Annotated in this window: 62 protein-coding genes and 1 other RNA gene (2 of these 63 cut by a window edge); 46 read left to right on the top strand and 17 right to left on the bottom strand. The window is 30.9% G+C overall.

All coding sequences use genetic code 11. The features are described from left to right. A protein-coding gene (locus N5D90_RS07575; RefSeq protein WP_280062064.1) for an alpha/beta hydrolase crosses the window boundary here: on the top strand, positions 1–260 show its 3' end. It extends 391 nt beyond the left edge of the window; only the last 260 of its 651 coding nucleotides appear in the window; its start codon lies beyond the left edge, outside the window; the stop codon is at positions 258–260. A 43-nt stretch (positions 261–303) separates the two neighbouring features. Here the strand turns inward: N5D90_RS07575 and N5D90_RS07570 are convergent, their stop codons facing one another. Continuing rightward, the gene (locus N5D90_RS07570) at positions 304–819 is read right to left on the bottom strand and encodes a Smr/MutS family protein (RefSeq protein ID WP_114998950.1); all 516 of its coding nucleotides are present in this window, start codon (positions 817–819) and stop codon (positions 304–306) included. Between the two features lie 104 nt (positions 820–923). On the opposite strand from N5D90_RS07570, the gene N5D90_RS07565 reads away from it, so the two are divergent. From N5D90_RS07565 to N5D90_RS07475, 19 genes are read left to right on the top strand one after another with little or no spacing between them, the layout of a single operon-like run. After that, positions 924–2,108, top strand: a complete 1,185-nt coding sequence (locus tag N5D90_RS07565) for a glycosyltransferase (protein WP_280062063.1) — start codon at positions 924–926, stop codon at positions 2,106–2,108. Beyond that, on the top strand, positions 2,095–3,006 hold the full coding sequence (locus tag N5D90_RS07560; RefSeq protein WP_280062062.1) for a glycosyltransferase family 2 protein: 912 nt from the start codon (positions 2,095–2,097) through the stop codon (positions 3,004–3,006). The genes N5D90_RS07565 and N5D90_RS07560 overlap by 14 nt, the downstream gene beginning before the upstream one ends. 4 nt (positions 3,007–3,010) lie before the next feature. Beyond that, a complete protein-coding gene (locus N5D90_RS07555; RefSeq protein WP_038335288.1) occupies positions 3,011–4,159 on the top strand; it encodes a glycosyltransferase in 1,149 nt (382 codons plus the stop codon). Positions 4,160–4,168: 9 nt separating this feature from the next. Next, complete coding sequence (locus tag N5D90_RS07550; protein ID WP_038335290.1) at positions 4,169–4,996, top strand: hypothetical protein; 828 nt, start codon at positions 4,169–4,171, stop codon at positions 4,994–4,996. Further along, positions 4,996–5,871, top strand: a complete 876-nt coding sequence (locus tag N5D90_RS07545) for a UbiA prenyltransferase family protein (RefSeq protein ID WP_038335293.1) — start codon at positions 4,996–4,998, stop codon at positions 5,869–5,871. Before N5D90_RS07550 ends, N5D90_RS07545 begins: the two co-directional genes overlap by 1 nt. Further along, positions 5,861–7,183, top strand: a complete 1,323-nt coding sequence (locus N5D90_RS07540; RefSeq protein ID WP_280062061.1) for an FAD-binding oxidoreductase — start codon at positions 5,861–5,863, stop codon at positions 7,181–7,183. The genes N5D90_RS07545 and N5D90_RS07540 overlap by 11 nt, the downstream gene beginning before the upstream one ends. After that, a complete protein-coding gene (locus N5D90_RS07535) occupies positions 7,180–7,905 on the top strand; it encodes an SDR family NAD(P)-dependent oxidoreductase (protein WP_219034172.1) in 726 nt (241 codons plus the stop codon). Before N5D90_RS07540 ends, N5D90_RS07535 begins: the two co-directional genes overlap by 4 nt. Then, entirely contained in the window at positions 7,905–8,495 is a 591-nt protein-coding gene (locus N5D90_RS07530; protein ID WP_280062060.1) for an HAD-IB family phosphatase, read from the top strand. The genes N5D90_RS07535 and N5D90_RS07530 overlap by 1 nt, the downstream gene beginning before the upstream one ends. Positions 8,496–8,527: 32 nt before the next feature. Beyond that, positions 8,528–10,036 (top strand): hypothetical protein, encoded by a 1,509-nt coding sequence (locus N5D90_RS07525; protein ID WP_280062059.1) that lies wholly within the window; start codon positions 8,528–8,530, stop codon positions 10,034–10,036. Beyond that, positions 10,036–11,178, top strand: coding sequence for a glycosyltransferase (locus tag N5D90_RS07520; protein ID WP_280062058.1), 1,143 nt, complete (start codon positions 10,036–10,038; stop codon positions 11,176–11,178). Before N5D90_RS07525 ends, N5D90_RS07520 begins: the two co-directional genes overlap by 1 nt. 3 nt (positions 11,179–11,181) lie before the next feature. After that, positions 11,182–11,730 carry a serine acetyltransferase gene (locus N5D90_RS07515; protein ID WP_280062057.1) on the top strand — a complete coding sequence of 183 codons (549 nt, stop codon included), beginning with the start codon at positions 11,182–11,184 and terminating at the stop codon, positions 11,728–11,730. Between the two features lie 8 nt (positions 11,731–11,738). Then, complete coding sequence (locus N5D90_RS07510; RefSeq protein ID WP_280062056.1) at positions 11,739–12,803, top strand: glycosyltransferase; 1,065 nt, start codon at positions 11,739–11,741, stop codon at positions 12,801–12,803. Beyond that, positions 12,803–13,792, top strand: coding sequence for a glycosyltransferase (locus N5D90_RS07505; protein ID WP_280062055.1), 990 nt, complete (start codon positions 12,803–12,805; stop codon positions 13,790–13,792). Before N5D90_RS07510 ends, N5D90_RS07505 begins: the two co-directional genes overlap by 1 nt. Before the next feature lie 6 nt (positions 13,793–13,798). Beyond that, positions 13,799–14,917 (top strand): EpsG family protein, encoded by a 1,119-nt coding sequence (locus tag N5D90_RS07500; protein ID WP_280062054.1) that lies wholly within the window; start codon positions 13,799–13,801, stop codon positions 14,915–14,917. Then, positions 14,908–15,654 carry a glycosyltransferase gene (locus N5D90_RS07495; protein ID WP_280062053.1) on the top strand — a complete coding sequence of 249 codons (747 nt, stop codon included), beginning with the start codon at positions 14,908–14,910 and terminating at the stop codon, positions 15,652–15,654. Before N5D90_RS07500 ends, N5D90_RS07495 begins: the two co-directional genes overlap by 10 nt. Next, positions 15,641–16,744 (top strand): glycosyltransferase family 4 protein, encoded by a 1,104-nt coding sequence (locus N5D90_RS07490; protein WP_280062052.1) that lies wholly within the window; start codon positions 15,641–15,643, stop codon positions 16,742–16,744. Before N5D90_RS07495 ends, N5D90_RS07490 begins: the two co-directional genes overlap by 14 nt. A 2-nt stretch (positions 16,745–16,746) precedes the next feature. After that, complete coding sequence (locus tag N5D90_RS07485; protein WP_280062051.1) at positions 16,747–17,532, top strand: polysaccharide biosynthesis/export family protein; 786 nt, start codon at positions 16,747–16,749, stop codon at positions 17,530–17,532. A gap of 2 nt (positions 17,533–17,534) precedes the next feature. Beyond that, on the top strand, positions 17,535–20,018 hold the full coding sequence (locus N5D90_RS07480) for a polysaccharide biosynthesis tyrosine autokinase (RefSeq protein WP_280062050.1): 2,484 nt from the start codon (positions 17,535–17,537) through the stop codon (positions 20,016–20,018). 5 nt (positions 20,019–20,023) lie between these two features. Continuing rightward, entirely contained in the window at positions 20,024–20,599 is a 576-nt protein-coding gene (locus N5D90_RS07475; protein WP_280049184.1) for a sugar transferase, read from the top strand. A 53-nt stretch (positions 20,600–20,652) separates the two neighbouring features. Here N5D90_RS07475 and N5D90_RS07470 read toward each other — a convergent pair whose 3' ends face one another. The 4 genes from N5D90_RS07470 to glmM all read right to left on the bottom strand — a co-directional run bounded on the left by N5D90_RS07470 (position 20,653) and on the right by glmM (position 25,897). After that, positions 20,653–22,281 carry an acyl-CoA carboxylase subunit beta gene (locus N5D90_RS07470; RefSeq protein ID WP_219034162.1) on the bottom strand — a complete coding sequence of 543 codons (1,629 nt, stop codon included), beginning with the start codon at positions 22,279–22,281 and terminating at the stop codon, positions 20,653–20,655. Positions 22,282–22,344: 63 nt separating this feature from the next. Continuing rightward, entirely contained in the window at positions 22,345–22,938 is a 594-nt protein-coding gene (locus N5D90_RS07465) for an ACP phosphodiesterase (protein WP_280062049.1), read from the bottom strand. 104 nt (positions 22,939–23,042) lie between these two features. Beyond that, positions 23,043–24,422: a tetratricopeptide repeat protein gene (locus N5D90_RS07460; protein WP_280062048.1), complete on the bottom strand. Its 1,380-nt coding sequence runs from the start codon at positions 24,420–24,422 to the stop codon at positions 23,043–23,045. A 92-nt stretch (positions 24,423–24,514) separates the two neighbouring features. Then, positions 24,515–25,897 (bottom strand): phosphoglucosamine mutase, encoded by a 1,383-nt coding sequence (gene glmM, locus N5D90_RS07455; protein ID WP_038335380.1) that lies wholly within the window; start codon positions 25,895–25,897, stop codon positions 24,515–24,517. 119 nt (positions 25,898–26,016) lie between these two features. On the opposite strand from glmM, the gene N5D90_RS07450 reads away from it, so the two are divergent. Beyond that, positions 26,017–26,331 carry a GlsB/YeaQ/YmgE family stress response membrane protein gene (locus tag N5D90_RS07450; RefSeq protein WP_114998988.1) on the top strand — a complete coding sequence of 105 codons (315 nt, stop codon included), beginning with the start codon at positions 26,017–26,019 and terminating at the stop codon, positions 26,329–26,331. A gap of 66 nt (positions 26,332–26,397) precedes the next feature. Here N5D90_RS07450 and N5D90_RS07445 read toward each other — a convergent pair whose 3' ends face one another. The 8 genes from N5D90_RS07445 to N5D90_RS07410 all read right to left on the bottom strand — a co-directional run bounded on the left by N5D90_RS07445 (position 26,398) and on the right by N5D90_RS07410 (position 35,019). Then, positions 26,398–26,964: an acetate uptake transporter gene (locus N5D90_RS07445; protein WP_114998990.1), complete on the bottom strand. Its 567-nt coding sequence runs from the start codon at positions 26,962–26,964 to the stop codon at positions 26,398–26,400. A 213-nt stretch (positions 26,965–27,177) separates the two neighbouring features. Beyond that, the gene (yidC, locus tag N5D90_RS07440; RefSeq protein ID WP_280062047.1) at positions 27,178–29,022 is read right to left on the bottom strand and encodes a membrane protein insertase YidC; all 1,845 of its coding nucleotides are present in this window, start codon (positions 29,020–29,022) and stop codon (positions 27,178–27,180) included. Further along, positions 29,000–30,652, bottom strand: coding sequence for a CTP synthase (locus N5D90_RS07435; protein ID WP_221853939.1), 1,653 nt, complete (start codon positions 30,650–30,652; stop codon positions 29,000–29,002). Before N5D90_RS07435 ends, yidC begins: the two co-directional genes overlap by 23 nt. An 81-nt stretch (positions 30,653–30,733) precedes the next feature. Further along, an RNA gene (gene ffs, locus N5D90_RS07430) (signal recognition particle sRNA small type) lies at positions 30,734–30,832 on the bottom strand. Positions 30,833–31,014: 182 nt separating this feature from the next. Continuing rightward, on the bottom strand, positions 31,015–32,328 hold the full coding sequence (locus tag N5D90_RS07425; RefSeq protein WP_038335404.1) for a T9SS type A sorting domain-containing protein: 1,314 nt from the start codon (positions 32,326–32,328) through the stop codon (positions 31,015–31,017). A gap of 86 nt (positions 32,329–32,414) precedes the next feature. Further along, positions 32,415–33,548 carry a tetratricopeptide repeat protein gene (locus N5D90_RS07420; RefSeq protein ID WP_038335411.1) on the bottom strand — a complete coding sequence of 378 codons (1,134 nt, stop codon included), beginning with the start codon at positions 33,546–33,548 and terminating at the stop codon, positions 32,415–32,417. Between the two features lies 1 nt (position 33,549). Next, on the bottom strand, positions 33,550–34,659 hold the full coding sequence (locus tag N5D90_RS07415; RefSeq protein WP_280062046.1) for an AraC family transcriptional regulator: 1,110 nt from the start codon (positions 34,657–34,659) through the stop codon (positions 33,550–33,552). A gap of 171 nt (positions 34,660–34,830) precedes the next feature. Further along, complete coding sequence (locus N5D90_RS07410; protein ID WP_280062045.1) at positions 34,831–35,019, bottom strand: hypothetical protein; 189 nt, start codon at positions 35,017–35,019, stop codon at positions 34,831–34,833. Between the two features lie 96 nt (positions 35,020–35,115). Between N5D90_RS07410 and N5D90_RS07405 the strand changes: the two genes are divergently transcribed. From N5D90_RS07405 to N5D90_RS07390, 4 genes are read left to right on the top strand one after another with little or no spacing between them, the layout of a single operon-like run. Continuing rightward, the gene (locus N5D90_RS07405) at positions 35,116–35,685 is read left to right on the top strand and encodes a DUF4199 domain-containing protein (RefSeq protein ID WP_280062044.1); all 570 of its coding nucleotides are present in this window, start codon (positions 35,116–35,118) and stop codon (positions 35,683–35,685) included. 3 nt (positions 35,686–35,688) lie between these two features. Continuing rightward, entirely contained in the window at positions 35,689–36,651 is a 963-nt protein-coding gene (locus tag N5D90_RS07400) for a glycosyltransferase family 2 protein (RefSeq protein WP_038335424.1), read from the top strand. 17 nt (positions 36,652–36,668) lie between these two features. Beyond that, the gene (locus N5D90_RS07395) at positions 36,669–37,373 is read left to right on the top strand and encodes a GIN domain-containing protein (RefSeq protein WP_280062043.1); all 705 of its coding nucleotides are present in this window, start codon (positions 36,669–36,671) and stop codon (positions 37,371–37,373) included. A 9-nt stretch (positions 37,374–37,382) separates the two neighbouring features. Further along, on the top strand, positions 37,383–39,098 hold the full coding sequence (locus tag N5D90_RS07390) for a phospho-sugar mutase (protein ID WP_280062042.1): 1,716 nt from the start codon (positions 37,383–37,385) through the stop codon (positions 39,096–39,098). Positions 39,099–39,180: 82 nt separating this feature from the next. Here the strand turns inward: N5D90_RS07390 and N5D90_RS07385 are convergent, their stop codons facing one another. The 3 genes from N5D90_RS07385 to N5D90_RS07375 form a co-directional block, all read right to left on the bottom strand. After that, the gene (locus N5D90_RS07385) at positions 39,181–40,278 is read right to left on the bottom strand and encodes an inorganic phosphate transporter (protein WP_114999000.1); all 1,098 of its coding nucleotides are present in this window, start codon (positions 40,276–40,278) and stop codon (positions 39,181–39,183) included. A gap of 114 nt (positions 40,279–40,392) precedes the next feature. After that, positions 40,393–41,499 carry an inorganic phosphate transporter gene (locus N5D90_RS07380; RefSeq protein ID WP_280051340.1) on the bottom strand — a complete coding sequence of 369 codons (1,107 nt, stop codon included), beginning with the start codon at positions 41,497–41,499 and terminating at the stop codon, positions 40,393–40,395. A gap of 22 nt (positions 41,500–41,521) precedes the next feature. Then, on the bottom strand, positions 41,522–42,166 hold the full coding sequence (locus N5D90_RS07375) for a DUF47 domain-containing protein (protein ID WP_019974212.1): 645 nt from the start codon (positions 42,164–42,166) through the stop codon (positions 41,522–41,524). 207 nt (positions 42,167–42,373) lie between these two features. Here N5D90_RS07375 and N5D90_RS07370 point away from each other — a divergent pair, with 207 nt between their 5' ends. The 5 genes from N5D90_RS07370 to rpsJ all read left to right on the top strand — a co-directional run bounded on the left by N5D90_RS07370 (position 42,374) and on the right by rpsJ (position 48,160). Next, a complete protein-coding gene (locus N5D90_RS07370; RefSeq protein ID WP_280062041.1) occupies positions 42,374–44,602 on the top strand; it encodes a PAS domain-containing sensor histidine kinase in 2,229 nt (742 codons plus the stop codon). A 239-nt stretch (positions 44,603–44,841) separates the two neighbouring features. Further along, positions 44,842–45,225, top strand: a complete 384-nt coding sequence (gene rpsL, locus N5D90_RS07365; protein WP_019974211.1) for a 30S ribosomal protein S12 — start codon at positions 44,842–44,844, stop codon at positions 45,223–45,225. A 12-nt stretch (positions 45,226–45,237) separates the two neighbouring features. Next, positions 45,238–45,714, top strand: a complete 477-nt coding sequence (rpsG, locus tag N5D90_RS07360; protein ID WP_019974210.1) for a 30S ribosomal protein S7 — start codon at positions 45,238–45,240, stop codon at positions 45,712–45,714. Between the two features lie 6 nt (positions 45,715–45,720). Further along, positions 45,721–47,844 (top strand): elongation factor G, encoded by a 2,124-nt coding sequence (gene fusA, locus N5D90_RS07355; RefSeq protein WP_180905902.1) that lies wholly within the window; start codon positions 45,721–45,723, stop codon positions 47,842–47,844. Between the two features lie 10 nt (positions 47,845–47,854). Further along, positions 47,855–48,160, top strand: coding sequence for a 30S ribosomal protein S10 (gene rpsJ, locus N5D90_RS07350; protein ID WP_019974208.1), 306 nt, complete (start codon positions 47,855–47,857; stop codon positions 48,158–48,160). A gap of 60 nt (positions 48,161–48,220) precedes the next feature. On the opposite strand, the gene N5D90_RS07345 is transcribed toward rpsJ, so the two are convergent. Then, positions 48,221–50,305 (bottom strand): WG repeat-containing protein, encoded by a 2,085-nt coding sequence (locus tag N5D90_RS07345; RefSeq protein ID WP_280062040.1) that lies wholly within the window; start codon positions 50,303–50,305, stop codon positions 48,221–48,223. Positions 50,306–50,544: 239 nt separating this feature from the next. On the opposite strand from N5D90_RS07345, the gene rplC reads away from it, so the two are divergent. From rplC to rplF, 16 genes are all read left to right on the top strand, one after another. Next, a complete protein-coding gene (gene rplC / locus N5D90_RS07340) occupies positions 50,545–51,174 on the top strand; it encodes a 50S ribosomal protein L3 (RefSeq protein WP_026357390.1) in 630 nt (209 codons plus the stop codon). Further along, positions 51,165–51,794 (top strand): 50S ribosomal protein L4, encoded by a 630-nt coding sequence (rplD, locus tag N5D90_RS07335; protein ID WP_038335460.1) that lies wholly within the window; start codon positions 51,165–51,167, stop codon positions 51,792–51,794. The genes rplC and rplD overlap by 10 nt, the downstream gene beginning before the upstream one ends. A 10-nt stretch (positions 51,795–51,804) precedes the next feature. Continuing rightward, on the top strand, positions 51,805–52,089 hold the full coding sequence (gene rplW / locus N5D90_RS07330; protein WP_280062039.1) for a 50S ribosomal protein L23: 285 nt from the start codon (positions 51,805–51,807) through the stop codon (positions 52,087–52,089). Positions 52,090–52,104: 15 nt separating this feature from the next. Next, positions 52,105–52,929 (top strand): 50S ribosomal protein L2, encoded by an 825-nt coding sequence (gene rplB / locus N5D90_RS07325; protein ID WP_038335472.1) that lies wholly within the window; start codon positions 52,105–52,107, stop codon positions 52,927–52,929. Positions 52,930–52,932: 3 nt separating this feature from the next. Further along, positions 52,933–53,211 carry a 30S ribosomal protein S19 gene (rpsS, locus tag N5D90_RS07320; RefSeq protein WP_019974202.1) on the top strand — a complete coding sequence of 93 codons (279 nt, stop codon included), beginning with the start codon at positions 52,933–52,935 and terminating at the stop codon, positions 53,209–53,211. A gap of 9 nt (positions 53,212–53,220) precedes the next feature. Next, complete coding sequence (gene rplV, locus N5D90_RS07315) at positions 53,221–53,637, top strand: 50S ribosomal protein L22 (RefSeq protein WP_019974201.1); 417 nt, start codon at positions 53,221–53,223, stop codon at positions 53,635–53,637. A 4-nt stretch (positions 53,638–53,641) separates the two neighbouring features. Further along, the gene (rpsC, locus tag N5D90_RS07310) at positions 53,642–54,364 is read left to right on the top strand and encodes a 30S ribosomal protein S3 (RefSeq protein WP_135835269.1); all 723 of its coding nucleotides are present in this window, start codon (positions 53,642–53,644) and stop codon (positions 54,362–54,364) included. Between the two features lie 36 nt (positions 54,365–54,400). Beyond that, positions 54,401–54,820: a 50S ribosomal protein L16 gene (gene rplP / locus N5D90_RS07305; RefSeq protein WP_038335490.1), complete on the top strand. Its 420-nt coding sequence runs from the start codon at positions 54,401–54,403 to the stop codon at positions 54,818–54,820. Positions 54,821–54,842: 22 nt separating this feature from the next. Continuing rightward, entirely contained in the window at positions 54,843–55,031 is a 189-nt protein-coding gene (gene rpmC / locus N5D90_RS07300; protein WP_038335494.1) for a 50S ribosomal protein L29, read from the top strand. A 16-nt stretch (positions 55,032–55,047) separates the two neighbouring features. Further along, the gene (rpsQ, locus tag N5D90_RS07295) at positions 55,048–55,302 is read left to right on the top strand and encodes a 30S ribosomal protein S17 (RefSeq protein WP_019974197.1); all 255 of its coding nucleotides are present in this window, start codon (positions 55,048–55,050) and stop codon (positions 55,300–55,302) included. 8 nt (positions 55,303–55,310) lie between these two features. Then, positions 55,311–55,679, top strand: coding sequence for a 50S ribosomal protein L14 (gene rplN, locus N5D90_RS07290; protein ID WP_171623146.1), 369 nt, complete (start codon positions 55,311–55,313; stop codon positions 55,677–55,679). A gap of 9 nt (positions 55,680–55,688) precedes the next feature. After that, the gene (gene rplX / locus N5D90_RS07285; protein ID WP_171623147.1) at positions 55,689–56,003 is read left to right on the top strand and encodes a 50S ribosomal protein L24; all 315 of its coding nucleotides are present in this window, start codon (positions 55,689–55,691) and stop codon (positions 56,001–56,003) included. A 1-nt stretch (position 56,004) separates the two neighbouring features. Beyond that, positions 56,005–56,568, top strand: coding sequence for a 50S ribosomal protein L5 (rplE, locus tag N5D90_RS07280; RefSeq protein WP_188319624.1), 564 nt, complete (start codon positions 56,005–56,007; stop codon positions 56,566–56,568). Positions 56,569–56,574: 6 nt separating this feature from the next. Next, positions 56,575–56,844 carry a 30S ribosomal protein S14 gene (gene rpsN, locus N5D90_RS07275; protein WP_135835265.1) on the top strand — a complete coding sequence of 90 codons (270 nt, stop codon included), beginning with the start codon at positions 56,575–56,577 and terminating at the stop codon, positions 56,842–56,844. A 264-nt stretch (positions 56,845–57,108) separates the two neighbouring features. Beyond that, complete coding sequence (gene rpsH, locus N5D90_RS07270) at positions 57,109–57,510, top strand: 30S ribosomal protein S8 (RefSeq protein ID WP_135835489.1); 402 nt, start codon at positions 57,109–57,111, stop codon at positions 57,508–57,510. 22 nt (positions 57,511–57,532) lie between these two features. After that, positions 57,533–57,671, top strand: partial view of a 50S ribosomal protein L6 gene (gene rplF, locus N5D90_RS07265; RefSeq protein WP_171623149.1) — the start only. It continues 407 nt past the right edge of the window; 139 of the gene's 546 nt are visible here — the first part of the coding sequence; it begins with the start codon at positions 57,533–57,535; its stop codon lies beyond the right edge, outside the window.

Genomic DNA, 57,671 nt, shown 5'->3' with positions numbered 1-57,671 from the left:
TTAAAAATGTTGCAATTTTAAGTGGTTATCCAGAAGCTAAAATTATTGGAGATTTTGATCAATCTAAAGATTTTTCGAATTTAAATTTCTTTGTTTCGCACGGAACAGAAGATGTTGTATTGCCAATTGAATTAGGACGAATGGGTGACGAGTTTTTAAAATCCTTGAATATTAATTTTGAATACCACGAATACAGAAGTGGACACGGAATTGTTCCTCAAAATTACTATGATTTGATGGATTGGATCAAAAGATTTTAACATAAAGCTGAATTTAATTCAGCTTCTCATTATTATAAGATATTTAAATAAATTTAACTTCTATGGCGTCGCCGTGATATTCCTTGAACGAGGCGTCATAGAATTCGATATTCGTATAACGAAATAATAATTCGGTAATTTCTTTTTTCAGAATTCCTTTTCCGTAACCGTGAATTAAAATCAATCGAATTTGACTTTCGAACATAGCACGTTCCACCTCATTTCGAGCAACATCTAATTGCGTTTGTATAATTTGCGCATTATCCAAATCACGCCAATTATCAACCAGATTTTCGATATGCAAATCAATTTCTCGCGTTAAATACGGATGACGATGAGATTTGCGAAAAGTCTTAAACTTTGGTTTCGAAAATTCTTTGATTTCCTCATCTCGATATTCTTCATAGTCAATCTCAATATCTTTGATGATTTCATCTTGATGATACTCATATTCAAAACCAAACTCATCATTAAAGTAAACAAAATCACCTTTCAATTTGGTAATTGTTCCCGAAATATTATCATCTATCACTTTAACTTTTGTTCCAATTTTGAACATTTTCTACTTTTTCTGCAAAATTAAGAATTATTTTATGAGTTTTTAGATTGTTGTATTATTCAATTCAAACTCAATGTTGTATTTTTGTTTATTAAACTAACCAAATGTCAAATCAACCTAGAAAAATAAAAGTACTTTTTAGGCTTCGTTCATTAGAAATGGGTGGGGTTCCAAGAGTAGTTTTAGATTTGTTGCGAAACTTACCAAAAGATAAATTCGATTTTACTTTGATGCTTAACTTGTATCAAGGCGAATTGATTAAAGAAATTCCGACTGATATAAAATTAATTGTTGTAGAAAAAGGAAAAGAACAGATGAGTTCTAATGGTTTTATACAGAAATTACAATTAGTTTGGCGACGATTGAAGTTAGAAGTTTATGATAAATTTCCTTCAATTTTATACAAAATAAAAGTTCCAGAAAAATATGATATCGAAGTTTCGCCTGGTTATGCGGAATTTGATATGGTGTTAAATTCTCCTGATAAAAAATCAAGAAAAATAGGCTGGTTTCATACTGATGTTGGCTATGATAAAGATCAACAGCGAGTTTTGAGTAGAATTGAAAAGATGAAACGTTTTGATTTTATGATTTTTGGTTCGAAACAAACACGTCAAGTAATCGAGGATTTGTATCGAGTTACCTATCCAAAATCGACTGTTATTTATAATGTGATAAAAGTGGATGAGGTTTTGAAAAAAGCCGAGCATTTTGAGTATTCTTATGAAACAGATTTACCTGTTTTTTCGTCTATGGGACGATTACATCATCGAAAAGGTTATCATACATTGATGAAGGTGCATAAACGATTATTAGATGATGGTTATAATCATAAAATAGCGGTAATTGGTGGAGGAAACGAAATGGAAAATTTGATCAATCAACGTAAACAACTAAATGTTGAAGATTCTTTTTTATTGTTAGATTCTCAAACCAATCCTTATCCTTATATCAAAGCATCTGATTATTTTATTTTGCCAACACAATCCGAGTCATATCCATTGGTTATAGGTGAAGTGATGTGCATGCGAAAACCAATTATTTCGACAAATGTTGGTGGTATTGCAGAAATGATTGATGATGGAGTAGATGGAATTTTAATTCAATATAATGAAGATGAAATGTACGAATCGATGAAATCTTTTATGACGAATCAAGATTTGGTTCAAAAAATTATTGAAGGAACTGAAAATGCGTACAATAAATTTGATGAAAAAGAGATTTATCGTCAAGTTTCTGAAGTTTTCGAACAGCAATATCAAATCAAATTAGAGAATGAACGAGGTTAAAATTACCATTGTCACACCTTCTTATAATCGTGCGCATACGTTGACGCGTGTGTATGATTCGTTAAAAAATCAGTCGTTCAAAGATTTTAAATGGATTATTATGGATGATGGTTCTACTGATAATACTAGAGAAATTGTTGAAAATTTTCAATCAGAAGGTTTAATTGATATTGAATATTTCTGGAACGAAAATCAACATAAATTCATTACTGTTTTTGAAGGAGTTAAAAAAGTAACGTCAAAATATTTTATGATTGTTGATTCAGACGATTCTTATCCTGAGAATGCTTTACAAACATTATTTGATGAGGTAGAGAAAATCAAAAACCAAGATGAATATATTTCTGTAATGGGATTGTCGCAATATACAGATGGAAAAATAGTTGGTAATCAATATCCAAATAATGGATTTGATGGTTCAATTTTCAATATGCGTTACAAGTATAAAGTGCGTGGAGATAAGTTTGGTGTTTTTATAACAAAGACTTATCAACAATTGTTGAAAAACTTTGATTATTCACCTTATAAAAGCAAAGGTTACATTCCACAATCAGTGTTTTTTAATACCTATGATGCTGATGGAGTGAAGACTAGATTTGTGAATAAAGTTGTTCGTAACTATCATTTGGATGAAGAAGATGCTAATTCTGTTTCGAATACACGTTGGACGGGAAAAAATACTTTTGGTTTGATGGAAGGTTATCGTTCTTTTCTAAATTCTTATGGAACAAAACTTTTTGGATATCCAAAAGCTTTAATTCGTAATTTGGTTGGATATCAAGTTTATTCGATAATTAATCATCGAAATTTGTCAGAAATAAACAAAGGATTGAAACAGTTTAAATTGTTGTCAATATTGCTTTATCCGTTGAGCTTTATTTATTTTAAAATAAAATAATCATATGACCAACCAACCCAAAAAAATACTATTTGTTTATTACAAGCTTTTCAAGGCTGGGGGAGTTGCACGCGTATTAGTTTCCTTGGCGAACGAATTAGTGGAGAAAGGTTATGATGTTTCAATTGTGATTATGATCAATGAAAAAAGTAGCTTTTTTGAATTAGACCATCGAGTTAAGATTATTGTAATTGATACTTTTTCGCATTGGGGATTTCAAAAAATTAATGTTAACTTGAATAAGTATTTTCCAAAATTGCCCTATAAAAATAACATCAAAAACTATGTGTACGATTTCGGTCAATGGGAAATGTTACATAAATGGATGAACAAGAATGGTCAAAATTATGATGTAATTATCTCAAGTTGGTATAAATTATCTTCTCAATTAGCATTGAATAAAAAAGTAAGAGGAAAGACAATTGCTTGGGAACATGCAAACTTCGAAGTAGGAGGGAAATTATGGAAAGATTCTTTACGAAAACATTACAAAAATTTGAAAGGTGTTGTTTGTATTAACTCCAATTCTTTAGAACATTATAAAAACATTCATAAAAATGTTCATTTGATTCCTAATTTGGTAGGAGAGCCTTTCGAATCTTTTGATGAAAGTTTGATTGATCAAAAAGAAAATACATTAATTTATGTTGGTCGATTAGATGCGGATAAAAATGTTGGTGAATTGATTGATATAGTTAATGAAATCAATTTAAAAGATTTTAAATTTAAGATTATTGGAGACGGACCATCTAAGAATGAGTTAGAAAATAAAGTGAAATCTATTGAGGTTTTAAACGATAAAATTCTATTTTTAGGCAGTCAAACTATTTCAGAAATTTTTCAAGAACTTTCGAAAAGTAAAATTTTTCTTTTTACAAGTAAAACGGAATGTTTACCAACGGTTTTGATTGAAGCAAATTTAACAGCTAACGCATTGATTTCTTATAACTGCAAGTATGGACCTTCTGATATTGTGAATGAGAAAAATGGTTTTTTAATTCCAATGAATGATAAACAATTTTTTAAAGAAAAATTACAATACTTAATTGATTATGAAGAGGATTTAGAATTACTCAATAAATTAAGTGGAAAAAATTCAGGAAAGTGGAGAAAAGATCTAATTATTAATCAATGGAATTCATTAATTGAATAATAATTTTATATGATTAGTAAACAATTAAAAAATAAAATACGACGAATAAAATATTTGTTGAAATGGAATTGGCAATATTATTTTCAAAAAGTCGAATCATATAAAAATAGAAAACCATTTGATGTATCTGAATCCCAAAATTTAGTGTTGGTTCCTCATGCCGATGACGAATGGATAGGTAATAGTCAGCTGTTATTGAAAAAAAATACAATCGTTTATTATTTTCAATTCTTAGGAAATAATTATAATGAAACAAATAAAACTGTAAGAAGGAATGAATTGATTGAATTAAAGAATAAAATTGGTTTTGAATTGATTGTTTCTAACAGTTATGAAGATTACTCAGATTTAAAAGAATTATTAAATAATAAAAGCATTTCTAATATATTTATTCCCTTTCCGATTGATTGGCATAAAGAACACATAAAAGTAAATACAATATTTCATCATGTTTTATCAGGTTTACAAATTAAACCTAATTTGTTTTTTTATCATATTTCGGTTCCTTTACCTATAGATTTTGAAATAAATTATATGCAAATGGATAAATCTGATTTACATTTTAAAAAAACTATTTTTGCTGATATATATAAATCCCAGTATAATACACCAATAAAACGTCTAAATTATCAGTTAAGATTAAATGCTAAGGGGTTGGAATGCTATGCTACAGAAAACTTTGTGGAATTATCTTTTGAAGAATGGACAGATTTATTAAATTTTGTGAAAGATAATTATGATACTAAAATAAAGGAACTTATTTATTACATTGATGATTTAGGGGAAATTAGAGAAAAATCAAATCAGATTTATAAGGATTGGAAAAATAAAAATTAATGCTAAACTATTTAAAACTTATACGTGTTAACCAATGGGTGAAAAATTTATTCGTTTTTTTACCAATATTTTTTTCGGGAAATTTATTGAATATCGATTTGTTTATTGAGTCGTTTTATGGCTTTTTAATCTTTTCGTTTGTAGCAAGTAGTATTTATATTATCAATGATTATGTTGATATAGAGAAAGATAAAAGACATCCCGAAAAGAAAAATAGACCACTCGCAAGTGGTAAAATATCGAAGCAAAATGCTTTAATATTATTTTTCTTTTTAGTCATTGTAACATCAATTCTCATTTATTTCTTTGGAAATAAACAGGTCGCAATTCTTGTTGGAATTTACTTTTTTATGAATTTAGCTTACTCATTCAAGTTAAAACAAATTGCAATTCTTGATGTGATGATTATTGCATTTGGTTTCTTACTAAGAGTTTTTGTTGGTGGTTATATGACTAGTTTAATTGTGACGGACTGGACAATTTTGTTAGTATTTGATTTGGCTTTGATTTTAGCTTTAGGTAAACGTAGAGGGGAATTAATTAATGCCGAACTAGAAGGTATTACAAGAAAATCGCTAGACGGGTATAATCTCAATTTTCTTAATTCTGCCTTAGCTATAACTTGTACTGTCGCTGTAATTTGTTACATGATGTTTATTCTTTCTCCAGAAACACAATCCAAATTTCATCATTATATTATTTATACCTTTGTCTTTGTTTTTGCAGCCGTTTTGCGCTATTTGCAACAAACGTTTGTATATGCTAAAACAGAATCTCCGACTAAATTGATTTTTAAAGATCATTTTCTACAAATTTTAATTGTAATGTGGGGAATATGTTATATTTTATTGATTTATTTTAACAATGGAAAATAAAAAATTAATCCCAGTTGCCAATTGGGGACTGTATCCATCTATAAAATCCAATGTTGTCTCGCCAACTACAATTTTAGAATTTCAGGAAGCAATTCTTTCAAATGAAGAAGTTATTGCGAGAGGAAATGGTCGTTGTTATGGAGATGCATCATTACAAAATACAATTATTTCAACATCGAAATGGAATAAATTTATCGATTTTGATCGTGAACATGGAATTATAGAAGTTGAATCTGGTGTTTTATTACCAGATATTTTAGAAGTTTCAATTCCGGCAGGATATTTCATTTCAGTCACTCCTGGAACCAAATTTATTACAGTTGGCGGAGCAATTGCATCAGATGTTCATGGAAAAAATCATCACATCGATGGTTGTTTTTCTGATCATTTAATTCATTTCGATTTAATGATCGAAAATGGAGATATTTTACATTGTTCAAGAAATGAAAACACAGATTTATTTTGGGCAACAATAGGAGGAATGGGATTGACAGGAATTGTTATTTCTGCTAAATTTATGTTGAAAAAAATTGAGTCAGCGTATATTCGAAATGAAGCAATTCAGGCAAAGAATTTAGATGAAATTTTCGATTTGTTCGAATCTTCTGAATCTTGGACATATAATGTTGCGTGGTTAGATTGTTTACAAAAAGGAACTTCTTTAGGAAAATCTATTATGTTGCGTGGCGAACATGCGACTTTAGACGAGTTACCTAAAAAAATCAAAAAGAATCCTTTAAAAATTAAGAAGAAATTAAACTTAAATATTCCATTTTTCTTTCCAAATTTCGCGTTAAATCCTTTATCAATTAAGATTTTCAATTGGTTATATTTTAATAAACAAGGCAAAAAGCATTTGAAAAATTATGTGGATTACGAAACATTTTTTTATCCGTTAGATGCTGTTCACAATTGGAATCGTATTTATGGAAAAAATGGATTTATTCAATATCAATTTGTGATTCCAAAGGAGACGGGAAAAGAAGGAATGCGAAAGATATTGGAAACAATTGCTGCTAGTGGAAATGGTTCTTTTTTAGTAGTATTGAAATTGTTTGGTGATAATAATCCAAAAGCTTATAATTCGTTTCCAATGAAAGGATATACCTTGGCTTTAGACTTTAAAGTAAACAATAAATTAGAGAAATTAATTGCAAGTTTAGATAAAATTGTGATGGATTATGGAGGACATATTTACCGAACAAAAGACGCGATGTCCAATCCAGCCTTGACAGATTATTTACAACATATCGATTCTCCAAAATTCGAGTCGATGCAAAACGAACGTATCAATAGATTTAAGCAAAAATGATAGTAATAGGATCAAATTCTGATGTAGCAATAGCTTTTGTAGAAAAGGTTTTGAAAGAAGGTAAACGTTTTCCGATGGTTTATTTATTTACATCAAACATCGAAAAAACAAAGAAATTAGCACTACATTTTTATGCAAAATATGAGCAAAAATGCGAGATTGTTCATTTCGATTTAACAAAAGAAAACGATTATTCTTTAATTTCTCATATCGATTCTGAATTATTGTTTTGTGCAGCTGGATATTTAGGAAAAAATTCGGAAGAAGGTTTATATGATGATTGGAATACGAAACAAATAGTAGAAGTTAATTATTCAAAATTAATTGTCTTAATTAATCATTTTGCGCAGAAATTCGAAGCAAAAGGTTCGGGAACTATCATTGGATTGTCATCTGTAGCTGGTGAACGTGGTCGTCAAAGCAATTTTATTTATGGATCTGCAAAAGCTGGCTTTACAGCTTATTTAGCTGGTTTGAGAAATTATTTATTTCATAAAAAAGTTCATGTAATGACGGTTATTCCAGGATTTATGGATACACAAATGACAGCTGATATCGAAACACCAAAACCATTAACTGCTCAACCAGATCAAGCGGCTAATATTATTTATAAGGCTTATGTCAAAAAGAAAAATGTTGTTTATGTGACATTTTTATGGTGGGGAATTATGATGATAATTCGTAATGTTCCTGAATTTATTTTCAAAAAAATGAAAATGTAATGAATCGCAATTTATACCTTTTTGATTTTGATGGAACATTAACTTGTAAAGATACCTTATTCGATTTTTTAAAATTCTCTTTTCCTAAAGTTTACTTTGTTAATTATCTGATATTTATTCCATTATTTGTCGTTTCGAAATTAAAGATAATTGATGCTGGTTTTGTAAAAGAAATGTTCATTTCGAAATTTTTGAAAGGAAAATCTTATGTTGAAATTAATCAATTAGCTCAAAATTATTTTGAACAAAATCATCAAGAATTAATTTATTCAAAAGCTGATGAATATATTAAATCGTTAAGTAATTATAATGATAAATTTATCGTTTCAGCTTCAGTCGATTTTTGGATTCAACCTTTTGCAGATTATTATGAAATGGGACTAATTTGTACCAAAGCAAAATATGATGAACAAGGCTTTTTTACAGGGAAATTTGCTTCACCAAATTGTAATTATCAGGAAAAAAAGAATAGAATCGAGAAAGAAATTGATTTGTCTTTATATGACCAAATCATAGCTTTTGGTGACACAAAAGGAGATGAAGCAATGTTTTCGATCGCCACAAAATCTAATTTTAGATGTTTTAATTAATAAAACTATATTTGCACGACCAAACTATAACTATGAAAGATTCTTTGAATAAAAGTAAAATTCTGATTGCTTCAATTTTGATTTTACTTCTAAAATCTATCTTTTTCTTTACTCGCCATATACAAGAAGATGCTTTAATTTCGTGGCGTGTTGCTCGAAATATTTTCGAGTATGGTGTCTACGGCTATAACGGAGCCGAAAAAATATCAGCATCTACAACACATTTATATGTTTTTGTTGGAGTCATTTTTCAATCTATTTTTGGCGAAGGAAATTTCATTTATCCGCTTCTTATTTTTAATACAATTTTACTGACAATTGGTATATATTGGCTTGGAAAACTATTTTTCAATTCAACAAATAAGATTATTTTATTCATTTTATTTGTTAGTTTTTTACCACCTGCTATAAAAATGTCAATTTTAGGAATGGAATTCGGAATGCTTTTCTTTTTCTATATGGCATTAATCAAATATGGTTTTGTAGAAAGAAAAAATTGGGCATTTATATTGATGCCGATCCTAATTCTTTGGACTAGAATTGACACCTGTATTTTCTTAGGATTGTTATTTATTTATGATGTAATTCAACAACGTAAATGGAATAACGCATTGATGATTGGTGGTATTTTAGCCGTTTTGTCTACAGTAGCTTTCAACTGGTTTTACTTTGGAGAAATTGTGAATAACACGATCACTTCTAAAAAGAATAATTACGTAAATCCTACATTATTAGAACGCTGGACTGAATTCAAATTCTTTGGGCCGAATTATTTTGGAATGATAAAATTTCCAACATCTATCTTTAACTTTTCAACGATTTTATTATTTATAATTTCGTTGGTTTGTTTGGTTGTATTAAACAAAAAATGGAATGTTGATAAACGAAAAGTTGTTTCGTTTTTATTCTTGTTTGGAGTTGTAAAAACCATCATTTTTGGTGCGGCTAATTCATGGTTTGATTGGTATTATTGGATTCCTCAAATCTGTTTGTTTTTGCCTATTATATTAATCGTTTTAGATTCGGAAAAGTACAAATCATTATCAATTGCTTATTTTATCGTCTTTTTTATTCCATTTACAGCTTATCAAGCTGTTCATTCTATTGCAACAGGACATGGAGAATGGAATCATGCACGTAAAATAGGTTTGTATTTAGATTCAATTGAGCCTAATAAAGACAATTATATATTCCTAGAACCAGCAGGTTATATTCCTTATTTTTCTAAGTTAAAAGTAATTGATTACGTTGGTTTAGTTGATAAAAGATTAACCGAAGAAAATATCGTGAAAAATGGAAAAGAAGTAGGTTTTTCTAATCTTATCAATAAAGCAAAACCGAAATATATTTTAGAAGATTTCAAGCCAATGTTCAAAGGAGAATTGGCCGATAAATCCATTTATAATGATTACGAATTGATCAAAGAATTTAAGGTTGCAGATGTAGCAAAATCTGACAATCCTATTTTAGACAAAATATACAAATTCAAGCCTTCTGGTAGAGATTTCTATTTATATAAACGAAAATCGACTGCGAAATAATGTCAGCTAAAAAGAAAATATTAATACGTATTGGCTCACTTCGTCATGGAGGTGCTGAAAAAGTATTGGTCACTTTTCTCAAAAATCTTCCAGCAGAAAAATACGAAATAGATTTATTGTTAAACCTTTATTCAGGTAAATATCTCAAAGATGTTCCGTCTTGGATTAATATCTATTATTTGAATAAAGGTGAAATGATTACGACAAATCGTCCGCAGGATATTCCGCAAAAAGCTTTTCGAGTGATTTATCAGAAGATTTTGTCAAAGTTTCCGAAGTTGCTTTATAAATTTATTTTACCAAACAAAAAATACGATATAGAGTTTGCGGCAATTCATGGAATAGCAGATGATATTTTGAATTCTCCGATTAAATCTTCTAAAAAGATAGTTTGGATCCACAATGATTTGTCGAATATTCCTGAATATACAACAGAACGATTGAAAAACTTTTTCAAATTTGATCAAATTCTAGTGATTTCAGAAAAGATTAATCAATTATTTTTAGGTTTAGCAAATTCAGATGAACAAAAACAAAAAGTGGTTCGTATTTATAATCCTATTGATGTCAATGAAATTATAAAGTCAGCTTTAGAACCTTGTGAGATTCAGAAAAAAAATGATCAACCGACATTTGTTTCAATCGGAACAGTTTTTCCACAAAAAGGATTTGATCGTCTATTGAGAGCGCATCGCAGATTGCTAGACGAAGGTTTTCAACATCAAGTTTGGATTGTTGGTGACGGTTACGATTTTCCGAATATCAAAAAATTGGTTGAAGAATTAAGAGTTGAAGAAACTGCACATTTGATTGGTTTCAAAGAAAATCCTTATCCCTATTTTGTTCAGGCAGATTATTATATTTTATCCTCTCGTTACGAAGGTTACCCAACAGTTTTGTTTGAAGCGATGGTTTTAGCAAAACCAATTATAGCAACAGATGTTTCGGGAGTTAGAGAAATGTTGAATGATGGCGAATTAGGGTATATTATCCATAATGAAGAGGAAGCAATTTATGATGGAATGAAATATTTTATTCAAAATCCTGAAATTGCCCATAAATATCAACAAATCATTGAAGGAAAAACATTACCTTTTGAGTTGGGGAATGCAGTAAATTCAATTGAAAAATATTTAAACTAAATTATGAAAACAATTATTCAGAAAGATTTTTATCGAAACTTTGGATATTGGACAAATTCTCCTTTATTGAAAGGTTTTATGAGTCCAGGTTTTCGTTTTATTTATTGTTTAAGAAAAGCTCAACAATATTCTGCTAAACATCCTTTAGGTTTAGTTTATCGTTTGTTGTTGCGTCGTTATTCGATTAAATATGGTTATCAAATTTCTGCAAAAACAGAAATTGGATCAGGGTTAAATTTAGGGCATTGGGGAACCGTTGTCGTTAATCCAAAATGTAAAATAGGGAAAAATTGTAATATTGCGCATGGTGTTACGTTAGGTCAGACAAATAGAGGGAAATCGAAAGGGTTTCCAATTTTGAAAGACGATGTTTGGGTTGGTACAAATGCCGTAATTGTTGGTGGAATTACAATTGGAAATAACGTGTTGATTGCGCCAAACAGTTATGTAACGCAAGATGTGCCAGACAATTCGATTGTGACAGGAAATCCAATGCAAATTATTTCGAACGAAAAAGCTACGGAAGGTTATATTAATAATAGAATTGAATAAATTTTTTTTTGAAAACAATACTTTTCATATTACCAGACCTTAATCAAGGTGGTGCGGAGCGAGTAATTACAACGCTTTGCAATGAATTGGATCGAACGAAATTCTGTCCAAAATTGGTGTTGTTTAAAAAAGAAGGTTATTATTTAAATCATTTGAAAGATGATGTTGAAATTATTGAATTAAACGTTTCTCGAATTCGTTATTCGATTTTCAAAATTATTCCGTTGATTAAAAAGTTAAAACCAGAAATTGTTTTTACAGGTTGGGGGGAAATTTCAGCTTTTTTATCACTAATCATTTCTTTGTTTCCTAGAACGAAGTTTATTACAAGAGAAACAAATGTAGTTTCTGAACATGTAAAACGTAAAGAAATTTTATTCTTTTATCGATTTTATAATAATTTTCATCAAATTATTGCGCAAAGTGACGATATGAAAAATGATTTGATTGAGAATTTTAGAATTTCGGAATATAAAATTATAAAAATTAATAATCCAGTTGATTTTGATTTAATTAATCGATTAAAAATAGAAAGTATTACTATCGATTTTGACACGAGCTATAAAAATATTGTGGCAATAGGAAATCTTTCACCACGAAAAGGTTTTGATCTTTTATTAAATGTGATGAATGAATTGAAAGGAGAAAATATACATTTAACGATTCTTGGAGATGGAGCTTTTAAAGATAAACTAGCTCAACAAAAAGATGAATTGAGTTTGAATAATGTAACGTTTAAAGGAAAAGTTTCAAATCCATTTGTTTACCTAAAAAATGCAGATTTGTTTGTACTTTCTTCTCGTTACGAAGGTTTTCCGAATGTTTTGCTGGAAGCTGGAGCTTGTGGAACTTATAGTTTGGCAAATAATTGTCCAGGAGGAATCAATGAAATTGTGCAAGAAGGTATTAATGCAGAAATTTTTCCAATTTCAGATTCAAAAGGTTTTGCAGAAAAAATTAAAGAAGTTTTGCAAGAGAATCATTCAGAAGAACAAATTATTGAAAGTATTCATTCTCGATTTAGTAAAGAAAAAATAATTCAACAATACGAATCAATTTTTGATAAAATATAATGTCAATTCAGCCTAAAATATCCGTCATTGTACCAGTTTATAACACCGGAAAATATCTTTCGAAATGTTTAAATTCGATATTGAATCAAACGTTGAAAGAAATTGAAGTGATTGTTGTAAATGATGGTTCTAAGGATGATTCTCAAGAAATTATTGATGAATTTACTTCAAACGATTCGCGCATAATTTCTATTCAGAAAGAAAATGGAGGATTAAGTGATGCGAGAAATGCTGGTATTGATAAAGCGAAAGGAGAATTCATTGCTTTTGTTGATTCTGATGATTACATTGATTTAGCGATGTTGGAGAAAATGTATGAATTGGCGGAAAGAGATGAATCTGAAATTGTTTTGTGTGATTTGGTAAAAGTTAATGAAAATGGTAAAGAATTTCGTGATTTACCGCAATCGCCTCAATTGCCAGAAAAAATAATTTTAGTAGAAGATTTTACCATTTTTGGTGAAATGAGTTGCTTTGCATGTAATAAAATCTTTAAAAAAGCGTTGTTCGAGAATCATCGATTTAGAAATGGAATTCATTTTGAGGATATAGAATTGATTCCGAAATTGGTTTTAGATTCGAGTATTATCTCTAAAATAAATGAACCTTTTTATAAGTATTTCGAACGACAAGATTCTATTACAAAAACACATACGGAGAAAGGTTTGGATATGTTTGTTGCTGTAAATGAGGTGACAAATTATTTTTATCAGAGTAAATACAATACATTTGCAACTGAGTTAAAGCGTTTTCAAATTATACAAGGTTATTATTCGTATTTAGCTTATTTGGCTTATGTGAAAGATAAAAATTTGAAGCGTAAAATGTTAAATGTTTTGAATGATTTTTTAAAGGCAAATAACTTAACAAAAAAAGAACTTAAAAATTATAAACGTTTTGACAAAAACTATTTAAATTCATTACCATTGAAAAAACGATTTTTTTACTATATAGCCTTAATTAATCCTCAACTATTACTTAAATTCTAATCTGTAGTGAGTTTTATTTATTTATTCATATTTGCATTTCTACTTGTTGCATCTTTTTTAGAGTTTTCTAATAAAAAGGTTAGTAAACAATTATATATATTAATTGTTGTCATAATGACTCTAACTGCAGGATTAGGTTACGCTTTGAGTCCTGATTGGGTGGCTTATTTTAATACATTTAACTTATTAGCAAGTACTAGTTGGTCAGAATTTGATCGATTTGCTGAAATGGCGAGTATGGAAAAAGGTTATTTAGGATTAAACAAAATTCTAGTTGATTATGGTTTTGATTTTGGAATGCTTACATTAACTGTTGCAACTACATCCTTGATTTTAAAATCTTCGACATTTTATAAGTATGGAGGATTTCCTTTTTTAGTGCTATTTATATACGCAATGCCAAACTTTATGTTCGAAGAGCATGTGCATATTAGACAAGGTTTGGCAAATGCTATAGCCATATATTCAATTCGCTATGTAATTGATCGAAATTTAATTAAATTTTTAATTTGTATTGCAATTGGATTCCAATTTCATGAATCAATTATTGTATTTATATTAGCATATTGGATAGCACCGATGAAGTTTGATGAAAAATTAATTGGATGGCTAGTTGTTTTTTCTATCATAGGCTTCTATACAGGATTAAATTCTATAATAGAAGTTATTATGCAATTTATGCCTATCGGGCAAGATAAGTTTGAAGATTATCAAAGCCAATTATATGATCAAGGTGATGGAGTTGCAGTCGGTGATTTTGTAAAAATTATATCAATTCTTTCAATTATTATTTACAACAAATATGCTGTAGAAGATAAATTGTATTGTTATTTCAGAAATTTATTTGTTTTTGGAGTTTTACTTTATTTCTTTTTAGGTAAGGGAATTTTTGGAATTAGATTACCTGGTTATTATTTAGTTTTTTTAGGATTGACAGTAGGTAGATTGGTGTATTCCTTTAATGGAGACAAGTTTAAGCGAAATTTTATTTATGTAAGTTTCGTTTCCTATACAATTTTATTGATTTTTTGGTTTCAAGTTAAACAAGCTCATAAATCTAATTTTGCTAATTATAAAACAATTTTTAATAAAGAAGCTATTTACGGATTATGGAAATGGAATTAATATCTATAATAACACCTTGCTATAATTCTGAAAAATATATAGCTGAAACATATGATTCTATAAAAAATCAAAGTTATAATAATTGGGAATGGATTATTGTAGATGATTGTTCAACAGATAAATCAGTTGAAATAATTCAATCATTTAATGATAATCGAATAAAATTAATTTTACAATCAGAAAATAATGGAGCTGCTCATGCTAGAAATTTAGCATTGAATAAAGCAAAAGGTAGATTTATTACATTTCTCGATAGTGATGATTTATGGTTGCCAAATTTTTTAGAGATTACGATTAATTATTTGTTAGAGAATAATGAAGAGTTAGTTTATTCAAGTTATAAGCGTGTTGATGAAAATTTAGAACCATTGTTAGCAGATTTTATTGCAGTAGATAAAGTAGATAAAAATCGTATTTTATATAATTGTCCTATTCCGATGTTAACATCTGTATATGATTCAAAACGAATTGGAAAAATACCAGTTCCAGATGTAGAACTTCGTGAAGATCATGCCATGTGGATAGATTTGTTAGGTAGAATAAAATATGCAAGAGCAATCAATGAATCTTTAGCTATTTACAGAATTCGAAATAACTCTGTTTCTCGAAATAAATTACGAATTGCTAAAAAACAATATGATGTCTATAGATATTATTTAAAAATGAATATTTTCAAATCATCATATTATACATTTTTTTGGGCTATGAATGGATTAAAAAAATATGGAAAATTTTAAATTATTAGAATATTTATATACGCTAAACATTTCTCCTTTATATATTAACATAATGGGAGCCTATTTTTTTGCATTAATCATTACATTGATCTCAATTCCGAAAATTATACGTATCTCCTACAAAAAACAATTGATGGATGTACCAGGAGAAAGAAGTTCTCATGTTAATAAAGTGCCAACCTTGGGAGGAGTGGCTTTATTTTTTGGAATAGTAGTTTCAACATCGATATTTGCTACAGAATTAGGTGTTAACTATTCTTTCTTTTTATCCGCAATTACAATATTATTTTTTATTGGATTAATGGATGATTTATTAGTTGTAGCTCCAGATAAAAAATTATATGGTCAGATAATAAGTACCATTTTAATTATTTTTGGTTCTGGTATAATGATTAAGTCATTTTCAGGATTATTTGGTATCTACGAGATTCCTTATTTTGTTGGAGTTATATTAACCATTTTTGTATTTATAGTACTAATAAATGCATTCAATTTAATTGACGGAATTGATGGTTTAGCTTCAGGAATTGGTATAGTAATTAGTTTGTGTTTTGTTTATATATTCTACAGAATATTTGATTACGGAATAGGAATATTAGCTGTTAGTACATTAGCTGTTTTACTAGGTTTTGGAAGGTATAATTTGTCCAAAAAGTTTAAAATATTCATGGGAGATACTGGTTCAATGGTTATAGGATTTATTTTAACTTTTATGGCAATTCGCTTTTTATACATTAGTGAAACCTCTAGTTTAGGTTTAAAAACAGGACCTGTTTTATTACTTTTTATTTTTGTTATTCCAATCGTAGACACTTTATCGGTTTTTACAATCCGAATTCTTAGAAAAAGAAGTCCTTTTTCGGCAGACAAAAACCATCTTCATCACCAGTTTTTAAAATTAGGGTTAACTCATATTCAAACTTCAATAATATTAGTACTTATTAACATTTTTTTTATATTCATTGGGTATTATTTTAGAAATATTGAAATTAATAAACTATTTTTGATCTTTATTGTTTTATCAATTAGTTTTGTTGTCTCTCTACGATATGCTGTAGTATTAAAAAAGAATAAAAAAATATCATTATAAAAATGCTTAACTTAAAATCAACTTTAACCAAAACCTTTATTTTGTTGATAATCATGAATTTGTTTTCATGTATATCTTTAAAAGATGTTCAACTAATTCAGCCAGATCCTAATTTAAAATTAGATGCAAATGGTAAGATTTCTTTTGAAAAACCTGAATATCATATTCAAAAAAATGATCAAATTTTAATTAATATTTCTTCTGCTGCAGGAGCTTCTATGGGAATTCTTAGTGATTTTATTACTTCAGGTAATAGTACTCAAGGAGGAAATGGTGTGTATGTAAGACAAGACGGAGCAATTGAGTTACCTCGTATTGGAAAAATAAAATTAGAAGGTCTTACTATTGAACAAGCTCGTAAGAAAATCCAAGAAGAATTCTATAAAATCTACGATGAAAAAGGAACTTTCATAGATGTTAATTTAGCAGGAATAGAATATACTATCGTAGGTGAAGCAGGTCAAGGTGTATTTAGAGCACCTAAAAAAAATGTGACGTTGTTAGATGCTTTTGCCCAATCTGGAACGAATAATATCTATGCTGATTTGAAAAATGTTCGAATTATTAGAACAGATTTAGATGGAACAAAGCAGGTTTATGTCGATTTAACAAAAGAATCTATTATGAATTCTGAGTATTATTGGATTCAGAATAATGATATTATTGTTGTTAATCCTCGTAAAGAAAAAGTATGGGGTGTAGGACTAAATCCTCTTACTGTTGTTACTACTGTAATGGGAGCAATTGCAACAATTTTAGGAGTTTATTTATTCTTTGATAAAATATAATAATGGCAGATACAACAATTAATCAAAAAGTTAAGAAAAAACAATCTGACTTTATTGATGTAGAAAGGCTTATCCCAAGATTATTGAATGCTTGGCCATTATATATAATTTCGATGCTAATCGCGTTGGCGGTAGCATATTATCTTAATAATTGGAGGCTGAACAAAATTTATACAGCAAATACAACATTTAAAATTAAAGATAATAGTTCTGCCAATAATTCATTAGCCTCTAACTCTATTAATTTTATTTGGGGAGGAAATGCAAATAAAATTGATGGGTTATCGTATACATTAACTTCTCGTATTCATAATGAGAAAGTTGTAAAAAGAGCAGAATCTTATATTTTCTATACAGAAGAAGGACGTTTAAAAAAATCTAATATATATAAATTAGATGCTCCTTTTCATGTTCATATTGATACATTACATCAACAAGTTGCATATGTTGATGTAAAAGTAAAACCTAAAGATCATAACTCTTTTTATTTTGAAGTCGAGAACAAAAATGGTTCTTTATATCAATTTACTAAAGATAGTATTATAAAGTCTGACGAGTTGAATTTACCTAAAATTGGTTATTATAATCAATGGATGGTAGGTAAAAATTATAAAATCATGTTGACTCGTTCAAATGTACCATTTTCTGAGAGCTCAATATCATTTAAATTAGTCACAATCAAAGATGCAACAGGAAGAGCTGTACAGAATTTTAATGTCACAAATCCATCTAAAATTTCAAGTATAATAGCTGTTTCAAAAAATGCTGAAAGTTTGAATGAAGCAGTTGATATTTTAAACAATTCAATTCAAGTTTTAATAGAAAATGAATTAGCAGAAAAAAATTTATCAGCCTACCAAACACGTAAATATTTACAAGAACGAATTGCAGCAGTAAAGCTTAAGCTAGATAGCGCAACAAACAATTTGCAAGAGTTACAGAAGAAAACAGGAGTTTATAATTTCGATACAAAAAAAGGTGAGCTTTTAGGGAAGCTTACTGAATTAGATAAAGAACGCGTAACTGTAGAAGAGAAAATCAATGCATTACATCGTTTAATGCCTAAAAAATCGAGTAGTGTTGATAATTTAATTGCGCTTAATATTGCCGGTCTTGATGTGTCTTATTACATGACGAATGTTGATCAATTAGATAATCTTGAAAATCAGCGCGAGCAAATGCTTAAGGTTTATAAATCTAACACTGATGAGATTAGAGAAATTGATCGTCAATTAGCTAAAACTAGAAATAACATTTCGAATGTAGTTAATGCGCATTTACAAAAGCTGAATACTGATCTGTCAATGATTAATGCTAAGTTAGCGGAATCTGAATTCAAAGCGAAAGATTTACCTTACGAAGAAATTGAATTTGTGGAAGCGAATCGTGGATTTGAATTAAACAGTACATTGTATTCAACGTTGATTAATCAATTAAATACAACAGATTTATCTTTAGCATCTATTGTATCTGATATCACAATTATTGATCCAGCTAAAAATCAAGGACAAGGTTCTATTTATCCAAATCCGCAGCGTAATTATTTAATAGCTTTGGGAATTGGTTTATTGATTCCTTTGATTTATGTTGTGATTAAAGAATTATTAGACTTCAAAGTTCGTGTTTTAAAAGATATTACAAGTCGTACACATATTCCAATTATTGGTTTAGTTGGTCCTTTGGGAGATAATTCACCTTTAGTTGTAATCAACAATCCAAAATCAGGAATTTCTGAATCGTTTAGATCAATTCGTTCTAATCTGAAATATTTATACAAGAATCCAGGACTTGATGAGCATAACAAAACGATTTTGGTAACATCATTTATTGGAGGTGAAGGTAAAACTTTCAATGCGATGAATATTGCGAGTTCACTTGGTTCTATGGATAAGAGAACGGTTCTGATTGGATTAGATTTACGTAAACCAAAAATCTTTGACGATTTTAATATCAATAATAAAACAGGTGTAACAGAATATGTTGCGGGTGACTTAGAGTTAAATCAAATTACACAACGTACAATTTTACCAAATTTAGATATTATTACAGCAGGTCCAATTCCTCCAAATCCTTCAGAATTGATTTTGAGTAATCGAATGGATCAATTGTTTGCTGAATTGAAAGAGAAATACGAATTTGTAATTATAGATTCACCACCGATAGGATTAGTAACAGATTCGTACGATTTGATGCGTTATGCAGATTGTACACTATATGTAACACGTTACAATTACTCGGAGAAAAACTTTATCAATGCAATTTCGAATAAATACGATGAAGGTGAAGTTTCGAATGTCGGAATTGTATTCAACGATTTCCAAATTAAAACTGGCTACGGTTACGGATATGGTTACGGATATGGTTACGGCTACGGTTACGGTTATGGATACGGTTACGGCTATTTTGCTGGAGATGAGAATTTTGATAATTCATCATTCGGAAAAATAAAACGTTTAGCTTCTCGAATTAAAGGTAAATTCTTTTAATTGAAATGATCTTAAAGAACATATTTGATTATATACTTGCATTAATCCTACTAATTTTTTTAGTGGGATTAATTGTTTTGTTAATTATCATAAGTTCTATAGATACCAATCAATTTGGCGTTTTTACACAAAAAAGAGTTGGGAAAGACGGAAGATTTTTCAATATTTATAAAATCAGAACGATGAAAGGGGTTTCTAAATCGACAATAACAACGGATCAACATCAAATTACCAAAATTGGAAAGATTCTTCGAGATTATAAATTGGATGAATTACCTCAATTGTTCAATATTTTAAAAGGAGAAATGAGTTTTGTTGGACCTCGTCCTGATGTCGCTGGTTATGCGGATAAATTGATTGGAGAGGATAGATTGATGTTGAAAGTTAAACCTGGAATTACTGGTCCTGCTCAATTGAAATATCGTAAAGAAGAAGAAATTTTATCCAATGTAAATGATCCAATCAAATATAATGATGAAATTCTTTGGCCAGATAAAGTTAAGATCAATGTAGAATATGTAAAGAATTGGAGTTTTCGACAAGATTTGATTTACATGTTTCAAACAATATTCAAAAAATAGAAGAGAATCCTAAAATTGGATTCTCTTCTATTTTTAAAAATATTTTTGTTTTTCTAAACTTGAATAACACCTAAATTAAATTGTTTTTCAATCGGAGCATGATTTGCAGCTTCAATTCCCATCGAAATCCATTTACGCGTATCCAAAGGATCAATAATTCCATCTGTCCACAAACGTGCCGCAGCATAATAAGGACTTGTTTCATCATTGTATTTTGCTGTAATTTCGTTCAAAAGTTCTTGCTTTTTCACTTCATCAACTTCTACACCTTGTGCTTTCAAAGTGGCTTCTTTTATTTGTAACAAAACTTTCGCAGCCTGTTCACCTCCCATAACTGCCAATTGAGCCGAAGGCCAAGCTGTAATTAATCTAGGATCATATGCTTTTCCACACATAGCATAGTTTCCTGCGCCATAAGAATTTCCAACTATAATCGTGAATTTTGGAACAACAGAATTCGAAACTGCATTTACCATTTTCGCACCATCTTTGATAATACCACCATGTTCAGATTTAGATCCAACCATAAAACCAGTTACATCTTGTAAGAAAACTAACGGAATTTTCTTTTGGTTACAATTCGCAATAAAACGAGTTGCTTTATCTGCAGAATCTGAATAAATCACGCCACCAAACTGCATTCCGTCTTTTTTAGACTTCACAATTTTACGTTGATTAGCTACAATTCCAACCGCCCAACCATCAATTCGCGCATACGTACAGATGATTGATTTCCCATAATCAGGCTTATATTCGTCCAATTCCGAGTTATCAACAATTCTGTTAATAATCTCATACATATCGTACTGCTCAGCACGAGATTCAGGTAAAATACCATAGATTTCTTGCTCATCTAAAGCAGGTTTAGCTGCTTCAATTCGATTAAATCCAGCTTTTTCATAATCACCAATTTTACCAACGATAGATTTTATTCTATCCAACGCATCTTTATCATCTTTTGCTTTATAATCAGTCACACCAGAGATTTCGCAATGTGTTGTTGCTCCACCTAAAGTTTCGTTGTCGATGTCTTCTCCAATAGCAGCTTTTACCAAATAACTTCCAGCTAAGAAAATAGAACCCGTTTTGTCTACAATCATTGCTTCGTCGCTCATAATTGGTAAATATGCTCCACCAGCAACACAACTTCCCATCACAGCAGAAATTTGAGTAATTCCCATTGATGACATGATTGCATTATTGCGGAAAATTCGACCAAACATTTCTTTATCAGGAAAAATCTCATCTTGCATTGGTAAATAAACACCTGCGCTGTCCACTAAATAAATAATTGGTAATTTATTTTCCATCGCAATTTCTTGCGCACGCAAATTCTTTTTACCTGTAATTGGGAACCAAGCACCAGCTTTTACAGTTGCATCATTCGCAACAACAATACATTGTTTGCCAGAAATGTAACCAATTTTTACAACAACACCTCCCGAAGGACATCCGCCGTGTTCTTTGTACATTTCATCGCCTGTTAAAGCACCAATCTCAATGTTCGGTTTTTTTTCGTCTAAAAGATAATCAATACGTTCTCTTGCAGACATTTTTCCTTTGCTATGCAACGCATCAATTCTTTTTTGACCTCCGCCAAGGTAAACTTGTTTCAGTTTTTGGCGTAGTTTAGAAAGTAATAATTTGTTATGATCCTCTCTTTTATTAAAAGTTAAATCCATTGTGGTTTTCTGTTTGTTTACAGCCCTAAACTAATGAATTTTATCGAATTCTTAAAATGAAATTTAGACTTGAGAATCAACGAATACAAAGTTCATGCAATGCGTTTGGATTTGAGGAAAAAATGACAGAAAATCAGTTTCTAGATTCGCATAACTTTTTTCAAATTCGGGAATGATTTGATGTAAATTATTCTCAAATTTTGCTCGACTTCCGATTCCTTTTAATGTTTTTTGAACACCTTCTATGGTCGAATAATTTTCGAACCAATCATATTTTAGCAAATAAAAAATGGTTTCTTGTAGTTTTTTTGGAAGCGAATTGTATTCATCCTTAAATAATTGATAACAATCTGTTTTAAATTTTTCGAAAGGAGTTTCAGAATAATTATTCCAATATTTAATCAAAAAATAATCATAAATCACATCAATAATAATTGGTGCAAATTTGTGCTGTGTTTCGTGAAAATAACTTGAACTTTTCTTCACCGTTTCGTGAGAATCTGTAAATGTATCAATCGAACGATGCAATAAAATGCCTTTCTGAATATCTTCTGGAAAATCTAAATATTGTTTTCCCTTTACAGTTTCACCAAGCAAATTCCCAATTTGAAGCGATTGATTTCCGAAAGATAAATATTGATGTGCGATAAAGTTCATAAGGCTTGTTTAGTTTCATAAAGTTAAGTTTTTTTGTATAAACCTGTGTTATTTTACTGTGAAGAAAAAAGCCATCTAAAAAAGATGGCTTAAGAATTATATTTTTATTCGTTATTTCCAGAAATTTGATTGATTTTTTCTTCTAAAATCGGATAGTATTCAATCATTGAATCTTTTAAATTTCGATCCAAACTTAATGCATTTTGCAACGCTTCATTTCCTAATTGATCTTGCTCTGTAATATAATAAACATTGCTTAATTGATAGAAAAATTCGGCACGATTAAAATTCTTCAAAGCGCCTGTTAATAAGACTGCAATCGCTTCCTCGTATTCGCCAACAGCAATTAAAGTTTCGACGTAAGCAAACCAAGTATTGAAAACCAAAGGTTTTAATTGAACCAATTTCGAAAGGTTTTTTAACGCTTCTTCAAACTTCATTTGTTTCAGAAAATAATAAGTCGAATCTGTGTAATATTCGTAACTATCGTCATTTAATTCTATTGCACGCTGAATGTAATATTCGGCTTCTTCTATATTTCCTAATTTGTTGTAAAGCGAAGCTGCTTTTGCCCAAACTTTATCCAATTGCGGATCTTCTTTTATCGCAATATGATAAGCTTTCAATGCTTTTTGTGGTTTCTCTAACTTTTCGTATAATTCACCAATTTTCATATGCGTAACAGCTGGCGAATCATCAAATTCTAATGTTTCTTCTAGCGTTTCTATTGCTTTATTGTATTCTCCTAATTCTTCCAATGAAACCGCTTTGTTAGCATGACCAACAATAGAGTTAGGATTAATCGCGAGCACGTAATCCAATGCATTTATAGCTTCGTCATACATTTTTTTGTGATTGTACAACAAACCAAGTTGCAACCAAGAAACTTCCGAATATGGATTATCGTCAATAAAATCTTTTAAAAATTCGATGCATTCATCAGGATTATGAATTTCCTCGTAACATTGAATGATAGAATAGAAAGTATAATCGTTTTCTGGATTGAATTTCAATGCTTTTCTGAATGCAATCAACGCAGAATGAACTTCATCTAAATTCAAATATTCATTTCCGATACAATTGCAAATAAAATCAGTTTCTTCGTCGTCTATTTGCAAAGCTTCTTCATAAAAACTTATCGCTTTTCGAGGCATATTTTTCAATCCCCAAAAACGCGCTTGCACCAGAAGATAATCTAACTCGTTTGCAGCTAAATCTTTTAAATCTTTGATGAGTTTTGCAGCTTTTTTTAAATCCTCGATTGTAAGAAAATATTCAATTCTCTTGATTTTGATATCTATATTCTCGGGATGCATTTTTTCTGCAAAATCTAACGAACGTTTTGCATATTCGCTATCATTTACTTCAAGATAGAACTCAATAATTTCGACCAAATCCTCCGAATCGTAATACTTATATTCACGATTATCAAGCATTTGCTCAAAACCTTCAATTAGCTCGTTATTAAAAAAATCTTCGTCCATAGTGATAGACTAATTTACAAAATAAAATGTGCAAAAATCATAACGAATTGTTAGAGTTTTGCACATTTGTTAAACAATTAAAATAGATTGTTTTAGATAATATTTTTGATGCTTTCGATCATTTTATCAGCTAATTTATTTGCATTTTCTTCTGAAGTACTTTCAGTATAAATACGAATAATTGGCTCTGTGTTTGACTTTCTTAAATGAACCCATTCTGTAGGGAAATCAATTTTAACTCCATCAACTGTATTGATTTCTTCGTTTTTGTAAACTTCTTGAATTTTCACTAACAATTCGTCCACATTGATTTCTGGTGTTAATTCGATTTTCTTTTTCGCCATAAAATATGCTGGATAAGAAGCTCTAATTTCAGAAACTGATTTATCTTGTTCAGCTAAATATGTCAAGAATAAAGCAATTCCTACTAAAGAATCGCGTCCATAGTGCAATTCTGGATAAATAATACCACCGTTTCCTTCTCCACCAATTTTTGCGTCAACGTTTTTCATTTCAACTACAACATTCACTTCTCCAACTGCTGATGGTGAATATTTTTGACCATATTTTTCAGAAATATCGCGTAAAGCACGAGAAGATGATAAGTTAGAAACTGTTGCTGAAGGCGTTTTTGATAATACATAATCTGCGACTGCAACTAATGTGTATTCTTCTCCAAACATTTCACCTTTTTCGTCGATAATTGCTAAACGGTCAACATCTGGATCAACTACAATCCCGAAATCAGCTTGTTCGTCGATTACTTTTTTACAAATATCACCTAAATGTTCTTTTAAAGGCTCTGGATTATGTGGAAAATGCCCGTTTGGCTCGCAATACATATCGTAATGAATGACACCTAAACGTTGTAATAACTTAGGAATTGCAATTCCTCCAGTTGAATTTACTGCATCAATTGCAACTTTGAAATTTTTCTCTTGAATTGCTTTTGTATTTACTAATGGCAAAGCCAAAATTTTCTCGATATGTAAATCAATTGCATCATCAAAAGTTTCATAAGAACCTAAATCATCAACTTCAGCAAATGTATAATCATCTTTATCTGCGAAAGCTAAAATTTGTGCGCCATCTGCAGCAGAAACAAATTCTCCTTTTGCATTCAATAATTTCAATGCATTCCATTCTTTTGGATTGTGAGAAGCAGTTAAAATAATTCCTCCATCTGCATGCAAATGTGTCACCATAACTTCTACAGTTGGCGTTGTAGATAAACCTAAATCGACAACATTAATTCCTAATCCTTGTAAAGTTGAACAAACTAATTGAGAAACCATTTGTCCAGAAATACGAGCGTCGCGCCCTACAATTACTTTATATTCTGATTGATTTGATTGATTCTTAAGCCAAGTTCCGTAAGCAGCTGCGAATTTTACAGCGTCTATAGGAGTTAAATTATCTCCCGGTTTTCCTCCGATTGTTCCACGAAAACCTGAAATAGATTTGATTAGAGACATAAATTTTATTTTATAGTGATACAAATTTACAAATTACAAAAACTTTTCTTACCTTTTTGGAACGATTTTAGTTAAGATTTACTTAACAATTTTTAAAACCATAAAAAATAGTATTAATTATGATGACAACTTCATTTATTATGTTAGGTATTACCGGAGTTTGGAGCTTTTTGGTATACTTAGTGTTCGGTTTAATTTGTGCTGGAATTGCTAAAGCAATAATGCCAGGTAAAGATCCGGGAGGATTTTGGGTAACTGCACTTATAGGTATTATTGGTGCATATTTAGGAGCTTATATGCGTACAATTTTAGGAATTTCTCATGATGGAGAAGTAAGTTTTTTCAGTCCGTTGGATTGGATTTTTTCAATTTTAGGAGCATTATTAATCTTATTTATTTGGAAAAAATTATTAGCACCAATGTTTAATAAATAATTCATTACAATTATAAAAAAAATCCTTTATCAGTCTCTGATAAAGGATTTTTTTTATTCATACTATTTATAGAGGAAGAATTGCTTTTTCGTATTTCTGATTAATCATAATTGCAGAAGCTTCGTAAAAAGCAATAAATCCGCAGATGATTCCTGTCCAACCAGCAAAATGTAAAATACTTTGACTTCCTGTAAAGTTACCTGCTGCCAATAAAAAGAACAATAAAGTTAATGAACCAAATAATAATTTTCCGACCAAATTACCTTTTAATGTTTGTAAAAAGTTGATTAATGTAAATAATCCCCACATTCCTAAATAACATCCCATTGAATTTCCGTCCGGTTTTTCTACGCCAAACATCGGTGCTAACCATGTAAATACAAGTGTTAACCAAAAAGCGCCATAAGACATGAATGAAATACTACCAAAGTTGTTTCCTTTTTTCCATTCCATAACGCCAGCCACAAATTGTGCTCCACCTCCAAAGAAAACACCCATTCCCATAATCATACTATTAACAGGAAAAAAGCCTGCATTGTGTATGTTTAATAAAACAGTTGTCATTGCAAAACCAAATAATCCTAAAGGTCCAGGGTTTGCTGTTTGGTCTTTAATCGAGTAAATATTATTCATGTTATTTATTATTTTGAGACAATAATAATCTGAAAATAATAAATAAAAAAGAATTTATTCATAAAAAGTGTATAATATACACTACAAAAGTATTTTTAATTGAATAAATTATTGGTATTTAATAAATTGGTTACTAAAATTTTTATTGTCTTAAATAATTAAAAAATCCGTTAATTATTATTAACGGATTTTTTAATTTGAAATATAATGTGATTATTTCTTTTTGTTCTTTTGTTGTTGCTCTTGCATTTCTTGAGCTTGTTTCATCATTTCTTGCATTTTCGAAGCAAACTTACCTGTTTTTTTAGGTTTCGTTTTATTTGTTTCGATGATTTGATGAATCTTCGCTTCGTGAATCATATATTTCTTAATATATAACACGATGAAAATATTAATCGCATTGGATACTAAATAATACCAAGATAGACCTGAAGCGTAATTGTTAAGGAATACAAAGAAGAAAACTGGCATTACATACATCATGTATTTCATGAATTGCATGTTTGGCATTCCTTCTTGTTGTGGCATTTGGAAGTTATCCATAGATCCAGAAACTTTAAAATAAATCATCATTGCAACAATATATAATAAAGCGAATACACTTAAGTGACCATTAAGGAATGGAACCCATTCTGGTAATTTGATTAAATCGTCGAAGGCTGTTAAATCATCTACGAACCAGAAAGGAACACCTCTCAAGTCGATTAAGTTCGGGAAGAAACGGAATAACGCATAGAAAATAGGAATTTGTAATAATGCTGGTAAACATCCTGCTAATGGATTGATTCCTGCATTACGATAAATTGCCATTGTTTCTTGTTGCTTCTTCATCGCATCTTTCGGATCCTTGTATTTTTCGTTGATTTCATTCAACTCTGGACGAACAACTTTCATCAATGCAGATTGACGGTATTGTTTGTACATAATTGGAGATAAAATCAATTTTACAACGATTGTCATCAAAAAGATTACCCATCCGTAAGTGATTCCTACTGAAGCTAACCATTTGAAAACATTCAAGAAGAAATATTTATTCAACCAACCAAATAATCCCCAACCAAAGTCAATTAAGTTTTGGAATCCTTTGTCGTTGTAATCTTTCAACATTTTATAATCCAATGGAATAAAATCCCATGTGAATTTAGAATTGATTTCACTATTTTTCAACTCTAATTTAGAGTTTAAGTGATAGTGTTTACTATAAGTTAAATCCTCTTTATCAGAGTTTTTAGAACCACCTTTTGTTGTTTTAAACCCTACATCATTTGATAAAACTGTTGCGAAGAATTGTTGTTTGTTGGCTACCCAAGAAATAGCTTCCTCTTCTTCCCATTCGTCAGAACCAAATAATTCGTATTCGATGTCTTTGTTTCCTTTGAACTGAAAATAAGTATGCGACCAATATTTTTCTTGATCTTTCCCTTTCTCAGTACTGAAACCGTCCATTGTCCACGCTAAATCTACATTTTTCTCAGAAGTGATGTTAGATAAACCTTGCGTTTTAATTTCGAAATCGATACCATAAGAATCTCCTAATGTATAGATGTATTGAATTTGACTATTTTGAGCATTCGCTGTAAACGTAACAATTGTATTGTTCGCATTTTTCTGTACTTGAGGCACAAAAACTAAATCCGAAACATTAAGAACAGCTCCTTGTTTTGTTTTGAATGATAAGTTGAACTTACTTGATCCATCTTTTATCAAATGTAAAAGATCTTTGTGTCCATCTTTTTTGTCATTGTAAGCTGTATATCCAACGATTTGTACGTCAGAAATTTGAGCTCCTTTTGGCGAAAAAGTAACTTTTAATTTATCATTACTAACTTCAATATCTTTTGCTAATGTAGGATCTACAGTTTGAAAAGCTTGTGTTGTAGCTGTTTTATTTAATTGTTCCTGTTTTTTCGCTTGCTCTTGCTTTTGAACTAATTCTTTTTTCTGTGCTTCGACCTCCGCTTCCGAAGGTTTGTTTAGAAAATAGAATACGCCAAAAAGAATTGCAATTAAAATAAAACCAATCGTTTGGTTAAAATCAAATTTTTTCTCTTGTTGCATTTAATAAATCATTTTGTTTATTCAATAAAGAAGCTTCGATAAAACTTATAAATAAAGGATGTGGCGAAGCAACTGTACTTTTATATTCCGGGTGGAATTGTACACCTATATAATATGGGTGTTGATTATGTTCTAAAATTTCTACTAATTCTGTTTCAGGATTTTTACCAACTGGAATAAAATTGTTTTCAACAAATTCATCATAAAAATCATTGTTGAATTCATATCTATGACGATGACGTTCTAAGATTTCGGTTGTGTTGTAAATTTTCTCAATTTTTGAATTAGGAGTTAATTCACATTTCCAATTTCCTAAACGCATTGTTCCTCCTTTGTCCGAAACATCTTTTTGATCTTCCATCAAACTGATAACAGGATAAGGCGTTGTTAAATCCATTTCTGCTGAATCTGCTTTTTCGTAACCTAAAACATTACGCGCAAATTCGATTGCCATAATTTGCATTCCCAAACAAATTCCTAATGTTGGAATATTATTTCTTCGTGCATAATTTGCAGCAATTATTTTACCTAAAATACCACGATCTCCAAAACCTGGCGCGATCAAAATTCCCGAAACTCCTTTCAATTGCTCTCCAACATTGTCTTCTGTAATATCGCCAGAATATACCCAACGAACTTTTACATTCGTTTCGCAAGTTGCAGCAGCATGCGTAAATGCTTCTGTAATTGATTTATAAGAATCGTGTAACGAAACGTATTTACCAACTAAAGCAATCTCGATTTCGTTTTTAGGATTTTTATGATTTGATAAGAATTTGTTCCAAACTGTAAAATCTGGTTCTTGATCAGTTGGCAAATCTAAGCCTTTTAAAACAACTTCGTCAAAATTTTGTTCATGTAATAAGAATGGAACCTCATAAATTGTGTCCGCATCCATACTTTCAATCACATTTTCTTTGCGAACATTACAGAATAAAGCCAATTTAGCTTTTACATCTTTTGGTAAATGACGCTCTGTACGTGTAACTAAAACATTGGCATGAATACCATTTTCCATTAATGTACGAACAGAATGTTGAGTAGGTTTTGTTTTTAATTCACCCGCAGCAGCTAAATAAGGGACTAATGTTAAGTGAATAACAGAAGAATTATGCTCTCCTAATTCCCAAGTTAACTGACGGATAGATTCGATATAAGGTAAAGACTCAATATCTCCAACCGTACCTCCAATTTCAGTAATGATGATATCATAATCACCTGTATTACCTAATAATTTGATACGACGTTTGATTTCGTTTGTGATATGAGGAACAACCTGAACTGTTTTTCCTAAATAATCTCCACGACGTTCTTTTTCTATAACTGTTTGATAAATACGACCTGTAGTAACTGAGTTAGCACGAGATGTTGCGCGGTTCAAGAAACGCTCATAATGTCCTAAATCTAAATCGGTCTCTGCACCGTCTTCCGTAACGTAACATTCTCCATGCTCGTAAGGATTAAGTGTTCCTGGGTCTACATTTATATAGGGATCCAATTTCTGAATTGTTACTCTATATCCTCTTGCTTCTAGTAGCATTCCTAATGATGATGCTACGATTCCTTTTCCTAACGACGATGTTACTCCTCCGGTAACGAAAATGTACTTTGGTGCTTTGTTTGTTTCCATTGAATCTTTAAATCAATGGTTGCAAATTTACGAATAAATAATGGGGTAAAAAAAAGTGGGAGTGAAATTTAGAGAAATAAAAATAGGCAAGCGATCTACATCACACCGCTACGACCGTATACCTTTGCTACGTTCCCGTCCTGGAGGATTCAACAGGAGCTGGTTGTGTAGGACTTGCCTGATGCAAAGGTAAGAAAGTTTTGTAAAAATAAAAGGGTTTAGGGAAAAAAATAAATAATTTTATCAAAAATGTAAATAATGAATTGATTTACAATAAAAAAGTGGAACTATAAAAGTTCCACCCACATTGAAAAAAATTAATTTACTTTAATAAAAGTAATTGATGAAATGAATTTACTTTATTATTGTTTAATAAATTTTACAGATTTGGTAGTATGATTTGAATTGATTGTAATAATGTAAATTCCTTTTGATAATGATGATACTTCAATCTTTTCTTTTATATTATTAAGATTTGATTTTTTAACTACTTTCCCGTCAATAGTTGTAATTGTATATTGATTGATAATATAATCAGATGAAATGTTAAGTGTTGATGTAACCAAAGTAGGATAGACGTTTATATTACTTGTATATTTGATACTTTCGTTTGTATTTAATAGTTTTTCACTTAGCTTGACAACCCATCCTCTTCCAAAGTTAAAAGCAGAATTATCATAACCTCCAATATATTTTCCGTTATTAGATATTGTTAAAGCTGTTCCCATCATTCCATCATAAGTATCAATAGAGAAACCAGCTTTTTTAACATAATCGCTTAAAAGTTGTACTTGATCTCCAAAAGATTCATGCCAAATTACAGCTTCTCTAACTAGTTGATTAGCACTATTCATAGTAGTCATATATCCTACAGCAATTCCATTATCAGAAATATCTTCAAAAGCTCCTGCATAAAAACCATCATAGATTTTTATAGATTTTCTTTCACCTGTTTTATGATTATAGACCATAGGAAGTCCTTCCCATTCTCCTGCCATTAGCCCATTTACATTAATTTTCATAATATCTGAAACTGCGGATTTCGGAAGAGTTTCATCTATGTATGTAATCTTTAAATCTTGATCGATTAAACAGGGGATTCGTCTTGTTCCTCCATTATTTCCTTCATCATCAACCCATCCAGCCATTAACCCTTCGTCATTAATAGTGTAAACAGCTAATGCTAAATATTTTTCATTAAATATAGGTCTTAGTTCGCCTGTTTCTGTATAGTAAATAAAAGATCCATATATGTCTTTATTATTAATTCTTTTTGACATTTGACCAACGATATACTTTCCATTTTCGGAATAATCAAAAACAGTAAAGGTACTTTTGCCGAAAACAAAATCTTGAAAAACGCCAATTTGTTTCCAATCACTTGTTTTTGTTTTAAAAGCAGGTACTTTATTACTTGTTCCAGAAATTTTCATTTCTCCAGTAATATCACCATTGTCATTAATTGTATTTAATTGACTTATTCCTAAAGCTGTTTCAGCAATTGTGTAAACCTTTGTGTTGTAATCGAAATATTTTACAGCAGATAAACCTAATCCATTATTATTAATACTTCTAATTGATGTACCTAAAGCTTGAGAAAAATAAGCTTCTGTTTGTGCATTTATTTGTAAAGTACATAAAGTAACAAATAGGGATAAAAAGTAATGTTTTTTCATATAAATATTAATTTCTTGAATTCAAAATTAATATTCATTTTCAGAAATCACTTCTGTTTGCTATTTGAAATTCGTGAATTATTAATTTACTTTTCTTTATTTAATAATCTGGATAATTCTTGATTTAAAGCAATGTTTTCTGAAGTGATTTTTTTCTTTTTTCTAAAATATAAAAAACTGATTAATAATATTATAATGAATGATAGAATAATGGTGAAAATAGAAGTAAATAACGATTTCTTTTCATCATAATTTGCGTCTTCTTCAATTGATTGTATAGCTTTATATACAGATTTCGTTTCTGATAATACAACTTGCTTATTATAGATAGAAGATAAACTATCAGCTTCTTCAAAAAGTTGCCAATCTTGTTTTGCAATTGCATTTAGGCTAATTAAATTATAGATATTTCTTTTTAATGTAGGATCTTCTGTTTTATCTAATGATTGTAATGATTTATTAAGATAATCAAGAGAGGTTTCATAGTTATTTGTTTTGAAATAATATTCGCCAAGACCTTTTAAGGAATAAGCAATCAAAATATTAGTTCCAGATTTTTTTGCTAATTCATACGATTTATGATAAGCTTCTTCTGATGTTTTTACATTTGTTTTGAAATAACAAAAGCCTAAGTTGTAATAAATAACACTTTTGTTAGACGAAGCAATAAATTTGTTATTTATTTTATCGTAATTTTTTATTGCCTTGTTAAAATAATCAATTGCAGTTTCGCAATTATTTAAATCCTTAAAAATTAATCCTCTTACCGTATAATTATAACTAATTGTTTCAAATTTTTTATCTTCATTTTTTAATTGACTAATTATTTTTTCAGCTTCATTTAGATAAGATAATGATTTGTCATATAATTTCAAATTCTGATAAATAGTAGCTATTCTGTGAATTACATCTACTTTTTGAGCATCATTTTTAAGCGATTTAACAATAGTATACGTTTTGTTTAAATAAAATAATGCCTTCTCATTATCTCTTAAATTTGAATATGCATTTGCTTTCAAAAAATAACTATCTACTAATATTCCGACATTACCATGGCTGTTTTTTATCAAAACATCGGCTTGAGATATAGCTTTCTTTGGATTGTTATAGATGTTTTCCCTTGCAACATCATATATATTTTTAAGCTCAATAGAATCACTTTGTCCAAAACAAAAAATACAATTCAGAAGAAAAATCGTAAAATAAACACTATATTTCATATTATGCTTGGGATTGATTAATGGTTTGTATAAAAATTGTAGGAGTAGTTCCTGTATAAGCTTTAAAGGCAGAAACAAAACTGCTGTGAGAAGAAAAACCACTTTCTTCTGCTAAATATGAAATCTTGTAATTCAAATAATTAGAATCAGAAGTGAGTTTGTTCAAAATATATTTTATACGAAGCTCGTTTATATAGGTATTAAAATTTTTTTGTTTATGTCTATTAATTATATCAGATAAATATTTTGTATTTGTATCCAATTGAGAAGCAATTAAACCAAGCGAAACATTTTTTGACAAAAATTTGTTCGTTTGTTCAAAAGAAGCAATTTTTTGCAAAATAATTTCTTCTTTTTCTCTAGGAATCAAATCTGTTTTGATTTGATTTTTAACTTCAGATTTTACAACTTCCTTTTCTTCTTGCGCTTCTTTTAAAGTGTTAATAATAGTCTTTGTAACACGGATTTTTTCATTTTTCTTATTAATTATTATACTATATATAACTAAAATTAATAATAATAAAATAATAGAACCTCCAGAAATTATATGATAAAGTTTTTCTTTTTTTAATTTTTTAACTTCAATTATTTTAGATTGATGATGAAAAATAGAATTATTTATTTCTTGATTAATTTGAGAATTAATTGTTGTTATAGAATCATATTTTTCATTATAAATATCAAACTCATTTACATTATGATTGGCTAAAAACAAACTAGCCAAATTATAATAAGCATCTTTTATTAGATCAGAATGATTAATCTTTTTTGCATACAATAATCCTTTTTGATAATATGAAACAGCTTCTGTGTTGGATCTTTTATCAAAATAATATTCGCCCAATAATAGATAAATCCTTGCTTTGAAATAATTTCCTATATTTTGTTTACGTTCCAGTTGAGATAATAAATGAAACGCTTTGTTATAAAGATGATTTTTTAAATATATTTTTGATAATGTTATTTGTTCTTCAATATTTAATGATTTTTTTTCGGTTAATATTTTAAGTGCATTAGAATAATCGCCTTTATAAAAATATTGATTGGCTAGTAAGATCGAATTTTCGTCAGATGAATTGTTTAGTAAATATTTTTCAGAAAAGTCGAGCAAATTGTATCGTTGATAAATTTTATTTAAAACAAATTCGGATTCTTTAATTAATTCTGTGTTGTTTTCTATAATCGCTTCTGTGTTTGCTTTTGCTGCATTATCAAGCGCTTCGTTATATTTGCCTCCAAAATAATTTGCATTAGCTAATAAAATATAAGCTTCGATTAATTCTTATTTATCAGTAGAATTTCGGACAAAATATTCGGCAAAAGTTTTTGTTTCATCAGGATTATTGTACAAGCTAGAGTTGTAATCTTTCAAATATTTTTGCAAGAGTAATTCTTGCGCATTTGTAACTTGGCATACAAAGCTTAAAAACACTAATGTAAATGCGTAAAATCGGCTAAAAAATAAATTCATTTCCTAACAAAAATAAATTTTTTATCAATACAAATTCCTTTTTAAATCATATAAAATAATGTATTATAGAATAAAGGATATAATTATCTTTGCAGAATGGTTAGTTTTAATAAAATTTTCAAAAACTCTTTGGTGCTTGCAGCAATTACATTAGCATTGTTTTTCGCACTTTACTTTTATTTTTCGTTAAACGGAACAGTTTCTGTAAAAGATTATTACACTTACAGCTTTATGATTTGCTGTTTTATTGTATTACCTTTATATGCATTATATTGTTTCTTGACAATTTTCAATTTATCGAAAAATAAAGCAAAAAATCATCAAACTTCAGAAGAATTAATGACTTTCAAAGAAGGTTTTAAAGTTGGTTTCTACACAATTTTCTTCGCCGGAATCATGAGTTTGATTGTTATTTTTGTATTCTTCAATACTTATGGAGAATGGGCACAAGATAGTTTGAAACAAGGATTGTTAGATACTTTTACGTCTAATATGTCTGATCCAAAAGTCGCAAAAGACATCGAAACATTCAGAAATTCGGATGATTATAAAACACTTAATTTATTTACTGTGAAAAACTTCTTCGGATTATTCTCAATTTTCTTATCTTTCTACATCGCAATTGCAGCGATGTTTTCACAATTCTTAAAAAAACGTGTTTTTTAACATATGGATATTTCAGTTGTTGTTCCTTTATTGAACGAACAAGATTCCTTAGAGGAATTATTCTACAGAATCAAAAAAGTCTGTGAACAGAATGATTTTACATTCGAAGTTATTTTCGTTGATGACGGAAGTACAGATGATTCGTGGCAAATTATCGAATATATTGCCAACTTCAATACAGAAGTGAAAGGAATTAAATTCCGTAAAAATTATGGTAAATCTCCAGCACTTAGCGCAGCTTTCAAAGAAGTGAAAGGTGATGTTGTGATTACTATGGATGCAGATTTGCAAGATTTTCCTGAGGAAATTCCGTCGTTATACAAAATGCTGAAAAACCAAAAAGCAGATATTGTTTCGGGTTGGAAAGAAAATCGTCAAGATAATAAATTGACAAAAAATCTTCCTTCGAAATTATTCAATGGTGTTGCACGTAAAACGTCTGGTGTAAAATTGCACGATTTTAATTGTGGTTTGAAAGCTTATCGTTGGGAGGTAACGCAAAATATCGAATTGTATGGAGATATGCACCGCTATATTCCTGTTTTAGCGAAAAACGCTGGATATTCGAGAATTATAGAGAAAAAAGTAAAACATCAAGCGCGTAAATATGGTGTGTCAAAATTTGGAGCAAATCGTTTTGTAAATGGTTTCTTAGACTTGATTACACTTTTCTTTGCATCAAGATTTGGGAATAAACCAATGCATATTTTCGGTTTATTGGGAACATTGATGTTTATTTTAGGATTTTTCGCTTCATTTTATTTAGGAATCGAGAAATTGTATAAAGTTTATATTTCGCATACATCAGCCAGATTAATTACAGATAGTCCTTATTTTTATATCTCGTTAGTTTTTATGATTTTGGGAACGCAATTATTTTTGGCGGGATTTTTGGGCGAGTTAATTGTTCGTAATAATCGTGAAAAACAATTGTATTTAGTTCAAAAAGAATTGAATTTAAACTAATCAAATAACCAACTACTATGAAGAAAATAATTTTATTAGGATTTTTAGGTTTAGTTGTAACTTCGTGTTCATCATCAATAGATGGGGAAGGCGCTGCAACGGCTCAAAAAGAATATACTGCTGACAATATTAAAGATTTGAGCGTTTCGTGTAACTGTAATGTTATTTTGGTTCCGGGAAATAAATCTGGAGTTAAAGTAGAATCGCATCAAAATATTATTGACAATTTAGAAGTTGAAGCAAAAAATAATGCGGTTACAATCAAAGAAAAATCAAATGTAGACCATTATAGTGCCTATGATTTGTATGTTTATGTGACGCGTGATTTAGAAAAAATCGATGTGAATAAACAAACTTCTTTGACAACTTCTGGAACATTGAATGTGGATGAATTGACAATGAATGCGAAAGATCAAGCGAGAATTAATCAAACTTTTTTGATTACAAACAACTTTGATTTGAAAGCAGATGATCAATCAAATATTATGTTAGAAGGAACTGCTGGAACTATGAAAGTGAAAGCTTATGGCGAAGCACAATTGAATTTGTTCAAATACGAAGTCAACGAAGCTAATTTCACAACTGATGATAATGCTTTGTTAGATATCAATGCGCGCCAAACGCTTTATGGTTCTGCAAAAGGAAATTCAATCGTTAATTTTATGGGCGATCCAAATAAGGACACAAAAATTGCTGACCGTGCCCAAGTACTAAAAAAATAAAAAATAAGAATGACTTCAAGTTTAGATAATGCTAAATTATGGCTTTCTGACGCTTATGATGCGGAAACAAGAAAGGCTGTTCAAGATTTAATTGATAATAATCCAACCGAATTAGACGATTCTTTTTATAAAAACCTTGAGTTTGGAACAGGAGGAATGCGTGGTATAATGGGAGTTGGAACAAATCGTTTAAACAAATATACACTTGGTGCAGCAACACAAGGTTTAGCAAATTATATAAATCAACAATTTCCGAATAAAGAGAAAAAAGTTGCGATTGCGTACGATGTTCGCCACAATTCGGATACGTTTGCAAAAATGGTTGCAGATGTTTTGACTGCGAATGGAATTAATGTTTATTTGTTCGAATCTTTTCGTCCAACGCCAGAATTGTCTTTTACAGTTCGTCATTTAGGTTGTGATGCTGGAATTGTGTTGACAGCTTCTCATAATCCTCCAATTTATAATGGTTACAAAGTTTATTGGAATGATGGAGCGCAAATTGTTCCACCGCAAGATGGAGAAATTATCAACGAAGTAAATAATGTAAAAGTTGAAGAAATCAAATTTCAAGGAAACGATGCATTGTTGACATATATCGGAAAAGAAATTGATGAAGCTTTTATTGATGCTTGTGTAGCGAATGGAAGTTTTACGCAAGAAGGTAAAGAAGATATAAAAATTGTTTTCACTTCTATTCACGGAACTGCAGTTGCAATTACGCCAAAAGCTTTTGAAAAAGCTGGTTTTACACAAGTTTATCAAGTTGCTGAACAAGCAATTCCAAGTGGAGATTTTCCAACAGTAAAATCGCCAAATCCAGAAGAACCAGAAGCGTTGACTATGGCTGTTGCTTTAGCGAATGAAATTGGTGCTGATGTTGTGATTGGAACTGATCCTGATGCGGATCGTGTGGGTGTTGCAACGCGTAACAACGAAGGCAAAATTGTTCTATTGAATGGTAACCAAATGAACACTGTTTTGGCTTATTATTTATTAGAAAAATGGCAAGAAGCAGGTAAATTAGTTGGAAAAGAATTTATCGGATCGACAATCGTGACGTCTGATATTTTCTATGATATTGCTGCGAAATTTAATGTGGATTGTAAAGTTGGATTAACAGGTTTCAAATGGATTGCTGATATGATTCGCAAATTCGAAGGCAAAGAAAGTTTTGTTGGAGGAGGAGAAGAATCATTCGGATTTATGGTTGGAGATTTTATCCGCGATAAAGATTCTGTTACAACAGCTTTATTGGTTTCTGAAATTGCTGCTGTACAAAAAGCAAACGGAAGTTCATTGTACAATAAATTAATGGAAATCTATCTTGAAATAGGAAAAGCATATCAAGAAGATTTAATTAGTATTGTAAAACCTGGAAAAGAAGGTGCAGAGTTAATAGCTAAAATGATGGTGGAATTTAGATCAAATCCTCCAAAAGAATTAGCAGGATCTAAAGTTATTCGTGTGAAAGATTTTCAATCTTCTATCGACAAAGATTTAATTTCTGGTGAAGAAAAAGCGATTGAAATACCTAAGTCAAATGTATTGATTTTCTATACAGAGGATGGAAGTAAAGTAGCTTGTCGACCTTCTGGAACAGAACCAAAGATTAAATATTATTTCTCTGTAAATGCTCCACTTTCTAACAAAGAAGATTATCCAGATGTTCAACAAGCGTTGTTAGCGAAAATCGATTTGTTGAAAGAAGATTTTAGCAAATAATCATTCAAGAATAAATAGTATAATAAATAAAAAATGGCTGTCAATTTCGACAGCCATTTTTTTATATGATTAAATTTTAATGTTAGAAAAACATTGAAAATAGATAATAAAATCCTGTTGCAATAAGTGCAGAAACTGGAATTGTCAAAATCCAAGCCCATAATAAACTAATTGTAACTCCCCAACGAACTGCAGAAACTCTTTTTACCATTCCAACACCAATAATAGATCCCGTGATCACGTGCGTTGTAGAAACTGGCATTTTGATATGTTCTGTAAAAAATAATGTAATAGCTGAGGCTGTTTGCGCTGTGAAACCTTCGATAGGAGTAATTTTTGTAATTTTATTTCCCATCGTTTTTAAGATTTTCATTCCGCCACCTAAAGTTCCTAAAGCAATTGCCGAGAAACACATAATCGGAACCCAATCGTGAATATCAGTACTACTTGTTGTGATGAACCAATGTTTCCAGTTGAAAACATCATTCAAAATCCAATCATTCATATCCGTATTAACAATCGCAGTTTGATTGGCAAGTAAAGCAAAAGTTATTACTCCCATTACTTTTTGAGAATCATTTAAACCATGACCAATACTTAGCATTGCAGAAGAAACCAATTGTAATTTCTTGAACCAAGCATCTGCTTTATGTGGTTTTGCATTTCGACAAAGATTCAGGGTGATGATGTAAATAACATTACCAGCGACTAAACCAATAATTGGCGCGACTAAAATGAAAGCGATAATCGTTAAGATAATTGTACTGTTAATTGCAGAAAAATCATAACCTGTCGCAGCTAATGCACCTCCAGCTAATCCTCCAATCAATGTGTGAGATGAAGAGGAAGGGATTCCTAATTTCCAAGTTAAAATATTCCAAGTGATTGCTGCAGAAAGCGCCGCCATAACAACTACAGATGGATTAGAGCCAAATGCGACAACAACATCTTCTTTGATAATTTTAGCGATTGTGTCTGCAACTCCGAATTCTCCAATGATAAATTTAGCAATGAAAAAAGCAACAAAATTGAAGAATGCAGCCCAGATAACAGCTTGAATAGGAGTCAAAACCTTTGTAGTAACAACGGTTGCAATAGAGTTTGCGGCATCGTGAAAACCATTTAAGAAATCAAATAAAATGGCTAAACCGATAATGATAAATAATACAGTTAATTGCATGGCGCAAATTTAAAACTTTATTAAACTTATTATTTATCAATTTCGAAAATTATTTCAAAAATAAAAAAGGAGCTTATAAAAGCTCCTAAATATGAATGATATTGATTGTTATTTTTAAACAAATAATGTTACGATGTAGTAGATTAATGCAGCTAATAATGCTGAGACTGGAATGGTAAGAACCCAAGCCCAAAGTAAACTAATTGTTACTCCCCAACGAACTGCAGATACACGTTTCGTTAAACCTACACCAATAATAGAACCTGTAATTGTATGCGTTGTAGAAACTGGAATTCCGAAATGCTCAGAAATATAAAGCGTCATTGCTCCTGAAGTTTCAGCAACTACACCTTCTAATGGTGTTACTTTTGTAATTTTAGAACCCATTGTTTTGATGATTTTCCATCCACCACCCATTGTACCTAATGCGATAACAACAAACGATGTAATAGGAACCCACATCCAATGCGCTACGAAATATTGGAATTTATCTTCCGCTTGTACATAAGCTGGGTCAAAATCGACATTCATGTGATAGAAGATAACCGCAGCTCCAATAATACCCATTACCTTTTGCGCATCATTCATACCGTGTCCTAAAGAGAAAAGGGCAGAAGAAACTAATTGTAATTTTTTGAACCACCATTCTGCTTTTGCAGGTTTGGCTCTTTTACAAATATGCAGCGTGATGATGGTTAATATCGAGGCGATAATCATACCAATTAATGGCGCTAATACGATAAAGCAAACAATTGGAATTACTTTTTTGTAAACAATTACATCTTCTCCACCGGCAGAAAAACCACCAGCGTGAGCTAATGCTGCTCCAATAAAACCACCAATTAATGTATGAGAAGAAGAAGAGGGAATACCAAACTTCCATGTTAATAAGTTCCAAGAAATGGCAGCGATAATTCCAGCTAATATTACTTCTAGTGTAATAAAATGCTCGTTAACCGATTTTGCAATCGTATTACCAATCTTAAATTCTCCAATCCAATAGACCGAAATAAAGTAAGCTGCAAAGTTGAATGCTGCTGCCCAAAGTACAGCCTGAAAAGGTGTTAAAACCTTAGTAGCGACAATGGTAGCGATAGAATTTGCCGCATCGTGAAAACCATTTATATAATCAAAAACAAAAGCTAAGACGATAATAGTAATCAATAGGATTCCTGGCGTTGACGTAAGCATGCTCGAAAACGCTGAAAAAAATTCTGTCATAATCTTTTAGATTAAGTTATGGTTATGAGTGTTTTACCGCTACTGCTTCCAATACATTTGCAACACTTTTACACTTATCTGTTGCAGATTCTAATGAAGATAAAACTTCCTTGTATTTGATGATGTTTTTGGCATCAGTTTCGTTCTCGAAAATTTCTTGAACCGCTTTATCAAAAATACGATCCGATTTATTTTCTAATTTATTGATTCGTTCACATATTTCGTAAATACGATTTACATTTCTCAAATCTTTCAATTGCTCAATTCCTTCACCGATTAATTGACAAGCCTCTAAGTTAACAGCTGTAATTTTGCGGATAGATTTTGTAATTTTATCTACTTGATAAATATTGATACGATTCGCTGCACCATTTAAATTATCTGCAACATAATCGATAGATTTTACTAATTGATAAATATCTTCTCTGTCAAAAGGCGTGATAAAGTTTTTACTTAACTCTAAATTTGTTTTTTGAGTAAGATATTCAATTTTACTTTCGATTTTAGAAATTTGAGCGATGTAATCTTCGCGTTCCTCAACTGGTGCGTTTACACATTCGTGTAACAATTCAGCTAATTTGATTAAACTTTTTGAAGCCTCCTCGAACAAAGGATAGAATACTTTATCCTTTGGAGTAAATAATTTAAAAAATGAGTTTACCGACATTTAATAATGTTTTGAAGTGCAAAATTAATTTTTCTAATGTAAAATTAACATTAAATAAATGTTTACACGAAATAAACTTGATAATCTTTTCAATTTTAATTGCTTAAAATTAAGTTTTTTTTCACTCGATATAAAATGATTAATATTTAATGTTTATTGTTTTATTAATTAAAAATAGGTAATTTTATAACAGTCTATTATTATCGAATGAAACCTCTACGTCCTCAATATAAATCTCATATTCTATCTACAAGTTTTGTGGATCAAAGTCCTATAGGTTTCGCTCAATTTTTTGGTGATGAATTGTTATTATCTTATGCAAATTCAAATTTCAATATTTTTTTAGGCTTGCAAAATGATGAAATTGAGATTAATGCAAAATCAATTTTTGAAAATGACCAGTTTCATGAAATTTATACAATGATTACAAAAGCTTATGATTGTAATGATGTCTCGAAAGAAGTAAAGGTTGTAAATGTAAAACATGGAGATAGAGAAAAATGTAATTTTTTGGAGTTTGTTGTTTCATCTGTTATTAATCAAGAAAATAATTGTGTAGAAAGTGTTTCTGTTGTTGTAATGGAGATTATTCAACAAAATTATTACGAGAACCGATTGATGAATACGCTTACAAATTTTGATTACATCGTTTCTAATTCTTTAACGTCTACTATTGTTCTTACAGGAATTGATCCAATTATTGAAGTGGCTAATCAAAAAATGATAGACTTTTTGGGAAGAGGAAACGCTATTTCCGGAAATAGATTTTTTGATGTTTTGCCAGAATTGGAAACTGAGAACGTAATTCAATTATATCACCGGGTATTTGAAGAGAAAAAAGAACAAGAAGAAAAAGAATTTAAAGTAGATTATTTTTATAATAACGTTCTTTATACTAAGTTTTTGCATTTGCTACTTCGTCCAAAATTGAATAATAATGGAGAGGTTAGTGCTATTATAGTTTCATCTATTGATATTACAGATTCGATAGAAACTCGAGAAAAACTTAAAAAAAGTGAGAATTTATTAAAAGCTTTTTTGGATCATGTACCCGTTTCGATAAATGTTTTAGAAGGAGAAAGTTTTAGATATAGATTATCAAATAAATTATCGAATAAAATTTGGGGGCACGATATCAAAATAGATTCTATTGTAGAAGATACGGTTTCATATATAAAAGATCGTCCTATTTACAAAGAATTACAATTAGTTTATAAAACAGGTGTGCAAATTGAAAAAAGAGGGCATCAGTTTTCGGATAGAAATGGTGATACAAAATATATCAATTATATTTTGCAACCAATCAAAGATGAAGAAGATAAGGTAGAATATATTTTGACATTAGGCTATGATGTTACCAATGAAATTGAATATAAAAATAAATTAGAAGCTAACGAAAAGCGATTCAAAATTTTAGCAGATTTTATGCCTCAATTTGTTTGGACTTCAGATGAAGATGGTGTTGTAACATATTTTAATAAAAATTGGTACGATGCTTTCGGTTTAGGAGTTGATACTGATCCTGACAAAAGTTTTTGGAGTTTAATGCATCCGAATTTTCTTGATAAAGTTAGAAATAGCTGGATGGATGCAGTTCATCAAAATTCTACTTATGAGATAGAATATCAATTAGTGAATCCAATTACCAATATCAGCAAATGGTATTTAGCACGCGGAAAAAGAGTTTGTAATGATAATGACGAAACCGAACTTTGGATTGGTACTTGTACAGATATTGATGATTTTAAACAATTACAGAAACAAAAAGACGATTTTATTGGAATAGCTAGTCATGAACTGAAAACGCCTTTGACAAGTTTAAAATTGTATGCACAATCTGTAGAAATAAATCTTCGGAAACAGGGAGATGAAAAAAATGCTGAAGTTGTTAAGAAAATGGAAACTCAAATCAATAAACTGAATAAGTTGATTTCAGACTTGTTAGATGTTACCAAAATCCAAAGTGGACGAATGGTTTTACAAGATTCTATTTTTTTGATGGAAGATTTGGTTGCTGAAATTGTAGAAGAGCAGCAAATGTCTACAAAAACACATACAATTATTTTGACTAAAGAAAGTGCTGGATATATACGTGGTGATAAAGATAGAATAGGGCAAGTTTTGAGTAATCTTATTAATAATGCAGTGAAATATTCGCCAAATGCAAAAGAAGTAGAAGTAAATTTAGAGTTGATTGATGGTTCTGCAAAAGTTTCAATAAAAGATAACGGTTTTGGAATTCCTCAAAATAAAATTCACCAAGTTTTTGATCAATATTTCAGAGTAGGTAGCGAATATGAACAAGGAATTAATGGTTTGGGATTGGGATTGTTTATTTGTGCTGAAATCATAAATAAAAGTAATGGTCAAATCTATGTCAAATCAGAATTACATAAAGGCTCTACTTTCTGTTTTGAGTTACCAATTCTCAAATAATTTTTTCAATTATTCACGATTATTATCATTTTTCAAATAAAAGATTTTACCATTATTGATTTTCTTGGTGAAATCTTTCTTCCATATTAAAATACTGTAAAAAAATACTTAGCGAATTATAAAATTTTATAAATCAATGCAAAATAAATGTCTAAATATTTTTTTTTGCTAGAATATTTTGTAGTTTTGCATGCCCAAAAAATGGGTTTAATCCAAATTTAAAAGGAAATTTAATTAGTATGCCAACAATTCAACAATTAGTTAGAAAAGGTAGAAAAAAACTAACCAAGAAGAGTAAATCGGCTGCATTGGAATCATGTCCACAACGCCGCGGTGTTTGTACACGTGTTTACACTACAACTCCTAAGAAACCTAACTCAGCAATGCGTAAAGTTGCTCGTGTTAGATTAACAAACGGGAAAGAAGTTAACGCGTACATCGGTGGTGAAGGTCATAATCTTCAAGAGCACTCGATAGTATTGGTTAGAGGAGGTAGAGTTAAAGATTTACCAGGTGTGCGTTACCACATTGTACGTGGAGCGTTAGATACTGCGGGAGTAAACGGACGTACTCAACGTAGAAGTAAGTATGGAGCGAAACGTCCTAAAGATGCTAAAAAATAAATTTAAGGTAAGATGAGAAAGACAAGAGCTAAAAAAAGACCTTTACTTCCAGATCCTAAATTTAATGATCAGTTAGTAACTCGTTTCGTAAACAACTTAATGTACGACGGAAAAAAATCTGTAGCATTCAAAATTTTCTATGATGCGTTAGAAATCGTAGATTCTCGTAAAGAAGATGCAGAAAAAACTTCATTAGACATTTGGAAAGAAGCATTATCTAATGTAATGCCTCACGTAGAAGTACGTTCTCGCCGTGTTGGTGGAGCTACATTCCAAATTCCAATGGAAATTCGTCCAGACCGTAAAATTTCAACAGCAATGAAATGGTTAATCAAATATTCTCGTAACAGAAACGAGAAATCGATGGCTCAAAAATTAGCTGGAGAAATTATTGCAGCTGCTAAAGAAGAAGGATCTGCCGTTAAAAAACGTCAAGATACTCACAAAATGGCAGAAGCTAACAAAGCATTCTCTCACTTTAGATTCTAATACACGATGGCAAGAGATTTAAAATACACAAGAAACATTGGTATTGCTGCTCACATCGATGCAGGAAAAACTACAACGACAGAGCGTATCTTATTCTATTCAGGTAAGAATCACAAAATTGGAGAAACTCACGAAGGATCAGCTACAACTGACTGGATGGAGCAAGAGGCTGAAAGAGGTATTACAATTACTTCTGCAGCTGTAACAGTAGATTGGACATTCCCAACAGAACAAGGTAAACCATTACCAGACGCTAAAGGATACCACTTTAATATTATCGACACTCCTGGTCACGTTGACTTTACAGTAGAGGTAAACCGTTCTTTACGTGTTTTAGATGGTTTAGTTTTCTTATTCTCAGCAGTAGATGGAGTTGAACCTCAGTCTGAAACAAACTGGCGTTTAGCAGATAACTATAAAGTTCCTCGTTTAGGTTTCGTTAACAAAATGGACCGTCAAGGAGCTGACTTCTTAAATGTATGTCGTCAAGTACGTGAAATGTTAGGATCAAACGCTGTTCCTATTGTATTACCAATCGGTGACGAAGCAGACTTTAAAGGAGTTGTAGATTTAATTAAAAATCGTGCAATTGTATGGCATGATGAGAATCATGGTTCTACATTTGATGTTGTTGAAATCCCAGCTGATATGGTTGACGATGTAAGACAATTCCGTGGTCAATTAATTGAAGAAGTAGCTGCGTATGATGAGAACTTATTAGAGAAGTACATGGAGGACGAAAACTCTATTACTGAAGAAGAAGTTCACGCTGCATTACGTGCTGCAACATTAGACATGTCTATCATCCCAATGACTTGTGGATCTTCGTTCAAAAACAAAGGTGTACAATTCATGTTAGATGCTGTATGTCGTTACTTACCATCACCAAGTGATAAAGAAGCGATCCCAGGAACTGACCCAAAAACTGACGAGCCTATCACAAGAAAGCCTTCAGTTGATGAGCCATTCGCAGCATTAGCATTTAAAATTGCTACTGACCCATTCGTAGGTCGTTTAGCATTCTTCCGTGCTTATTCAGGTGGATTAGACGCTGGATCTTACGTGTTAAATACTCGTTCTGGTAACAAAGAACGTATTTCTCGTATCTTCCAAATGCACGCGAACAAACAAGAGCCTATCGAGAGAATCGAAGCAGGTGATATTGGAGCTGCAGTAGGTTTCAAAGATATTAAAACAGGAGATACTTTATGTGATGAAAAAGCACCTATCGTATTAGAGTCTATGGACTTCCCAGATCCAGTAATTGGTATCGCAGTTGAGCCTAAAACGAAAGCTGACGTTGATAAATTAGGTATGGCTTTAGCTAAATTAGCTGAAGAAGATCCAACATTCCAAGTAAAAACTGATGAGGCTTCTGGTCAAACAGTTATTTCTGGTATGGGTGAGTTACACTTAGATATCATCGTTGACCGTTTAAAACGTGAATTTAAAGTAGAGGTTAACCAAGGAGAGCCTCAAGTAGAGTACAAAGAATCATTCTCTCGTCCAGCTAATCACCGTGAGGTTTACAAAAAACAATCAGGTGGTCGTGGTAAATTTGCTGATATCGTTTTCGAAATGGGACCAGCAGATGAAGGAAAAGTAGGTTTAGAATTCGTTTCAGAAATTAAAGGTGGTAACGTTCCAAAAGAATTTATCCCTTCTATTGAGAAAGGTTTCAAAGCTGCAATGAAGAATGGACCTTTAGCAGGATTCGAAATGGATTCGTTAAAAGTTACTTTAAAAGATGGATCTTTCCACCCTGTGGATTCTGACCAATTATCTTTCGAGTTAGCTGCTCAAATGGGTTACAAAGCTGCTGCAAAAGCTGCTGGTGCTCAAATTTTAGAGCCTATCATGAAGTTAGAGGTTTTAACTCCAGAAGAAAACATGGGTGACATTGTAGGTGACTTAAACCGTCGTCGTGGTCAAGTATCAGGAATGGATGATAGAAATAACGCTAAAGTTATTAAAGCTATGGTTCCATTAGCAGAAATGTTCGGATATGTAACTTCATTACGTACATTATCTTCTGGTCGTGCTACATCTACAATGGAATTCGATCACTACGCTCCAGCACCAACAAACGTGTCTGAAGCTGTAATCGCTAAAGCAAAAGGTAACGCTTAATTCAAGAAAAATGAGTCAAAAAATTAGAATAAAATTAAAATCTTACGATTATTCTTTAGTTGATAAATCAGCTGAAAAAATCGTAAAAACTGTAAAAGCTACAGGAGCTGTTGTTAATGGACCAATTCCATTACCAACTCACAAAAGAATCTTTACAGTTTTAAGATCTCCACACGTTAACAAAAAATCTCGTGAGCAATTTCAATTATCAGCTCACAAAAGATTATTAGACATTTATTCTTCTTCATCTAAAACAGTTGATGCTTTAATGAAGTTAGAATTACCTAGTGGTGTTGAAGTAGAAATTAAAGTATAGTTAGCTGTATTTTAAATAAATATAAACCCTGAGACGTGCACATCTCAGGGTTTTTTTTTATTAAAAATTTTTTCCAATTATATGCATAAAATAAGTACTTATCCAATAACCATTTACTTTGATTGATTTTCGTAATAATTTTTCAAGATAATTTTCATTTCCATAGGATGGATCATTAATTCTGTAATTCATCTGAAAACCTGTATTTGAATTAAATTCAGTTAAATCAAAATCTTTAAATAGTATTTCATAATTTTTATTATTTGAGTTATGTTTCAGAAATAATAAATTTTGAAATGTTTCTTCCTTTATTTGTTCGATATTTAAATTTAAATTAGCGAGACTGTTTGGATATTGATCGAGGAAGAAAATGATATGTTCTGATGGAGAAATTTTTTCTACAAATTCTCTCAATTCTTTTTCATCAGGATTATTCAATGCGCTTATTAATCCTATTTTTAAATCTTCAAAACGTTTGTAGCCGTTGTGAGGTTTCATTTCAATAGGTGAAGTTATAAATTCTCCCGAGTGGTTAATAACTCTCATTTTTCCATCTCTGAATGTTAACGCAATATATTCGGGATCATGAGACTTATATTCTCTTATAGATCGGTAAGTTTTTTCAAATTCTGTAACTTCATCAAAAAAATCTGGATTTATTGGCTTATTGTTTTGATTGATAATTTGATACAATTTATCTTTTTTTGCTTTGTATAAATTATTATAACTGATCTTTTTTAAATCTTTATAAGAAAATGGAATAATGATTTCGTTCTTAAGATTTATGACACCAAATTTTGATTTTCTTGCTGCTACAAATTGCTCTTTGTCATCAATATTGTCAAATGATAGGTAAGAATAATCAAAAGGAATAACTGTTTCGTTTCGATTATTTAAAATTCCGAAAGTATTTTTCTTTTTTGCGATGTAGTTAATCGTATTGATTGTATCTCTTCCATAATATTGTTGGGTTATTTCGTCATATTCAGTTGGAACAATTAATTTTCCATTTACAAAATCGAATAAACCAGCTAAATTATGTTTATTTTTTACAAGAATGTAGCGTCTAGAAGAGCTTGGAATATTTAAATCATTACTTGTGTCATGTATTAAGTTAAGTTTCGTGAATTGATCTTTATTCACTATCTGTGCGTCATTCGTTAAAAAACTATATAAATTATCTTTTTTTAGGAAGTACGCAATTGGTGTTCCATTAAATCTATCGTAGTATTTAAATGTTTTTAATTCATCATAAAGAGGGGCTGAGATTTCTTTTCCATTAATATTGTAAACTCCAACTTTTTTGTCAAGAATTGTTATGATTAGGGGTTTGTTATAAATAGGTGCATATATGTAATCATATTTTACTGGAATTAATGTGTTCTTCGAATACGATGAAATTATTCCATATTTTTCATTAAGACTAACAGTTGCTAAACCAAAACTAATAGCAGAGTCTAATGGTTTTATTTCATCATAAATTGTAGGAGTAGAAAAGTTGTTGTTCTCCATGTTTAACAAACCATATTTATTATCTTTTTTTATAACATAAGAGTTACCGATTTTTTCATTTATATTATCAAAAATAATAGGGACGATCAGTTCTCCTTTAGTATTCATTAACCCGTATTTATTATTTTGTTTAATTAATATATTAGCACCATAATGAATTTCTTTGACAGATTGGTATATAAATGGAGTTAAATTTTTTTCATTTGCAAAATATAAACCCATAGTTTGATCAAAGTTTTTGATAACGAAAATATTTTCTTTTCCTAAAGTTTTGATATTTTCCTTATCAACAGGGATAATAATTTTTGCGTCTTTATCTAGTAAGCCATATTTATTATCTTTCTTAACAATAAAATGTTGCAGTGATGAAATTGTAATTTCATCATAAATAGGTTTGACAATTTCTTTTCCAAGTTTATTTACACCCTTTTTATTGTTTTTGTTAGATATTACAATAATATCTGATTGATTTTGATACGTATTTTTAGGGTAGTCTAATTGAGAAAGTGTTGGTTTAGGTGCTCCTTCTCTACCTTCTCCTCGTCCTATGCCTTCTGTTCCTTCTGGGACTTGTGCAAAAGTATAAGCTATAGTAACAGTAGTAAGAATACTGCATAAGTAAATTTTATTCATATTTGTATACGTATTTGGTTAATTGTAATATCCTAAGTTAAAGATTATTTACTAATTAGTATGATATTTTAATATAAGGATTTTTTATTGTCAATAAATGATTAAAAAATAATCAATTGAAAGTTTGTTGTTTACAAATTAATTCATACATTTGCATGCTAATTTTAGAGAAGATCTCTAGTGGTCGAAAGTCCACATTCTCTGAAATATTAAACAAATTATTAACATATTTTAATCAAATGTCAGGTATCATTGGTAAAAAAATCGCGATGACTAGCTTATTTGATGAGAACGGGAAAAATATTCCTGTGACAATCGTAGAGGCTGGGCCATGTGTGGTTACTCAAGTCAGAACCGTAGAGAAAGATGGGTACGTTGCTGCTCAACTTGGTTTCGATGACGCAAAAGAAAAAAACACGACTAATGCTTTAAAAGGTCACTTTAAAAAAGCAGGAACTACTCCAAAGAGAAAGTTAGTTGAGTTTTACGGAGAAGAATTCGTAAACTCTTTAACTCTAGGAGGAGAAGTTAACGTTGAGTTATTCAACGAAGGAGAATTTGTAAGTGTTACAGGTACTTCAAAAGGAAAAGGTTTCCAAGGTGTTGTTAAACGTCATGGTTTCGGTGGGGTAGGTCAAGCTACACACGGTCAACATAACCGTTTAAGAGCTCCAGGTTCTATCGGTGCTGGTTCAGATCCATCTCGTGTATTCAAAGGAATGCGTATGGCTGGAAGAATGGGTGGTAAACAAGTTACTGTTCAGAACTTAAAAGTACTTAAAGTGGATACTGAGAAAAATCTTTTAATTGTTAAAGGTGCTATCCCAGGTCCTAAAAATTCATACGTAATCGTTAGAAGATGGAAGTAGTAGTATTAAACATCAAAGGTCAAGAAACTGGAAGAACAGTATCTTTAGACGAGGCAGTTTTCGGAATTGAGCCTTCTACACACACAGTGTACTTAGAAGTTAAACAATATTTAGCAGCTCAACGCCAAGGAACGCACAAAGCAAAAGAAAGAGCTGAGATTGCGGGATCAACTCGTAAAATCAAAAAGCAAAAAGGAACAGGTACAGCTCGTGCTGGTTCTATCAAATCTCCAGTGTTTAGAGGAGGAGGTAGAGTTTTCGGACCACGTCCAAGAAACTACTCTTTCAAATTAAACAAAGCACAAAAGAGATTAGCTAAAAAATCAGTTTTATCACAAAAATTAGCTGAGAATGAAATCAAAGTTGTTGAAAACTTTTCTTTCGAAGCACCAAGAACTAAAGAGTTCAAAACTGTTTTAACTGATTTAGGATTAGAGAACACAAAATCATTATTCGTATTAGGTGAATCTAATAGCAATGTATATTTATCTTCTCGTAACTTACAAAAAGTTAAAGTTGTTACAACTGAGGAATTAAATGTATTTGATTTAATCAATGCTTCTCAAATCGTATTTTTAGAAGGTTCTTTAGCAACAGTTCAAGAAAATTTAACAAAATAAGACGAAGAAAATGGGAATCATAATTAAACCAGTAATTTCAGAAAAAGCAACTAATAACAGTGAGTTGTTAGGGCAATATTCGTTTTATGTAGACACAAAAGCTAACAAAATTGAAATTAAAGAAGCTGTAGAAAAAACTTACGGTGTATCTGTAGTTTCTGTTAGTACTTTAGTATCTGCTCCAAAAGTAAAAACTCGTTACACAAAAACAGGTTTTCAAACTGGAAAAACAAATAAGTTGAAAAAAGCGATCGTTAGCTTAGCTGAAGGTCAAGAAATAGAGTTGTTCGGATAATTTAAGAATTAAAAAATGTCAGTAAGAAAATTAAAACCTATCACCCCGGGACAACGTTTTAGAGTGGTTAATGAATTTGCGGCAGTAGATAAAAATGCTAAGCCAGAAAAGACATTAGTTGAAGGAAAATCTAAATCGGGTGGACGTAACAACACTGGTAAAATGACAATGCGTTATATCGGTGGTGGACACAAACAAAAATATCGTATCATCGACTTCAAACGTGATAAAGAAGGTGCTGCAACTGTAGAATCTGTACAATACGATCCAAACAGAACTGCATTCATCGCTTTATTATCTTACGAAGATGGTGAAAAACGTTACATTATTGCTCAAAATGGTTTGAAAGCTGGACAAGTAATTGTTTCAGGTGAAAATGTAGAACCAGAAGTAGGTAATGCTATGAAGCTTAAAAACATGCCATTAGGTACAGTAATCTCTTGTATTGAGTTACGTCCAGGGCAAGGAGCAGTTATGGCAAGAAGTGCAGGTACTTATGCTCAATTAGTTGCGCGTGATGGTAAATATGCTATCGTTAAGTTACCAAGTGGTGAATCAAGAATGATTTTAGTGGAGTGTAAAGCAACAGTAGGTGTTGTTTCTAACACAGACCATCAGTTAGAAGTTTCTGGTAAAGCTGGTCGTTCTAGATGGCAAGGTCGTCGTCCAAGAACTCGTCCAATGGTTATGAACCCTGTAGATCACCCAATGGGTGGTGGTGAAGGTCGTGCGACAGGAGGTATCCCTCGTTCTCGTAACGGTATTCCAGCGAAAGGTTACAAAACTCGTGACAAGAAGAAAGCGTCTAACAAATATATTGTTGAAAGAAGAAAAAAATAATTTATGGCACGTTCATTAAAAAAAGGACCATTCATCCACTATAAATTAGAAAAGAAAGTTCTTGCTAACGTAGAAAGCGGTAGCAAAAACGTGATCAAAACATGGTCAAGAGCATCAATGATTTCTCCTGATTTTGTTGGTCAAACAATCGCAGTACACAACGGAAAGCAATTTATTCCTGTTTATGTTACTGAGAACATGGTAGGTCATAAATTAGGTGAGTTCGCTCCTACACGTACTTTTAGAGGTCATGCCGGAGCTAAAAACAAAGGAAAAAAATAGTAAAGGGCCATGGGATCTAGAAAAAGATTAAGTAACGAAAGAATCAAAGAAGCTAACAAGCAGGTAGCTTTTGCGAAATTAAATAATGTTCCTACTTCTCCTCGTAAGATGAGATTAGTAGTAGATATTATCCGTGGAGTTGAAATTCAAAAAGCTTTAGGTATTTTAAAATATACTAAAAACCACGCTTCAATCCGTTTAGAGAAATTGTTATTAAGCGCTATCGCTAACTGGCAAATCAAAAACGAAGGAGCTGATGTTGAAGAAGCTGGATTATATGTAAAAGAAATCTCTGTTGATAGTGCACGTCAATTAAAAAGAATTCGTACTGCACCTCAAGGTAGAGCACATAGAATCAGAAAACGTTCAAACCATGTAACTTTGGTTTTAGGAACTAAAGAAGATAAACAAAAAGTACAAGATTAAGAATATGGGACAAAAAACTAATCCAATCGGAAATCGTTTAGGAATCATCAGAGGATGGGATTCTAACTGGTACGGTGGAAATGATTACGGTGATAAAATTGCAGAAGATGCAAAAATTCGTACTTATTTAAGAGCACGTTTGTCTAAAGCCGGAGTTTCTCGTATTTACATCGATCGTACTTTAAAATTGGTTACAGTTACTGTAACTACTGCTCGTCCAGGTATCATTATTGGTAAAGGTGGACAAGAAGTTGACAAATTAAAAGAAGAGTTAAAGAAAATCACTGGTAAAGAGGTTCAAATTAACATCTTCGAAATTAAGAGACCAGAATTAGATGCAATCTTAGTAGGGGATAGTATCGCTCGTCAAATTGAGAATCGTATTTCTTACCGTCGTGCTATTAAAATGGCAATTCAATCAGCAATGAGAATGAACGCAGAAGGAATCAAAGTTCAAATCTCTGGTCGTTTAAACGGTGCAGAGATGGCACGTTCTGAAACTTATAAAGAAGGACGTATTCCTTTGTCTACATTCCGTGCAGACATTGATTACCACATTTCAGAAGCTCATACAACTTACGGTCGTTTAGGGATCAAAGTATGGATCATGAAAGGTGAGGTATATGGTAAGAGAGAATTATCTCCATTAGTTGGATTACAGAAAAAACAAAAAAAATCTGAAAACAACAGAAAAGGAGGTGAAAGATCTAATAATAGAAAGCGATAATTTAGTTTAACAACTAACATAAAGAATTAAGTAGATATGTTATCACCGAGAAGAGTAAAGTTTAGAAAAACCCAAAAAGGTAAGATGAAAGGTGTTTCTCACAGAGGAACTCAATTAGCTTACGGGACTTTCGGGATCAAATCTTTAGACGAAGCGTTTATTACAGCACGTCAAATCGAGGCAGCTCGTATTGCTGCAACTCGTTTCATGAAGAGAGAGGGTCAATTATGGATTAAAATATTTCCAGATAAACCAATTACTAAGAAACCAGCAGAGGTACGTATGGGTAAAGGTAAAGGTGCACCAGAATATTGGGTAGCTCCTGTACAACCAGGTCGTATCTTATTCGAAGTAGGAGGTGTGCCAGTAGAGGTTGCAACTGAAGCATTGCGTTTAGCAGCTCAGAAGTTACCTGTTAAGACTAAGTTTATCGTTGCACGTGATTTCCAAAATTAATAATTTCAAAAATTAAGAAAAAATGAAAGCAGCAGATATTAGAAATCTAAGTGTTGAGGAGTTACAAGCTAAAATAGCTGAAGAACAAGCGAACTACGATCAATTAAAATTGACAAACGCTGTTTCTCCTGTAGCAAATCCAATCGGTATTAGAGACTTACGCAGAACAATTGCTCGTTTGAATACCGTGTTAAACGAAAAACAATCATAACAGTAATCTGTAACTGATGGAAAGAAAATTAAGAAAAGAAAGAGTAGGTTTAGTTACATCAAACAAAATGGAAAAAACCATTGTTGTAGCTGAAACTAAGAAGCAAAAGCACCCATTCTATGGGAAATTCGTTTTAAAAACGAAGAAATATACAGCGCACGACGAAAATAACGAGTGTAACGAAGGTGACACAGTGCGTATCATGGAGACTCGTCCTTTGTCTAAAAACAAAAGATGGAGATTAGTAGAAATCATTGAAAGAGCTAAATAATATAAGTTATGTTACAACAAGAATCTAGATTAAAAGTTGCAGATAACACAGGAGCTCGTGAAGCATTAGTAATCCGCGTTTTAGGTGGTACTAAAAAAAGATACGCATCAGTAGGTGACAAAATCGTAGTTGCAATCAAGGAAGCTACACCTGCAGGAAACGTTAAAAAAGGTGCTGTATCAAAAGCTGTTGTAGTTAGAACTAAAAAAGAAGTTCGTAGAAAAGACGGTTCATATATCCGTTTCGACGATAATGCATGTGTATTATTGAACACTCAAGGAGAAATGCGTGGAACTCGTGTATTCGGTCCAGTTGCTCGTGAGTTACGTGATAAAGAATATATGAAAATTGTATCATTAGCCCCAGAGGTATTATAATAGAACAACATGGCAAAGTTAAAAATTAAAAAAGGAGACAAAGTAGTCGTATTATCAGGTTCTTCAAAAGGACAAACTGGTACTGTGTTACGCGTATTCCCTGACAAAGCTAAAGCTATCGTTGAAGGGGTTAATATTGCAAAAAAACGTGTAAAGCCAAGCGCACAAAATCCACAAGGTGGAGTTGTTGAAAAAGAAGCTCAAATCTATTTATGTAAATTGGCTTTAGTAGATCCAGAAACTGGGAAAGCAACGAAAGTAGCGATCAAAGAAGAAGGAGGGAAAAAAGTAAGAATTGCTAAAAAATCAGGAAAAGCTATCTAAGATGAGTACAACAACATACACACCTCGTCCGCAGGTTAAATATAAAGAAGAGATTGTAGCTGCTCTTAAAGAAGAGTTCGGATACAAATCTATTATGCAAGTTCCTAAATTAGAGAAAATTGTTTTATCTCAAGGTTTAGGTGCTGCTACAGCTGACAAAAAAATCGTTGATTACGCTATCGAAGAGTTAGAATTAATCACAGGTCAAAAAGCAGTAGGAACAATTTCTAAGAAAGACGAAGCAGCTTTCAAATTACGTAAAGGAATGCCAATTGGTGCTCGTGTAACTTTACGTGGTGAGAAAATGTACGAATTCTTAGATCGTTTAGTATCTGCAGCTTTACCTCGTGTACGTGATTTTAACGGTATTTCTTCTACAGGTTTCGACGGTAGAGGTAACTATAACTTAGGTATCAAAGAGCAAATTATCTTCCCAGAAATTAATATTGATAAAATCAAGAAAATTCAAGGTTTAGATATTACCTTTGTAACTTCAGCGAATACAGATAAAGAAGCGAAAGCTTTATTAGCTAAATTCGGATTACCATTTACAAAAGAAAAATAAGAAGTCATGGCTAAAGAATCAATGAAAGCGCGTGAGCGCAAAAGACAAGCATTAGTTGCTAAGTATGCTGCGAAACGTCAAGCTTTATTAGAAGCTGGTGACTACGAAGCATTACAAAAATTACCTAAAAACGCTTCTCCTGTACGTTTACACAACCGTTGTAAATTAACAGGTCGTCCAAAAGGATACATGAGAACTTTCGGGATCTCTCGTGTTACATTCCGTGAAATGGCAAACGAAGGGTTAATCCCAGGTGTTAAAAAAGCATCTTGGTAATCTACCAAACGCTTTAGAAATATTAAATCCTTACTCTTTTATTGAGTAAGGATTTTTTTTTAATCAATTCCTTTATAAGAAATATTTTTAATAACACTATAACAAGGTTTCGCTTATGCCTTAATGGATTAAAAATAAATTATTGAGATAAATAGTTTGTAATTAAAAAATATGCAATATATTTGCAACCCAAATGCATAGTGCATTTTGGTGAAACTTTAATTTTAAAAGTAGTGCAACAGCGCTATACTATAGAATTATATTATGTATACAGACCCAATTTCAGATTTTCTAACACGCGTTAGAAATGCAATGATGGCAGGACACAAAGTAGTGGAAATCCCTGCATCTAAAATTAAAAAAGAGATCACTAAGATCTTATTTGAACAAGGTTACATCTTGAACTACAAATTCGAAGGACAAGACAAACCTCAAGGAACAATCAAAATCGCTTTAAAGTACGACAAAGTAACTAAAGAGCCAGCTATCCGTAAAATAAAAAGAGCATCTACTCCAGGTTTACGTCAATACGCAGGATCTAAAGAATTACCTCGTGTTTTAAACGGATTAGGTGTTGCTATTATTTCAACTTCTAAAGGAGTTATGACAGATAAACAAGCTCGTCAAGAGAATGTAGGTGGTGAAGTTTTATGTTTTGTTTATTAATCTTTTAAAAAATTAAGAAATTATGTCAAGAATAGGACACGCACATATCAACATTCCTGCAGCAGCGACTGTTGAATTTAAAGATAACGTAGTTACGGTTAAAGGTAACAACATTACAATGACAAGAGAGTTAAACGAAGGATTTGATGTAACTATCGAAG

Source organism: Empedobacter sp. GD03797 (assembly GCF_029842105.1).
In the GTDB taxonomy this organism is placed as follows: domain Bacteria; phylum Bacteroidota; class Bacteroidia; order Flavobacteriales; family Weeksellaceae; genus Empedobacter; species Empedobacter falsenii_C.
This window is presented reverse-complemented; position numbering and strand designations above follow the sequence as displayed.

Excerpts from the sequence above, each read along its gene's own strand:
- N5D90_RS07570 (WP_114998950.1), bottom strand. The coding sequence starts at position 819 with ATGTTCAAAATTGGAACAAAAGTTAAAGTGATAGATGATAATATTTCG.
- N5D90_RS07565 (WP_280062063.1), top strand. The coding sequence starts at position 924 with ATGTCAAATCAACCTAGAAAAATAAAAGTACTTTTTAGGCTTCGTTCA.
- N5D90_RS07560 (WP_280062062.1), top strand. The coding sequence starts at position 2,095 with ATGAACGAGGTTAAAATTACCATTGTCACACCTTCTTATAATCGTGCG.
- N5D90_RS07555 (WP_038335288.1), top strand. The coding sequence starts at position 3,011 with ATGACCAACCAACCCAAAAAAATACTATTTGTTTATTACAAGCTTTTC.
- N5D90_RS07550 (WP_038335290.1), top strand. The coding sequence starts at position 4,169 with ATGATTAGTAAACAATTAAAAAATAAAATACGACGAATAAAATATTTG.
- N5D90_RS07545 (WP_038335293.1), top strand. The coding sequence starts at position 4,996 with ATGCTAAACTATTTAAAACTTATACGTGTTAACCAATGGGTGAAAAAT.
- N5D90_RS07540 (WP_280062061.1), top strand. The coding sequence starts at position 5,861 with ATGGAAAATAAAAAATTAATCCCAGTTGCCAATTGGGGACTGTATCCA.
- N5D90_RS07535 (WP_219034172.1), top strand. The coding sequence starts at position 7,180 with ATGATAGTAATAGGATCAAATTCTGATGTAGCAATAGCTTTTGTAGAA.
- N5D90_RS07530 (WP_280062060.1), top strand. The coding sequence starts at position 7,905 with ATGAATCGCAATTTATACCTTTTTGATTTTGATGGAACATTAACTTGT.
- N5D90_RS07525 (WP_280062059.1), top strand. The coding sequence starts at position 8,528 with ATGAAAGATTCTTTGAATAAAAGTAAAATTCTGATTGCTTCAATTTTG.
- N5D90_RS07520 (WP_280062058.1), top strand. The coding sequence starts at position 10,036 with ATGTCAGCTAAAAAGAAAATATTAATACGTATTGGCTCACTTCGTCAT.
- N5D90_RS07515 (WP_280062057.1), top strand. The coding sequence starts at position 11,182 with ATGAAAACAATTATTCAGAAAGATTTTTATCGAAACTTTGGATATTGG.
- N5D90_RS07505 (WP_280062055.1), top strand. The coding sequence starts at position 12,803 with ATGTCAATTCAGCCTAAAATATCCGTCATTGTACCAGTTTATAACACC.
- N5D90_RS07495 (WP_280062053.1), top strand. The coding sequence starts at position 14,908 with ATGGAATTAATATCTATAATAACACCTTGCTATAATTCTGAAAAATAT.
- N5D90_RS07490 (WP_280062052.1), top strand. The coding sequence starts at position 15,641 with ATGGAAAATTTTAAATTATTAGAATATTTATATACGCTAAACATTTCT.
- N5D90_RS07485 (WP_280062051.1), top strand. The coding sequence starts at position 16,747 with ATGCTTAACTTAAAATCAACTTTAACCAAAACCTTTATTTTGTTGATA.
- N5D90_RS07480 (WP_280062050.1), top strand. The coding sequence starts at position 17,535 with ATGGCAGATACAACAATTAATCAAAAAGTTAAGAAAAAACAATCTGAC.
- N5D90_RS07475 (WP_280049184.1), top strand. The coding sequence starts at position 20,024 with ATGATCTTAAAGAACATATTTGATTATATACTTGCATTAATCCTACTA.
- N5D90_RS07470 (WP_219034162.1), bottom strand. The coding sequence starts at position 22,281 with ATGGATTTAACTTTTAATAAAAGAGAGGATCATAACAAATTATTACTT.
- N5D90_RS07465 (WP_280062049.1), bottom strand. The coding sequence starts at position 22,938 with ATGAACTTTATCGCACATCAATATTTATCTTTCGGAAATCAATCGCTT.
- N5D90_RS07460 (WP_280062048.1), bottom strand. The coding sequence starts at position 24,422 with ATGGACGAAGATTTTTTTAATAACGAGCTAATTGAAGGTTTTGAGCAA.
- glmM (WP_038335380.1), bottom strand. The coding sequence starts at position 25,897 with ATGTCTCTAATCAAATCTATTTCAGGTTTTCGTGGAACAATCGGAGGA.
- N5D90_RS07450 (WP_114998988.1), top strand. The coding sequence starts at position 26,017 with ATGATGACAACTTCATTTATTATGTTAGGTATTACCGGAGTTTGGAGC.
- N5D90_RS07445 (WP_114998990.1), bottom strand. The coding sequence starts at position 26,964 with ATGAATAATATTTACTCGATTAAAGACCAAACAGCAAACCCTGGACCT.
- yidC (WP_280062047.1), bottom strand. The coding sequence starts at position 29,022 with ATGCAACAAGAGAAAAAATTTGATTTTAACCAAACGATTGGTTTTATT.
- N5D90_RS07435 (WP_221853939.1), bottom strand. The coding sequence starts at position 30,652 with ATGGAAACAAACAAAGCACCAAAGTACATTTTCGTTACCGGAGGAGTA.
- N5D90_RS07425 (WP_038335404.1), bottom strand. The coding sequence starts at position 32,328 with ATGAAAAAACATTACTTTTTATCCCTATTTGTTACTTTATGTACTTTA.
- N5D90_RS07420 (WP_038335411.1), bottom strand. The coding sequence starts at position 33,548 with ATGAAATATAGTGTTTATTTTACGATTTTTCTTCTGAATTGTATTTTT.
- N5D90_RS07410 (WP_280062045.1), bottom strand. The coding sequence starts at position 35,019 with ATGAATTTATTTTTTAGCCGATTTTACGCATTTACATTAGTGTTTTTA.
- N5D90_RS07405 (WP_280062044.1), top strand. The coding sequence starts at position 35,116 with ATGGTTAGTTTTAATAAAATTTTCAAAAACTCTTTGGTGCTTGCAGCA.
- N5D90_RS07400 (WP_038335424.1), top strand. The coding sequence starts at position 35,689 with ATGGATATTTCAGTTGTTGTTCCTTTATTGAACGAACAAGATTCCTTA.
- N5D90_RS07395 (WP_280062043.1), top strand. The coding sequence starts at position 36,669 with ATGAAGAAAATAATTTTATTAGGATTTTTAGGTTTAGTTGTAACTTCG.
- N5D90_RS07390 (WP_280062042.1), top strand. The coding sequence starts at position 37,383 with ATGACTTCAAGTTTAGATAATGCTAAATTATGGCTTTCTGACGCTTAT.
- N5D90_RS07385 (WP_114999000.1), bottom strand. The coding sequence starts at position 40,278 with ATGCAATTAACTGTATTATTTATCATTATCGGTTTAGCCATTTTATTT.
- N5D90_RS07380 (WP_280051340.1), bottom strand. The coding sequence starts at position 41,499 with ATGACAGAATTTTTTTCAGCGTTTTCGAGCATGCTTACGTCAACGCCA.
- N5D90_RS07375 (WP_019974212.1), bottom strand. The coding sequence starts at position 42,166 with ATGTCGGTAAACTCATTTTTTAAATTATTTACTCCAAAGGATAAAGTA.
- N5D90_RS07370 (WP_280062041.1), top strand. The coding sequence starts at position 42,374 with ATGAAACCTCTACGTCCTCAATATAAATCTCATATTCTATCTACAAGT.
- rpsL (WP_019974211.1), top strand. The coding sequence starts at position 44,842 with ATGCCAACAATTCAACAATTAGTTAGAAAAGGTAGAAAAAAACTAACC.
- rpsG (WP_019974210.1), top strand. The coding sequence starts at position 45,238 with ATGAGAAAGACAAGAGCTAAAAAAAGACCTTTACTTCCAGATCCTAAA.
- fusA (WP_180905902.1), top strand. The coding sequence starts at position 45,721 with ATGGCAAGAGATTTAAAATACACAAGAAACATTGGTATTGCTGCTCAC.
- rpsJ (WP_019974208.1), top strand. The coding sequence starts at position 47,855 with ATGAGTCAAAAAATTAGAATAAAATTAAAATCTTACGATTATTCTTTA.
- N5D90_RS07345 (WP_280062040.1), bottom strand. The coding sequence starts at position 50,305 with ATGAATAAAATTTACTTATGCAGTATTCTTACTACTGTTACTATAGCT.
- rplC (WP_026357390.1), top strand. The coding sequence starts at position 50,545 with ATGTCAGGTATCATTGGTAAAAAAATCGCGATGACTAGCTTATTTGAT.
- rplD (WP_038335460.1), top strand. The coding sequence starts at position 51,165 with ATGGAAGTAGTAGTATTAAACATCAAAGGTCAAGAAACTGGAAGAACA.
- rplW (WP_280062039.1), top strand. The coding sequence starts at position 51,805 with ATGGGAATCATAATTAAACCAGTAATTTCAGAAAAAGCAACTAATAAC.
- rplB (WP_038335472.1), top strand. The coding sequence starts at position 52,105 with ATGTCAGTAAGAAAATTAAAACCTATCACCCCGGGACAACGTTTTAGA.
- rpsS (WP_019974202.1), top strand. The coding sequence starts at position 52,933 with ATGGCACGTTCATTAAAAAAAGGACCATTCATCCACTATAAATTAGAA.
- rplV (WP_019974201.1), top strand. The coding sequence starts at position 53,221 with ATGGGATCTAGAAAAAGATTAAGTAACGAAAGAATCAAAGAAGCTAAC.
- rpsC (WP_135835269.1), top strand. The coding sequence starts at position 53,642 with ATGGGACAAAAAACTAATCCAATCGGAAATCGTTTAGGAATCATCAGA.
- rplP (WP_038335490.1), top strand. The coding sequence starts at position 54,401 with ATGTTATCACCGAGAAGAGTAAAGTTTAGAAAAACCCAAAAAGGTAAG.
- rpmC (WP_038335494.1), top strand. The coding sequence starts at position 54,843 with ATGAAAGCAGCAGATATTAGAAATCTAAGTGTTGAGGAGTTACAAGCT.
- rpsQ (WP_019974197.1), top strand. The coding sequence starts at position 55,048 with ATGGAAAGAAAATTAAGAAAAGAAAGAGTAGGTTTAGTTACATCAAAC.
- rplN (WP_171623146.1), top strand. The coding sequence starts at position 55,311 with ATGTTACAACAAGAATCTAGATTAAAAGTTGCAGATAACACAGGAGCT.
- rplX (WP_171623147.1), top strand. The coding sequence starts at position 55,689 with ATGGCAAAGTTAAAAATTAAAAAAGGAGACAAAGTAGTCGTATTATCA.
- rplE (WP_188319624.1), top strand. The coding sequence starts at position 56,005 with ATGAGTACAACAACATACACACCTCGTCCGCAGGTTAAATATAAAGAA.
- rpsN (WP_135835265.1), top strand. The coding sequence starts at position 56,575 with ATGGCTAAAGAATCAATGAAAGCGCGTGAGCGCAAAAGACAAGCATTA.
- rpsH (WP_135835489.1), top strand. The coding sequence starts at position 57,109 with ATGTATACAGACCCAATTTCAGATTTTCTAACACGCGTTAGAAATGCA.